The following is a 41,657-nucleotide window of genomic DNA, read 5'->3' on the forward strand; positions in this document are numbered from 1 at the left end:
GAGCGGCACACGAGGCTCGAACTCGTGACCTCGACCTTGGCAAGGTCGCGCTCTACCAACTGAGCTAGTGCCGCTTTGTTTATCTAGGGGCTATGCCCTCTCAACACGGACGCATTCTACAGAGATTATTAAACGCGTCAACACAAAAAATGCTACTTTTGAACTGTTTGATTATTTTTTATCTAAAATGGTGCGTTATTAGACGTTTACAATCAATTTTTGGTCAATTCTGCCCATGCTGCAACTAAATATTGCACCATAGAGCTAAGCGTTAAAAACGTCGCTATGTAAAGTAAGCCATAGCTTAAATACATCATCCAGGTATCGTACTGCCAAATTAGGCCAATAATGGCTAACATTTGCGCTGCGGTTTTTAATTTACCCATATCGGACACAGCCACATTGCCGCGTTTGCCTTGCTCAGCCATCCATTCTCGTAGCGCCGATATAACAATTTCACGGCTTATAATAATAAGCGCAGGAATAGTCATATACAAAGATTGATAATGCTCAGATAAAGCAACCAAGGCAGCGCACACCATTACTTTATCAGCAACAGGGTCTAAAAACGCACCAAAAGGCGTTGATTGTTCAAGCTTACGCGCTAAATAGCCATCGAGTATGTCTGTGATTGAAGCAAGCCAAAAAATAAAGGCAGCAACAAAGAATGCCCATGAATAAGGCATATAAAATATCACCAAAAAAATGGGGATAAGAAAGAGTCTAAACGTTGTGAGTGTGTTTGGAATATTCCACATAACTACTTGGATATGTCTTTTTTTCTATATTCGCACATAGGGCTAGCCCTTGTCATGCAAATGGTTAAATATCTTCTCAGCCATGTCAGGACTGATCCCAGGAACTTTCTTTAGCTGTTCTATATTAGCAGCTTTTACGCCTTGCATGCCCCCTAAATATTTTAATAATGTTTGTCGACGCTTGGAACCAACGCCATCTATTTCTTCTAATAACGACTGAGTACGTTGTTTTTGGCGCTTGTTACGGTGCCCTGCAATTGCAAAACGATGCGATTCATCGCGAATATGCTGAATCAAATGCAGTGCGGGTGCATCAGAATCCATAGGTATAGTTTTACGCCCGCCGTCAATAAGTAAAGTTTCAAGGCCTGGTTTACGGCTAGTGCCTTTTGCAACCCCAACTAATAGTGGCATTTTTGCATGCGGCCAGTTTTCAAAGTATTGTTCTGCCCTACCTAATTGGCCTTTACCACCATCAATAAAAATAACATCAGGAATTTTCTCCTCATCAACCAACTTGTTGTAACGTTTGTTTAGTGCAAACTCCATAGCGGCGTAATCATCACCACCGGTAATACCGGTCACGTTATAACGACGATACTCTTTATTGTTAGGGCCTTGAGAATCAAATACAACACAACTGGCCACGGTGTTTTCACCCATGGTGTGACTGATATCAAAACATTCCATGCGATTAATGTCATCAAGACGCAAGGTAGCCTTTAATTGCGCATAACGCTTGTTTATAGAGTCTTGAGTGCTTTGCTTAACCGTAATACTATTTAATGCGTTTTTATTGGCTAACTGTAAGTACTGTGCTCGCTCACCACGAGTAACCACTTTAAGCGATACTTTACGTTCACTAATTTGAGTTAGTGCTTCGCTGAGCGCATCACTTTCTTCTATTTCAAATGGTAAGATGATTTCTTTGGCAATGCGCCCTGTTGCTCCCGGTGCTAAGTAATATTGGCCTAAGAAAGAGGTTAAGATTTCCTGCTCCTGTGAGTCTTTAGGCACCTTTGGAAAATAAGTTTTACTACCCAGCACTTTATGATCACGGATCATTAATAGATGAATCCCATTTAAGCCATTTAAATGAGCAAAACCTACAACATCCATTTCAGCAAAATTACCTGAGATAGACTGCTGCTCCTGCATTTTACGCAATAGCATAATTTGGTCGCGAACTTTAGCTGCGAGTTCAAAATTAAGCCGCTCACTGGCTTTTTCCATTTTAGCGATAAGATCAGCTATTACTTCATGGGATTTACCGGTTAAAAATTTACGGACATAATCAACTTGCTGCGCGTATTCATCTTCAGAGACTTTATTAACACACGGTGCAGAGCAACGTTTTAATTGGTATTGCAAGCATGGCCGACTACGCGCACGGTAGTAAGCGTCTTCACATTGACGTACCGGAAATATTTTTTGCATTAAGCGCAAACTTTCTGAAACCGCCCCCGCGCTTGGAAACGGACCAAAATATTCACCTTTTACTTTTCTGCTACCACGATGAAAGGCTAAGCGAGGGTGCTTATGATTAGTGAGCAGTATATAAGGGTACGACTTATCATCACGTAACAGAATATTATAACGTGGCTGATATTTTTTAATCAGGTTGTTTTCGAGCAGTAAAGCTTCTGTTTCTGTATTAGTAAGTGTGACTTCAATATTACAAATATTACTCACTAAAACACGGGTTTTACTGTCGGTAATGTTGCTGCGAAAGTAACTGCTCACCCGCTTTTTTAAACTTTTAGCTTTACCGACATAGATAACTTGGTTGTCATTATCGAGCATGCGATAAACGCCAGGCTCACTCGATAATGTTTTTAAAAACTGGGCATGATCAAATTCAGACATATATATCGACTAGTAAGAGATATCTATATCAATCATTTTGTAACGTATGGCTAAATGAGTAAGCTCTACATCGCCTCCTACGTTAAGCTTTTCAAACATACGATAACGATAACTGTTTACTGTTTTAGAGCTTAAATTTAAGCGCTCAGCAATATCCTGTGCTTTTTCACCTTTGGTGATCATTAGCATTATTTGTAGTTCACGCTCAGACAAACTTTGAAATGGGTTTTCATCGGTACGCCCGGTTACCTGTGCAAGTGCAATCTGTTGCGCTATTTCTGGCGCAATATAACGTTGCCCTGCATGCACGCAACGTATAGCACGCACCATTTCATCAGATCCTGCCCCCTTGGTTAAAAAGCCATGAGCACCAATTTGCATGACCTTACTTGGAAATGGGTCTTCACAATTAACTGTAAGCACAATAATTTTTACATCGGGACAATAACGGCAAACCTTTTTAGTTGCCTCAAGCCCGCCCATACCAGGCATGTTCATATCCATTAATACTATATTTGGCGCATGTTGACGACAAAACTGCACAGCCTCTTCGCCTGTTTTAGCTTCACCTATTACTTTAAAACCACGTATATCATCAAGAATACGTCTGATCCCTGTGCGCACAAGTTCATGGTCATCAACTAAAAGTACGTTAATCAATGGAACACCCTCACTAGCCTAATAAGATGCAAGTTAACAAAATTAATTCTCAACATTAGCATAGATACGACGAAACCATAACTAATATTATGCTTTCGTAATCGGTCTTTATGACCGATATGATTAAAAGCGTATTTACCTACAGCAGGTAAATACGCCCCAATGATTTATGCTGACGCCTTTTCACTAAAACGGTCTACCCATAAAGCAATAATACCATCGCCAGTTACATTACACGCAGTGCCGAAGCTATCTTGCGCTAGGTAAAGTGCAATCATTAGTGCCACCGCACCTTCATTGAAACCAAGCATGCTAGTTAATAAACCTAACGCCGACATTACCGCACCACCTGGGGCGCCTGGCGCTGCAATCATCACTACACCTAACATCATAATGAATGGCAACATAGCCATTAGTGAAGGTACTTCCATGCTAGGCGATAAAAACATTACAGCCATAGCACAGGTAACTATTGTAATTGTTGAACCTGACAAATGAATAGTGGCGCATAATGGCACTGTAAAGTTAGCTACATCCTCTTTAACGTTATTTGCTTTACTTGATTGCAAAGATACTGGAATGGTTGCCGCGCTCGACATGGTTCCTAATGCAGTAAAGTACGCAGGTAACATATTTTTAATTAGCTCAATAGGATTACGCTTAAGTAATAGGCCTGAGGTAATGTATAAAACACTCAACCATAACCAATGCATCACTAACGCAGCAATAAGTACTACACCAAATGCTTGTAATGTATCAACAACGGTGCCTGCTACGGTCATTTCAGCAAATACACCTGCAATGTAAAATGGTAATGCCGGAATAATTACTTTTGAAAGTAAACCATCAATAATATCGCGCCCCTGATCCGACACAGTTTTTAATGTGTCTAAGCCAAGCTGGCTCATACCAATACCAAATACAAATGCTGTGACTAAAGCAGTCATTACACCCATTAATGGTGGAATTTCTAAGTCAATAAAGCTACCTACTTCGGTCACTGCTTCAGCTTCAAATGAAATACCGCCGCTTAAAAACGGAATAACCGCCGTCACTAATAAAAACGCTAAAGTACCAGCTATAATTGTTGAGCCATACGCAAAACCCACCGTTTTTCCCAGTAGATGCCCTGATCCTTTAGGAAGCCCGGCAATCCCAGAGGCAATAAAAAATAAAATAATCAGTGGAATTGTAAAACTAATAAGCTGGCCGATAAGTTCTTTTACTGTATATAAAAGCTCAACGCCAGTTAAGGGAATATAGAGCCCGACTAAGATACCGGCCACAATACCGGCAATTAATTTTAAAATTAACTTCATGGTGATTACTTTATTGAATTTAGATAATGTGTTTTTACCATGTTTTGAATAGTTTGTGTCAATAAACTGTTCAACCGCAGTTCATTTGCACAATTAACCGACAAAATATAAGTGTGTTGTGTTGATTTGTTTAAATAACGACTACATAAAGAAAAGATAAAGTACAAAGTTAAAAACGAACAAATGATTTCAAGTTCGCCTTTTTAATAACTAAAAAATTAACAGATTGAGTTTTTAGTTCAATCCGTTATAAGCGTAATTAATATATGTTATAGCCAAAGCTTACTTTAACTTTTTTTATCTCACAGTAAAGTAGGCTTATAAAGTTAACAGAATAGCTGTTAACGTGTTGATCAGATTGTACCTAAAGGAACATTATGTCTACTATTTTTGAAGATAACTCACTAAGCATCGGTAACACACCGTTGGTAAAACTTAACCGTGTTACAGGTGGGAATGTATACGCTAAAGTTGAATCACGAAATCCTAGCTTTAGTATTAAATGCCGTATTGGTGCATCAATGATTTGGGAAGCTGAAAAATCAGGTCAACTTACCAAAGACAAAGAACTTATAGAGCCAACATCAGGCAATACCGGTATTGCATTGGCATTTGTAGCTGCTTCTCGCGGTTACAAGTTAACGCTTACAATGCCAAACACCATGAGCTTAGAACGTCGTAAACTATTAAAGGCACTCGGTGCTAACCTAGTGCTCACCGATGGCGCTAAAGGCATGAATGGTGCTATTGCAAAGGCCAAAGAAATTCAAGCAGCAGACCCAGATAAGTTTATTTTGCTACAACAATTCGAAAACCCTGCAAACCCTAAAATTCACTTTGAAACAACAGGCCCAGAAATCTTTGATGCACTTGATGGCAAAATCGATTTCTTTGTTGCAGGTGTTGGTACAGGCGGAACTATCACAGGTGTAAGCCGTTATCTTAAAAAAGAAAAAGGCTTAAATGTAAAATCAATCGCTGTAGAGCCAAGCCACTCTCCGGTAATTAGCCAAACACTTGCTGGTGAAGAAGTAAAACCTGGGCCACATAAGATTCAAGGTATTGGTGCAGGCTTTATTCCTGGGAATTTAGACCTATCAATAATTGATGGTGTAGAGCAAGTCTCTAATGAAGAATGTATAGCAATGTGTCACGAACTAATGAAAAAAGAAGGGATTTTAGTTGGTATTTCATCAGGTGCAGCCGTGGTTGCAGCAAAGCGTATTGCTGAACGCCCTGAAAATGCAGATAAAAATATTGTGGTTATTTTGCCAAGTGCAACAGAGCGTTACTTATCAAGCCCGATGTTTGACGAAGAGTTTAGCGAACAAGAGCTTGTGCAATAATCAAGCGTTCTGATTAAAAAAGGATGTTTTTTAACATCCTTTTTTATTGCTTTTTTAATAAGTTACTATCTATTTAGTCTACTCCTCTTTACATCTTCTCCATTCCATCACACACTTCATATATAAGTAATCAACCTGACCAAATATGAAAACAATTTTAACCATTTTTGTACTCATATTTAGTATTTTGATCGTTGGCTGTAATGAAAATACTAGACCTAAAGAGCAGTACATTGACAATGATCGTCCAGGCGACACTGCTACTGTGTATTTTGATGCGCTTTATAACCAGCATAATTTGCAAAAAGCCTGCGATTTCGCAACGCCTAAATTAGCTCGCATAATGAAATCGTATGGGACGGCCAAACAGTTTGCGCGTAGTCTTATTAATTTACAATACGATGAAGTGGTAATTGAAATTGATATGTCAAATTCAAGCCTGCGAGAACAGTATGGCAATCAGGCTAAAATAAACATTGTGTTTACCGGTTACTTAAATGGTAAAAAAATCGATGATTTCCGTAGTATCGAAATGCTTAAAATAAAAGGTAAGTGGTACGTAGATAAAATCATCGCCGATCCTTACGGGCGCTGATCAGTCATTCAGAGCCTTAGTAACAGTAACCGTATATTCGGGCTTAAAAAATACACAACATAAAAAAAGCCTTAAATCATAAATTTAAGGCTTTTTTATTATCTACTTTATTATAATCCAGTGTTAAATGTCTTCAGGTTTAAAGTTATCAACCGCAATAGCCTGCATTCTTAGCTTATTGGCATGATGCATTGCTTCACCATCAACCTTCGTTACGAGCTCGTGTTCAAGTGCGTAATCAATCGCTTGTTCAATATCATAGGTGGCAGGCACCTTGCCTTTTCGTTGCCACTGTTTTAACTGTTTAAATTGATTTTGCATATCGTGCATTGCTAAAAAAGCATTTTCCATAACACCCGTTCCGGCATTTTCATCAACGTAACACAAATGGGTAAGCCTATTTCTAAATACGCCTGGTTGAGTCATGTGTTCACAAATACTTTGTGAAGTGGCATCACTTGGTTTGTGATAATGATTACCTAATGGAAAAACAATACGCTTAAGTGCAAAGTTAACCACCGGGTTAGAGAAATTTTTAAAGAAGCCGTCAAATGCTTGACCTATTTCATACAATGACGTCTCTATTGCATACTTAACAAAAGGTAAATCAGCTTGTTGGCGCCCTTCATCTTCAAAACGTTTTAACACGGTAGAAGCAATATACAAATGACTTAATACATCGCCTAAACGTGCCGATATCATTTCTTTGCGTTTAAGTTCACCACCTAACATCAACATTGCAACATCCGTTGTAAACGCCAATCCTCGGCTCATTCTACCTAATTGTTTATAATAGTCGGCCGTCTCTCCACACACAGGCGCTTTAGCAAAGTAGCTGCGAGTTAAACCATGCACCAAGGCCATACTTGCATTACTCAGTGCAAATACAATGTGCTTCATTAACAAGCCATCAAATTGCTCAAGTGCAGCATCATCGTCATCCATTGCTGCCGCTTCCATCTCTTTTAATACAAACGGATGACAACGGGTTGCACCTTGGCCAAATATCATAAGGTTACGGGTAAGAATATTAGCGCCCTCTACGGTAATAGAGACGGGAATACCCATATAACCGTGTGCTAAATAGTTATTAGGCCCAACCTGAATCCCTTTACCTGCATGAATGTCCATTGCATCATTCATTACCATTCGACCCATTTCGGTCATGTGGTACTTTGCAATAGCAGTCACTACTGACGGGCTAAGTTTTAAATCAATTGCACCTGCGGTCATTAATCGGCATGATTCCAATGCATAAGTTAGCCCGCCAATACGTGCTAACCCTTCTTGTACGCCTTCAAATTGCCCAATTGACACACCAAACTGTTGGCGAACAACAGAGTAAGCCGAGGTCATTTTAGCCGCTAAATGCCCTGTTGCAGTGCTTAATGCCGGTAACGAAATACCACGCCCTGCGCTTAAACACTCTACTAGCATGCGCCAACCGCGCCCTGCCCCTTGCTGGCCGCCAATAATCCAATCAAGCGGAATAAATACATCCTTACCGTACGTTGTGCCATTCATAAACGCCATGTTAAGTGGGTAATGACGCTCTCCTGCTTTAACACCTGGGTGATCAGTTGGAATAAGTGCACACGTTATTCCGAGCTCTTTTTCATCGCCTAACAATCCATCTGGATCGTACATTTTAAATGCAAGACCTAACACAGTCGCCACAGGCGCAAGGGTAATGTAACGTTTTGACCAATTTAAACGCAGTCCCAACACTTCCTTACCATCATGCTCGCCTTTGCACACCACGCCAGAATCTGGAATACTGCCAGCATCTGAGCCAGCCTCAGGGCCCGTTAATGCAAAACAAGGTACATCGTCACCTTTTGCGAGGCTAGGTAACCAACGATTTTGTTGCTCAGTTGTTCCGTAATGCAGTAATAACTCACCAGGACCTAAGCTATTGGGTACCATGACCGTCACGGCGGCCGTTAAGCTTTTAGTCGCAATTTTTGACACTATGGTGGAATTAGCAATAGCAGAGAATTCAAGACCCCCAAATTTTTCTGGGATGATCATTGCAAAAAACCCTTCGGTTTTTAAAAAGTCCCACACCTCTTTAGGTAAATCTTTGTCTTTTTGTACAATTTTATAGTCATCAAGCATGGCTAATAAAGTTTCAACTTGATTATCTAAAAATGCAGTTTCTTTTTCACTTAACTGCGGACGAGGATAGTTGTGTAATTTTTGCCAATCAGGATCACCACTAAATAGCTCGCCATCCCACCAAATATCGCCCGCTTCCATGGCTTCTCGCTCTGTTTGCGATAATGGCGGTAATACTTTTTTAAACATTTTAAAAGTGGGTCGAGTAATTAAATTAAGGCGGATATCTTTAATAGCAAACACCACGATCACCACAACCAGTAATATAATAAATACTGACATGAGCACATTCCTTTTATAGTTATAAAAACACTGATTTAATTATGACCGATCTTAATTTAAATACAATGGGGTGTCAGAGGGGGCCACGAAATGCTGAGCCGATTCCGTTAAAATTAAAATATAGCTATAAGTAGAGTTACATGTTTACTACACACAGCAAAAAGCCCACAAAATGCGGGCTTTTTACTACTTAACTGGTTTTAATTATTTAATTAAAACTGAAAACGCATGTTAGCAAAGTAAGCATCGTAATCTGAGTCATCTGCGTTGTTGCCGTAACCCACTTTTAAACCAATGTTTTTATTGATGAAGTGTTGAGCACCAAAGCTGTAGTTGTCTTCTTTATCGTAAGCTGCAAATACAGAAGTCGCTTTAGAGAAGTAGTAGTTTGTTTCTACGTTCCATTGGTCATCTGCTTCGTCAAGGCTTACAAATGTACCTTCTACTGTTAAGTAGTTACCTTGTTGTAAATCAACAAAGTATTTAGCAGCTACTGAACGAGAATCAAAATCATCATCTGATTCTACAGTGATACCTACGTAATCTGTATCGTTTAGCATGTGGTTGTATGCTAAAGAAAAGAATGTAACGTTATCACCATCTTTTTGATCTACAAATCTTACTTTTGCAAGTAAATCTGGGTTAAAGAAGTAACCAGCAGAAAGTGTGTATGACTCGTTGTTAGAGTTGTAATCAGCATTTTGGTAAGACGCACCAACAACAAAATCTTCAACGAAGTATTCACCGCCAATAGCAGTCACATCGCCAAAATCGTCATCAGCGTAGCCACCAAATACGTTGCTTTGCTTATTGATGTATTCGAATTGATCGTATGGACCTAGTGTGCTTTTTGGAGAGAAGTAGTAAGTAGAGTCCACGCTGATAGTATCGTTGTTATCAGTATCTGTGTAGTTTAAGTTACTGATTGATTGATAGCTATCTGCAGCGTGTGCAGCACTTGATAATAAAAGACCTGAAATAATAATTGCTAACTTTTTCATAATGAAACATCCCTATGTACATTGTTTTTGTACTTTAACTACATTGCTAAAGTGGGGGTATGCTAACGCCGCGAAACTGAACGAAAACTGAATCAAGCAATTGTATTTGTTAGGGAATTTGTAAGAAAGTGTTGGAGTAATTTATGTTAAAGTAATCGCAACAAGCTGTAAACAATTACTTTAATTTTACACCGATTTTGTTTGTTTCTATAATGAATACTGGCTAATTATCCGATAAACATCATTTATGTTATCACCAGCTTTAAAGTCCTTGCTAATTGGCGTTGGATCTGAACCTACCCATATTTTTAACTCAGCGTCTAAATCAAAGTGCCCAGCACTCTCTTTACTGAACTTAGTTATCTTAGAGTAAGCAATACTGATCATTTCCATTTTAGAACCTGTCACACCTTGTTTATCTAATAAAATTAGTCGCTTATTAGTAAAGATAAACATATCACGAACTACTTTATACGCCTTTTCAACTCGCTCACCTTCAATAAGCGTATTAGCCAATACTTTTTCTAAATCGGCATCATCCACTTCACTGGCGTTACCCATTAAACCACTAAATAATCCCATTACAGTTTCTCCTGTTTAAATATTTGATTTTCTAGCGTATGACCATTTACTAACTGCCTATACTGCCAATTATGTTGGTGGCAAAATTGCAACAGCGCTATGTCAAGTGAATCGCTAGTTGGTTGATACTCAATCACATACTCTTTATGTTGGCTCATATAAACACGGCTCACACCCTCAATTGCTTGGAGTTGTTGCTCCACATTTTGATACGCTTCACTGAGCATTAAAGTGTAAAAATGCTTATCGGTGTTCACTGCTTTAGTTTGGTGCTCGCTTAATACGCCTTTATCTAAATGTAGTACTTGAGAACATAATCGTTCAAGTTCCGTTAAATCATGCGAACTTAAAATAAACGTCGCTTGAGACGATAGCTCAGACACCAGCTCCCTGACTTCTCTGGCATGAATCGGATCAAGTCCTGCTGTGGCCTCATCTAACATCACAATTTGCGGTGAGCCAATTAATGCTTGCGCTATGGTTACACGCTTGCGCATACCGTGGGATAAATCCCCAGCGCGGTTTTTTGCAATTTCGCTAAGGCCCACTAAATCAAGCACACGAAGTGCCTCTACGTGGCTTTGCTTAGTACTCATGCCTTGTAGCTTGGCATAAAAACTAAGTTGTTTATCTATATTAAAACGCGGATCTAGCTGGGCATCTTGTGGTAACGCACTAACTTTATTAAATAAAGCAGCACTACCAGGTTTATGGCCAAGTATTTCAAGCTCACCTATGCTAGGTGCGATATAGCCACACAACAAACTAAATAAAGTGGTCTTCCCTGCGCCATTAGGGCCAACTAATGCAACTGGCGCGCCTTTTTGAATCTCGAAATTCACATTATTTAGGGCCAGTTTTGAGCCGTACGATTTACTTAAATTACGCCCTGTTATTAATGATTTCATAGTGAGCTCCTTGCAAAAATACGTTGAGCAACCACAAGTAGCACCGCTGTTTGCACAAGTGGAATAGCTAATGCGCTCAGTAACGGTAAGTTTTGTCCCGCTAATAGCTCTATTTGCACACCAGGGAATAAATAATCAAGCACACTTAATGCGGGTATTTGCCACTCTAGTAATCCAACAATAATGCCACCGGCTGTAAAATATAAAATGGCTAACACAATAGATAAGCGAGATGAGCTCGCAAAAGTATTAATTAAGCTCATTAAGGCTACAAACGGCGAAAAAGTAACTATGAGTATTAAAAATATTGAAACAGCACGACCAAGGCCACCAGCAAGTAAGCTCGGCTCGCGAAACCCGAGCACCGCCAATGTCGCTATAAGCGTGATGCCAACTAAACAGGTTAGTACTGCTAACTGCCCTAAAAAACGACCAAAGAGTATTTCAAAGCGAGTTGAGCGTAATGATAAAAATCTTAGCGTACCGCGCTCTCTATCACCCACAGTTTGATCACTACAAATAAATAAGCTAAAAACAGGAAAACTATACAAAGCAATAAGCCAATACATAGCAAATTCTGCTTCAGGCCAATCAAGTAACTTATTTAATCCAATAGAGCCGGAAATATCACGGGCTATTTGTTCAAAATCGGGGGAGCTGATAATGCCCACTGCCTGCCCTATGGGGTAACGTAAAATAACAAGCCACACTAACCCAAAAGCCGCCAGTGCAATAAGTCCTCGTTTAGTTAAAAACATACGTACCAGCTCAAAACCCGCGATTTGGGTTAAGCGCCCTATGTTAACAGGTGATGGTGTTGCCATTGACTATCCTTAATGACGTTGTTCGTGCTTTACAATAAGTGTTATTTAACAACACTAAGTGTAAACACGTTGAATTGCTAGCAAAAAAAAGCCTACTCAGAGATAGGCTTTGTAACAAATAATGTAATTTAACCAATTAGTAATTATAAATGTTGCTCATAAATAACTAATGCTTGCTGTAAGTCGGCAATTAAATCTTCAACATCTTCCAAACCAATGTGCAAACGAATAACAGGCCCATGCTCCCATCCTGTTTGCGAGCGCAGCCCTTTCATTGATAGGTTTGCCGTTACTAAGCTCTCAAAGCCACCCCAAGAAAAGCCCATTTTAAAATGCTGCAAGCTATCTAAAAAAGCATCAATGGCCTTTTGGTTACCGGTTTTCATTACAAACGAAAACAAACCATTACTACCGCCAAAATCGCGTTTGAAAAATTCATGCCCAGGACACGTTTCAAATGCTGGGTGGCGAATATGATCAACCAACGCATGTTGCTCAAGCCATTTTGCTACTTCTAGCGCGGCTTTTTCATGCTGATTTAATCGCACTGCCATGGTACGCAAGCCTCGTAGTGCTAAATACGCATCATCTGCACTGGTGCATTGCCCGAGTAAATAAGAATGTTCACGAAGTGTTGGCCAATATGTTTTATTCGCTACAGCTACGCCCATCATCACATCTGAATGACCTACAATATATTTGGTTGCCGCTTGAATACTAATATCAACACCGTGTTCAAGTGGACGATAGTGCAAACCATTACCATAAGTGTTATCAAGCACCGTCATTACATTATGATCATTTGCCACTTGCACCATAGCGGGAACATCTTGAATTTCCATGGTAATTGAACCCGGAGATTCTAAAAACAACATTTTGGTATTGTCTTGAATGTACTCTTTTATATCTGCGCCAATCATGGGCGGATAATAGGTCGCAGTAATGCCCAGCCCTGCTAAAATCTTGTCGCAAAAATCACGGGTTGGCTCGTAAACAGTGTCCACTATTAAAATATGATCACCGGACTTTAAAAACGATAACAATGTTTGGCTTATCGCCGCAGCGCCACATGGGTATAAGGCACAGCCCTCACCGCCTTCGAGTTCGGTAATTGCCTCTTGCAAAGCAAAATGCGTAGTGGTGCCACGACGGCCATAAAATAACGTTTTATCACCGCGTGTTTTAGCCGCTTCTTTAAGCTCGCTTACAGAATCAAACACAATCGTTGAAGCGCGCTGTATCACAGGATTGACTACGCCATGGGTGTACGCTTTTTTGCGCCCTGATGACACTAATTGGGTATTTTTATTTTTGCTCGACATGATTCATCCTTCTATCTGAGTACGCCAATATTCAATTAAATAACGCGAAATCGAATCAGCTCTAGGTAGCTTTAAATGCTCCCCTTGATGGTGCCAATCTTTAAATTGCGCAAGTTCTTCGCGAGAAAACCACTTTGCATCTTCAAGTTCATCTTGCTCTGTGCTTATTTCATCACTGCTTGCTGTGGCAATAAAACCCAGCATAATTGACGAAGGAAACGGCCAAGGTTGCGAAGCAATATACTCTGCTTTTTCCACAATAATACCCGCCTCTTCTTTTACTTCTCGGATCACGGTTTGTTCAAGGGTTTCACCAGGGTCAACAAAGCCTGCAAGCGATGAATACAATCCTTTTGGCCAAGTTGCTTGGCGACCCAATAAGCAGCGTTCAATCCCATCAGAAAATGTTTTAGTTACTACCATAATAACCGCAGGATCGGTACGCGGAAAAGTCTGGTGCAAACACGCAGGATTGTCGCATAATCGAGAGTGACCCGCTTCAACTAAGTGATTTTTGGTACCACAACGGCCACAAAAACTATGAGTGGCATGCCAGTAACATAACCCTCGGGCAAGCGCTGCATTTGAGCCATCTTCAAGCGCCACCTGTGTACCAAACTGGCGAATATCTGCAAACTGGGCATCACCAACAATCGTTGCTAATAACGACTCGTCGAGTGCGGTTACATCTAGCGCAAATACGGCATTATCCTGTTTATTTGAACCTAAAAAAATAGCCTGCGTTAAATCTAAATGTGCCACCTGTAGGTAAGCCAAATACACCACCTCAGGGCTACTGTTAGCAAATAAGGTGTGATTGCCTTTAACTAAAAGCCATAAGCTGTCTGCTGTTTTTTTTGCGTCTACCCAAGTAGGGTCTTTGCGCGCATTTGAGCCTCTGTCTAATGGCATATTACTGTAGTTAAGCATGTAATTCCTTGATACTAATTGATTCTTAAAATTACCATAATCATCCACTAAACCCAATTTATTACCGCCATAAAAAAAGCCTAAATTAGGCTTAATTAATCTATGTACCCGTTGTATTAAAAATGCTCATGTTGAAGGTGGGCATTCTGCTCAAAATACACCGAACCAACGCAGCGCTTAGACTTTTTAAAGTAGTAACTGATTGTCAATTAAATGAAATTGCTCAGCACTTTGCTTAAGTACCTCTGCGGTTAATTTATCAGCACCGTATACATCACACGGAACATTGTATTGATTTTTTAAGTGCCCCAGTAATAACGCAAAGTCACCGTCACCCGAGAGTAAAATAACCTTATCAAGCTGCTTTCCCTGCTCTAGCATATCTATGGTTATACCTACATCCCAATCGCCTTTGGCACTGCCGTCACGGCGTTGAATAAAGGGTTTTAGTTTTACTTCAAAGCCAATAGCGCGCAAAATATTTTGAAACTGATTTTGCTTTTCATCACCTCGGTATATTGCATAAGCAAACGCACATTCAATATCGTATTGTTGCTCTATCATTCGCCAAAAGGCATTGTAATCAAAGTTTTTACCGTGGCTTTCGCGACAGGTGTAATAAATATTTTGTACATCGACAAAAATACCTACACGAGGTTTACTGCTTTGTTGTGAGGTCATTATTATGTCCTAATGAGTGATACTTGCAATTGCGTGTTAAGTAACCTAAATTAGTTACCAAACCCAAAGTAACCAATTATAGTTACATTTAACAATGTAACCTAAGTTAGTTACATATAAATAATTTATCTGGATTTTTATGATTGGTGTGATCAGCGGCGATATTATTAAATCGCAAAAAATACCTAAACAACAATACGATGCCATGCTTTATCAGCTAGAGCAAAGTTTACGTGCAAATTGTAATAAAACAACATCTTGGGATATTTACCGTGGGGATGCATTTCAGCTGCAAGTAGAAAAAAGTGAACAGCTAGTTACCACCGCTATTCTTATCTACCTACAGCTAAAATCTGCCGGCTATGAACTGCGCCAAAGCATGGCGTTGGGGCACATAGATAACCCTGGTAAGAGTATAAAAACGGCCACAGGCTCGGCGTTTACTCTCTCTGGTCATGAGCTAGATAAAATGACAAACCAGCGTTTTACATTTGCTATTGCAAAGCAACCAGTTGATGAGAGCTTTAAGCTAAACCTAGCGTTTGTTGATGTATTGCTGTGTAAAATCACTCAAAAACAAGCAAACGCTTTGTATGTATATTTAACCCATACTAATAACAACCATGCAGCATTAGCTAAAGAGCTCAATACCAGCCGCGAAAACGTTACTAAGCTGCTTAATCTTGCTAACTATCAGCTGATAGAACGATTTATTTTACATGCACAACAACAGCTTAAAAGCATACAGCAAGGACATGACTAATGGAATTTTCACTATTACTCGTTGCACTGATTATTGGCCACTTACTCGCTGATTTTTATTGGCAACCCATGAGCTGGGTAAACGACAGAAACACCCGTCATTTTAAAGCAAAAAAACTTTACTACCATGTATTGGTTCACGGAATTACCAGTGCAGTCGTTGTGGCACTTTGGGAATATAGTTTTGGCTGGCAACAATTAGGCAGCGTATTACTGGCGACCGGCATTATTATGATCAGTCACTACTTTATTGATATTGCTAAATCGTATTCAAATAAAGGCGTAGTGCCTTTTTTATTAGACCAAATTGCCCATATCACCGTCCTCATTGTGATAAGCATTTGGCTCACTGATAATCAGCAATTTACTAACAATTTTATGGCGTTATTGTTCAACGAAAAAGTGCTGTGGGTTATAACTGGTTACCTTATTATTTTAAGTCCCAGTGCGGTATTTATAAGAATGATGTTAGAGCGTTTAACTAATCACTTTTCAAGTGATGGTAGTCTCCCTTTAGCAGGACAAAGTATTGGTATGCTCGAACGAGTACTTATGCTGACATTTATTTTATTAGATCAGTTTGCTGGGCTTGGGTTTTTAATTGCCGCCAAATCCGTGTTTAGATTTGGCGACTTAAGTGCCAGCAAAGATAAACAACTCACGGAATATGTGATGCTAGGCACGTTACTGAGTGTTAGCGTTACGCTGTTTGTTGGCCTAGGCATTAATTACTTACTGATAAATTAAAAACAAAAAAAGCGCTAACCTTAAAGCTAGCGCTTTTTTTGCAGCTGCGTTTAACTAAACGCAGTGACAATTAGTCGTTATTTGCTGGACGACGACGGCGTTGACCACTGCCCCCAACCGATTGACGCTTTGCCCATGGGTTTTGTGCATTTTCATCGGTTTTAGCTGCTGGCTTTTTAGAGCCACCACGACGTGGGCCCGTACCATTGCCACCATTGTTAGGCTTTTTGCTATTAGGCTTGCTGCTATCTGATTTAGGCTTATTAAATGGTTGTTTTTTCTTTGGCTTTTTAGCAGGCAGTGGGCGAGCATCGAGTGCGCGCTCAGCAACAGGGTTAGCCGGTTCAAAGCCTTCTTCTTCAGCACGAGGAATTAACTCGCCAATAAAGCGTTCAATACCGTATAAATCTACTGCATCGTCGACCGTTACAAACGAAATGGCATGCCCTGATGCACCCGCACGACCAGTTCGGCCAATACGGTGGACATAATCTTCATATACATTAGGTAAGTCGTAGTTAACTACGTGTGGAAGCTCAACAATATCTAAACCACGAGCAACAATATCAGTTGCCACTAATACGCGCACTTCACCGCTTTTAAAGCCTTCCAATGCTTTAACACGTGCGCCCTGAGATTTATTACCATGGATTGCTGCGCCAACAATATCATCGCGTTCAAGTTGCTTAACTAAACGATTAGCTCCATGTTTAGTACGGCTAAATACCAGTACTTGTTGCCAATCATTGCTACGAATTAAATGGCTTAATAAGGCCGTTTTACGCGCTTTATCGACAGCGTACACGCATTGAGTCACGCTTTTAGCAGTGGTGTTTTTGGCAGCGACTGAAATTTCAACCGGATCGTTAATTAACCCTTTGGCTAATGCACGAATGTCGTCAGAAAAGGTTGCTGAGAACATTAAGTTTTGACGTTTTTCAGGCATTTTTGCAATTAAGCGTTTAATGTCGTGGATAAAGCCCATGTCTAACATACGGTCGGCTTCATCTAAAACCAGTACTTCAACGCTATCAAACTTAACTGCGTTTTGATTATGTAAATCAATTAAACGCCCAGGTGTGGCCACTAAAATATCAACCCCTTTGCGAAGGCGCTGCATTTGTGGGTTAATTTTTACACCACCGTAAACCACAAACGAACTCACATCAGAATGCTTAGCGTACTCTTCAACGTTTTCGCTTACTTGCAACGCAAGCTCTCGGGTTGGCGTTAAAATAAGCGCACGTACATGATTACTTTTTGCTTTAGTGCCCGACGATAAACGCTCAATTAGTGGCAAAGTAAAACCAGCGGTTTTACCTGTACCTGTTTGTGCTGCGGCCATTACATCGCGACGCGCAATAATTGCTGGGATAGCTTGAGCCTGAATAGGCGTTGGCGTTTCATAGCCCTTTTCTAAAACCGCATTAACTAAAGACTGTGATAAACCTAAACCATCAAAACTCATATAAACTCTCTATTTCAAATTAGGCCAAAGTGGCCAGTTGCGCGCATTATACCTTTAGTAGCTCAGAATGCATGCCATTATTTACTTTGTGCCAAATCAATACACACAAATACTAAAAAAGCGGCTAAACAGCCGCTTTTATTTACCTGAGCATTACAAATGCTAAAGGATTATTTTACACCTAACTCACGTAAACGCTCTTGTAAGTAGCTATCTGCTGTGTAGCGTTCCGATAACACCACATCTGGACGAGGGTGTAAAAACAATGGTAATGAAATACGTGATTTGGTTGTTGCTTTACCCGATGGATTAATTACACGGTGAATCGTTGATGGGAAGTAGCCACCCGATGCTTCTTGTAACATGTCACCAATATTAATAATTAGACTACCAAAATCACATGGCACGTCTAACCAATCGCCATCGGTTTTTTGTACTTGTAAACCCGGCTCGTTTGACGCTGGTAATACGGTTAATAAGTTAATATCACCGTGCGCAGCAGCACGAATAGCACCAGGCTCTTCATCACCTGTCATTGGCGGGTAATGTAAAATACGTAACAACGTTTGCTCAGATTGGGCAATCATATCTTTTAAATCGATAGAGAACTTAGCACGGACTTCTTCAGGCGCTTCAGCCTGAACCCAGCTTAATAATGTTGCCGCAAATTCATTAGCTAAACGGTAGTACTCACGCACATCAGCTTCTAATTGTGCAGGAACACGGCCTTTAGGGTAAACATGAAAGTACTCTTTAATGTCTTTTACTGTATGGCCTTTAGCTACTTCTGATACCGACGGTGGAAAATAACCATCTTGCGTTTCTTTTGAAAATAAAAACTCATGCTTTTGCTCTGAGTTAAAAAAGTCTTGCCAATTTTTATAAATAGACTCAACTAAAGATTGCGGAATAGGATGGTTTTTTAATACGCCAAAACCAGTATTTCTCAACGATTCAACAAATTGCGCAGCCGCATCGTCCGCTTTATAATCAACTGTAGGTAATTGCATGGTACATTCCAGTAAGTAGGTTGTTAGAAGCCATTTACCAATTCGCTTGAGTAAAGATCCATTAAATTAACTAAATATTACATGCTAACTACGCAAAAAAAATTATATCTAGTTGTTCTAGATAAGGTTTTTTAAACGCCGATAAACAACGACTTAATACATTGAATTAATCATAGGTTTATGCAAATTGGTATTACATTCAAATATAGCTTAACTACTTAATTCAAGTAATAAAGGCTGCATTTATATGCTGTGCGAGGATAGACAAACCCCTTTGAAATTATAAGGACATATGTCCGCACTCAATTGGCAAGCCCTTTCTAGCTTGATCGAGATCAAAATAATGCCAATATTGAATTTTCATCCCATCGTACCAATCTCTTATTTATCAGCACCACACACTTTATCAATTAGTTAAGGTATTCTCATGCGACAAAAAGTCTCTTTTAAAAGCGGTGAATTAGAACTTGCTGGACAACTTGAACAGCCCTCTGGTGAAGTGAAATTTTATGCCTTATTTGCCCACTGTTTTACCTGCTCTAAAGATGTAGCGGCTGCAACACGAATAAGCCGCGCACTCACTCAGCAAGGCATTGCCGTATTACGCTTTGATTTTACAGGGCTTGGTAATAGCGACGGTGACTTTGCTAACAGTAACTTTTCATCAAACATTCAAGACTTAGTGGCTGCTGCCAATCATTTAAGAACACACTTTAAAGCACCTCAGTTATTAATAGGTCACAGCTTAGGTGGTGCTGCGGTGCTTGCAGCAGCAGAGCACATACCCGAAGTGTCAGCTATTACGACCATAGGCGCGCCATCGGATGCCCAGCATGTTACTCATAACTTTGCTGCTCATTTAGATGAAATAAACCAATCGGGTGAAGCAAAAGTGTGTTTAGCTGGGCGTGAGTTTACGATTAAAAAGCAATTTATAGATGACATCGCCAAATACGATAACAGCCATATAGGTAAGCTTAAGCGTGCTTTGTTGGTTATGCACTCTCCTATTGATGCCACCGTGAATATTAGTGAAGCCGAAAAAATTTACGCCGCTGCCAAGCATCCAAAAAGCTTTATAAGTTTAGATAATGCCGATCACTTACTCAGCAATAAAGAAGACGCTAACTACGCAGCCGACGTCATTGCTACGTGGGCTAATCGCTATGTTGAATACGAGAAAACACCCTATAGTGCAAAATTAACTAACGGCAGTGTATTAGTTGAAGAAAAAGATCATCAATTCACTCAACACGTGAGTACTAAAAACCATACATGGCTTGCTGATGAGCCTACCGATGTCGGCGGCAAAAACTTAGGCCCAGACCCTTATGATCATTTACTCGCTGGGCTTGGAGCGTGTACTGCAATGACACTTCGCATGTATGCAAGTCGCAAAGAGTTACCGTTAGAGCATGTAAAAGTAGAGCTCAACCATACCCGCAATTACAACCAAGATTGTGATGATTGCGAAAAAACCGGGAATTTAGAGGCTATTACTCGCAAAATAACCTTACAAGGTGATTTAACTGACGCTCAGCGAAATCGATTACTCGAAATAGCCGATAAATGCCCCGTGCATAAAACGCTACATAATAGCCCTTTGGTGGTGAGTGAACTGGTAGAGTAACTTAAAACTAAAATAGCGCAGTAGGCCTGCGCTATTTTTAGGATTTTAATTTAAAAAGCTGACTGTATCGTTTAATTTTCTAAAAACGCCGCTACCTCTTTACTCATTCTATCCACCAGCCATTTAGGCCCGCCATCGTACATATCGTTATGACGTGATTCTGATATCAACGTTTGTGTAAAAGGATAAACAGTTAACTCTTGGTCGGTTAAAAGCACGTTCACATCGGTTAGGTAATCACTACCTCGAAGTGTGAGCACATGTATGTTTTTATTGCGTGGCAATAACATGCGGCGGTGATCGAGCGTAATTAGTTGGCTTACTTCACTTGGGTAAATAGCTGTAAACAAGGCTGAGATATCTCCACCATTTGAGTGGCCAAATAAAGTGAGTTTTGTAAAATCATACTCAGGGTATTTAACACTTAGCTCATTAACTAAAAATTTTAGTGTTACAACACCCCGGTGCTAATTTTCCATACGGGTGGTCAAATAAGGCTGCGCATCATTAAGCGTAGGGTCACTTTTAAGCTCATGTGCTACCGCAATGCTTAAATAGCTTACTTACAAAGGTGTATTCATTGTGGCTAATGCCATATCCCGCATTTACAAATACCACTGGGCATTTGACTTGCGCGCTGCACTTAAGGTGGTTAGTTGGTAGGGTAATATTTACAGGTATAGAGCGATTACGACTATCATCAATCACTACATCGTCTTGGGCATAACTTTATGATGCAAATAGCGAAGCACTTAAAGTAAGCGCACTTAATATTAAACGCTTTTTTATAATTTTTAACATGCATTTCATTGTATTATCTATATATTTTTAAGTAGTATTAATTTTTATTATAAAGGTTAGCGCGCGCCTTTGCTTATTTGTGCGATAATAGCGATTATTGTTTTACTATTATCGCAAAAGAATCCATTCATGAAATCATATAGCAGCATTGAACAACGCATCGACATTCTACAAAGCAGAATTGAAGCCTACCAAGAAGAAATTAAAGTGTTACAAGCCGAGCCGAAAAGTAACAACGAACGCATTATTTTTAAGTTTATTGAAACCGGCAGTACAGGTAAAACCAAAGACTTTGTGAGAGAGCTTGGGATTAAATCACCGCGTGATAGCTTATATTCATCAGGTGATGTAACTAAACTGATTAAAGATGGCGCTGATGATATTTCGCCTGAGCTACTGAGCATAGCCCGCGCACTTGCTAGTGCACGTAACAAAAATGGCCCTGCTTGCTAATAGTAAATACACGTATTAGCCGTAAGCTCTTGCGGCTAATCAACCAGCTCGATATCAAGTCCTGTTAATAGATTTAACGCTTCAAGCCGTTCAAACTTTGCATTACTCACATCATTGTTTGTTATATCAATATTAAATTGCGTTGCGCCAACAAAATTTGCTTTTCTCACATTAGTTTGATGAAACAGGCTGTCTCTAAAATCAGTATCCGAGAAGTTGCTTTGAGCTAAGTTAGCGTGTCTAAAATCGACATCTTTGGCAAAACAGTTCGTCATTGTTAAGGCTTTTAACTGTAATTCAAAAAACGAACTATGGCTCAGCTCACACTGTTTAAAACTCACCGGTGACGTTAGCGCTAATTGCGGCCAATTTACTTGCCCCCACACTATGCTATTGAGTTTACAATTTGCAAAGCTCACCTCTTCTAGCGAGCTGTAATTCCAGTTAAGCTCACTCAAATTACAGTTTATAAACTCACACTCTATAAACCGACAGGCACTAAATTGACTGTAACTAAAATCGCAATCAATAAACTGACATTGTTCAAACTCAATATCGCTAAAGCGCTTTGCATTTGCTGTAAAGTTTGAAAATGACTGATCAAAATAATGACTTTCTTTAAATAGCTCGCTCATAAAAATAAAGCACCTAAATTGGGTTTTGCCGAACAAAAAACCCCTTAGGTATTTAGCCTAAGGGGTTTTTATCTAACTAAAAACTAGCTTTATTCTGCGCTTGGTAATTCTTTCTCAACTACACTAATTGCAAGCTCTGTCAGCGAATCGCTGTTAGCTTTGCTTGGTGCATCGGTTAATAAACACGATGCTTGTGTGGTTTTAGGGAAAGCAATAACGTCACGAATGTTATCAGTACCACATAACAACATAACTAAACGGTCTAAACCGAACGCTAAACCTGCATGCGGCGGTGTGCCGTATTTAAGTGCGTCAAGTAAGAAACCAAATTTATCTTGCTGCTCTTGCGCTTCAATACCTAAAATTCTAAATGCCGCTTCTTGCATATCTGCATTGTGAATACGTACCGAGCCACCGCCCACTTCGTAGCCGTTTAATACCATATCGTAAGCATCTGAAATAGCCGCTGCTGGGTTTGCTTCAAGCTCACTGGCACTAATATCTTTTGGTGCAGTAAATGGATGGTGTACAGCGTGTAATGTGCCTTCGTCATCTTCTTCAAACATTGGGAAGTCAACAACCCAAAGTGGTGCCCAGCTATCTAAATTAGTGATTTCTAAATCAATACCAATTTTTAAACGAAGTGCGCCCATGGCTTCATTTACGGTGTTTCGTTTATCCGCACCAAATAAAATGATATCGCCTGTTTGTGCATTAGTACGTTCAAGTAACTGCGTGATCACATCTTCATTTAAGAATTTAGCGATTGGCGATTGTACGCCCTCAACGCCTGCATCGCGGTCATTAACTTTCATCCATGCTAAACCTTTAGCACCGTAAATACCGATAAACTTAGTGTAATCATCTAGTTGCTTACGAGAAAGTGATGCGCCACCTGGTACCGTTAGTACTGCAACACGGCCTTTTTCATCATTTGCTGGGCCTGAGAATACTTTAAACTCTACGTCTTTTACTAAATCGGCTACATCAATTAGCTTCATTGGGTTACGTAAGTCTGGCTTATCAGAACCATATAAGCTCATTGCTTCAGAGTAAGGCATAACTGGGAAATCACCTAAATCAACATTTAGTAATGACTGCCACATTTCACGAATCATTTTTTCAGTTATACCACGTACTTGATCAGAGCTCATGAACGAGGTTTCTAAATCTATTTGAGTAAATTCAGGTTGACGGTCAGCACGTAAGTCTTCATCACGGAAACATTTAACAATTTGGTAGTAACGGTCAAAACCCGACATCATCAACAATTGCTTAAACAACTGTGGCGACTGCGGTAATGCGTAAAAGCTACCTTTGTGCACACGACTTGGCACTAAGTAATCGCGCGCACCTTCTGGCGTTGCTTTAGTTAGTACTGGCGTTTCGATATCTAAAAAGCCATTTTCATCTAAAAAGCGACGTACAAAGCTGCTTGCTCTAGCACGTAATTTAATGCGGTCGCTCATTTCTAAACGACGTAAATCTAAATAACGGTATTTTAAACGACGCTCTTCTGAGTTTGTTTGATTAAAATCAAGCGGAAGCGGCTCAGAGCGGTTGATAATAGTTAGCTCAGTACCTAAAATTTCTACTTCGCCGGTTGCCATATCTTTATTTACTTGGCTGTCTGGGCGTGCACGAACAACCCCTTTTAACTGCACACAAAATTCTTGACGAAGTTTGTTAGCTGTTTCCATTAATCCTTCAACTTCCGGATCGAATACAACTTGTACTAAACCTTCTCTATCGCGTAAATCGACAAAGATAAGTCCACCAAGGTCACGTCGTTTGTTGATCCAGCCACATAGTTCAACTTCCTGATCTACGTGAGTTTTATTTAGCTGTCCGCAGTATATAGAGCGCATAGTTTTCCTGTCAGATAAAAGGCATATAGCGGTTAAACACTGTTGTTTTAAAAGTTTTTATAAACACCAAAATGAAAATAAAGCCGCTAGCAATTCAAAATAATCAAATTAAGCCCTGCATTATACCCAAGTAGGTTGAAGATGCTAGGGCGTGTTTACCTTTCGGGGTGGAATTTACAGCGCACTGTTTTGTTATTTGTTACACTACCGGCACTTTATATCAAGGCTTTTGTTTGTATGCTATATATTGGATGCCCGCAGTGGTCGAGCAGCGCATGGAAAGGAAATTTATTTTCACGCCAGTGTAAAAATGCCGATATGCTTAGCGAATATGCGCAGCATTTTAATTCGGTAGAAGGTAACACCAGTTTTTATGCCGATCCCTCGCCTGACACCGTATTACGATGGGCTGCCAGTGTACCCGATGAGTTTAAATTTACCTTTAAGTTTCATCAGCGCTTTAGTCACGAACTCCAACTTACTAACGTGCAAAATGAGCTAACTAATTGGCTTAATTTATTCGCCCCTCTATTTGAAAAAACAGGGCAAATAATGCTGCAATTACCTAAAGCGTTTGCGCCACAACATTTAACTAAGCTTGCCGCTTTTATTGAGTTACTTCCTAAAGAGCTAAACTATGGGGTTGAGGTACGCCACCCTGATTTTTTCAAAAAAGGTGAGGCCGAAATCGCACTTAATCAGCTTTTAATGGCAAATAATATAAACCGTATTGCTATGGATACTCGGGCGCTCTTTGCAGTAAAGCCAACCACCGAAGCGCTAATAGACGCCCAACAAAAAAAGCCCCACTTACCAGTTCACGCTATTGCTACGGGCTCGCAGCCTATGGCGCGCTTCGTTATTGCTAACTTAGAAAACGATTATAAGACCTTTTATCAGCCTTGGCTTAGCAAAGTAACCCAGTGGCTAAATGAGGGCAAAAGCCCCTATGTATTTTTTCATACGGCTGATAACCGCGAAGCGCCTTTACTGGCTCGCCAGTTTTGCCAAGATTTGGGGTATAATCACAACGTACTCAATCCATTTAGTGGCGAGAAAGAAGCCCACCAGCAAGCACTTTTTTAAAAATAAATTCAAAATACAGAGACAATAATGAGTGAATACGCACGTTACTTTACCGGCTACCCTGCCAATATCGTTGAGCAAGTATTAGGACTAATAAAAGCAGGAAAGGTAAGTGAGTATTTACTTAAAAAGTACCCGCAGGCGCATCGCATTACCAGTGATAAGTTACTGTATAGCTACGCCACTGAGCTTAAAAAACAGTATTTAAAAAATGCACCGCCGTTTGGCCGCGCAGCATTTAAAAAACAAGGCGATATGGTCACCAATGCACTCGGAACACACACGTATCGTATGCAAGGTAAAACCCGTAAGCACGATTTAGCTATCAACAGCGATTTACTACACGCACCGGAACCATTATTAAAAGCATTAGTGGTGCATGAACTCGCGCATTTTAAAGAAAAAGATCATAACAAAGGCTTTTATAAATTATGCTGCCATATGGAGCCGCAGTACCATCAGCTAGAACTAGATTTGCGTATGTTTTGCGTGTTAGTTGAGCAAAATAACAACCCTTATTCACCCTAATGTATTTATAAGCCTATCAATTATGAACCCACTGTAAATTTAGCTAATCCTATTAGTTGCCCTGATTCAGTAACAACCTGTACTTGCCATTTCCCAGCTGGATCTGCTGGAAAGTTCATTTTGTGGGTCCATGCTCTATAGCCTTGCTCTCGTCCACCTGTAATATTTAATGCAATTCGATCTACGACTTGGTTATTAAGGGTCCAAACATGAAAAATCTTTTCGTTTAACCCTCTTGGCGCTTTTACCGCTGTCCAACTATATAAACCTTCACGTCTTAATGTATCTACATCTAACACCTTAACGTTACCGATGGGCTTGCGTTGCTGAATATCGACTTCATGGGATAACGTGATATCAGTTAAGCGCAACGCTGCTGGCGGTACCCAGCTACGTAGCTGCCATAAACCAACACTAAGTGCACTCAATAATACAACTAACAAAGGAAAACGCCACCAACGCGCGTTAGGCATTAAGTTACCTAAGCTAGGAATGGTAAAAATAATGGCAGTGATCAAGGCTATCTCTATGCTTTGGCTTGTCGTAAGGTTAAGTAAAATTGGTAAAGTGACTGAAATGGCCACAAACAATGCAAAGTTATGAAATACCGTAAAGAGAACACTGTGTTTAGCTAATTTTTTATAATACAGTGGATCAACAACTGATATAAACGCACAGAGAATAATTAACGAAGTAAATATAGCTTGCGGATGATTCCAAGAAGTCGCCGCGAGAAAAAATGGCAGCGCAAAAAAAAGGCTTTCCTGTTGCACCATTTGCAGAGCAAAGCGCATAACATTAGGAGAAATAGCCACGCCAAAACGTTGCTCAACTTTATCACGTAGCCAGTTATCAACAATCAACCATAGCCAACTAACTATCAACAATATGGCAATAATTTGCGAGAATGACTCTTTACGTTCAACCAATACATAACTTGCGACCCCACTACAAAACGCAAATACTGCCAATAAACCTGGCCGCTGTTGCATCATAATTATAAATTTTGTTATTAAATTCTTAAAATAGCTCATTCAGTAGAGAGTCCGCATAAATCTGTAATAATTGTAGCTTTAAAGCCACCAGCACTGCACCTTAATATATGCATGAAAACTTTACACTTTTTGTTGTGAAAATTAACTAATACCGCTTGTTAGCGATAACTACGTGAGATCTCTTCACTCACCCAATGTAGCAATTGTTTTATCGCTTTTGACAGCACCTGATTTTGCCGCACAATGTAGCCTAGACTGGTGGTTGGAAACTTGGGTAAGGCGGTGACTGTAGTGGTTAAATTTGCTTTACTGCGCAGTGAAAACTCCGGCACAATCGCAACACCAAAGCCCGCTTCAGCCCAATCAATTTGTGCATCCACACTGCCCACTTCCATTACCCGATAATTCGGTAAGTTTAAAGACGGTAATGCGCTATCAAGTAACTCTCTTGTACGCGTATCATGGCCGAGTAAAATTAATGTTGGCGGCTCAGTCAGCGTTATAGTGTTGTTATTTTTAGCTTGCTGCCATAGCTGTAAATGATTACCTAGCGCACACCACTTTATCTGCTGCAATTGCGTAAAATGCAGTGGTTCACTTTCTTTTTGCGCAATAACAAAACCAAGATCAGCCTCCGCACTTTTCACCAACGCCGATGCTTGTGATGAGGTAGTATTGAGCAAAGTAAAGTCAATTCCTGGAAACTGACGTTTAAATAGCTGGAACGGCTCAATCAACAACAACCGAGAAATAATATCACTTGCAGCAATCGTTAGGGTGCCTTGGCGTAGATCATTTATCGCATTTAAATCAGACTGGCAAACCTGTAATTCCCACAAAGTTTTTTGCCCAGACTGCAATAGCCGTAAACCTGCTTGCGTCAAACTAAACGGATTACGCTCGATCAGTTTCGCCCGTGTCATTTTTTCTAGTTGCTTAATGTGCAAGCTAACATTGGGCTGTGTCATATGCAGCGCATTGGCGGTTTTACCAAAATGCTTTAGTTGTGCTAATGTGACAAAGGTTTTTAACCAATGAATATCTAACATTTTGATGACCTTAACTATCTAAAATCGATATGAAATTCTTATCAGGATAATAATTATAATTAATTTCTCTTATTTAGATAGTGCGCATACCATATTCATTCAATCAATTTGGAGAGAAATTTATGCCGTCAATTGTTGTTGTAGGTGCAAACTGGGGTGATGAAGGCAAGGGCCGCATCGTCGATTTTTTAGCAGAGGATGCATCTGCAAGTATTCGCTTTCAAGGTGGTAACAACGCCGGTCATACCGTTGTGAATGAGTTTGGTACGTTTAAATTACACCAATTACCAAGTGGTATTTTTAATCCTGATTGTATTGCCGTATTAGGCCCTGGCATGGTGATAAGCCCTGGCGCATTAAGCGAAGAAATCGCTGAAGTTAAAACCGCTGGCGTTGAGGTAAAACTGTGCATTTCTGATCGTGCAACCCTGTGTTTACCGCTACACGCTCTTGAAGATACACTTGAAGAAGTACGTTTAGGTGATGCCGCTTACGGCTCAACTCGCCAAGGTATTGCCCCTGCATACGGCGACCGCGTAATGAAAAAAGGCATTTTAGTTGGCTGGTTAAATCAGCCAGAGGTTTTATTAGAGCGTATTCAATTTATGCTTGATTGGAAAATGCCACAGCTAAAAGCCCTTTACCCAAGCTGTGATTTTTCACAAACAGCTGAACAAATGACTGAGTGGTTATTAGCTGTCAGCGCTCCTTGGCGTGAATTTATTTGTAATGTAACAGAGCCTTTAAAAGCGCTACAAAAGCAAGATGCAAACTTATTATTTGAAGCGCAACTAGGCGCTGGCCGTGATTTAGTTTATGGCGAATACCCTTATACTACATCATCAAACGTCACTGCCGCCTATGCAGGAATTGGCAGCGGTTTACCGGCACTGAGACCTGAACGTGTTATTGCAGTAGCTAAATCGTTTAGTTCATCTGTTGGCACAGGTACACTCGTTACCGCAATGGCGGAGCAAGAGAATTTTCGCGAAAGCGCCAATGAGTATGGTGCAGTAACTGGTCGCCCACGTGATATGGGTTATTTTGATGCTGTTGCCACGCGTAATGGAGTTGAACTACAAGCTGCTACTGAAATTGCATTAACTAAAATTGATTGCCTATCGGGCATGACGGATTTAAAAATCTGTGTTGGTTATGCAGGCGATCACAGCGAAAATCCTATTTGGCCACAAACAGCCGCTTTAACGCCAATCTATGAAAGCATGCCAGCGTGGGATGAAGATATTACCGGTTGTCGTACTTTTGACAGTCTGCCTGCGGCCGCTCAGCACTATGTTGAACGCATCGAAGCACTGATGGGCGTGCCTGTGAGTATGGTATCTGTAGGCCCTGAGCGTGAGCAAATGATTATCCGCTAAACACTCAATGACTATAACCCAAGTGCTTATATAAACGGCTTGGGTTAGACGCTAGGCAATTGCAGCTCCTCATCCACTATCTAAAAATTTTTTGAGTTCGTTATTCAAAAATATAAATCATTTCATCATAAAGTAATTGATTATCACCACAAGTGTATTTAAAGCACATTTAAACTCGATTTAACGCGTTCTAGTACAACGGTGGTTCTAAATGATTTGATATTATCGTTTTCATGAAAAAAATTATCACAAATATCTTCTATATACCGACTATGCAAAGCTCTAATAAAACTTCATTAGGCGTTACTTTAAATATAATTTCATCAGCACTTTTTGCACTAATGTTTGCTTACACTTCACTGTTAAATGAACTTCAAGGTCACGAAACAGATGGTTGGCGGGTTTTATTTACGGTGCCATTTTTAACTGTTTTTATTCTACTAAAAGGTTACTGGCCACTTGTACTCGGCATATAAACGAGGGTGCGATATGAAAAGTATTTTTGGCTAACACGGCTCCTTTCATCTTTTTTAGTTGGTGCACAATTATGGCTATTCATGTGGGCACCCGTAAATGGATATGGTCTAGCGGTTTCATTAGGCTACTTTATCATACCAATTACTATGGTAATTATCGGACGACTTGCTTTTCAAGAGCGTTTAACCCCGCATCAAAAAGTAGCATGTTTATTTGCTCTGATAGCTATTATAAATCTATTAATTGTTTCTCAATCATTTTTGTGGCCGGTTTGGGTTGTATGCATAGGTTACCCTATTTATTTTTGGCTACGCAAAAAAACAAACACTAATAACATTGGTTGCACATGGATTGATATGCTTTTGAGTCTTCTTATAGCTTGTTATTTTATCTTTGCCAATGGACAAGTTGTCACGGAGTTAACCGTAAATTTAACATTACTTTATTTAGTAATTGGGCTTGGGGGCATAAGTGCTCTAGCGCTTTCGTTTCAATCCCTATCTGCCCCTATTTAAATTTAAGCCTTTTTGGTTTACTCGTTTATGTTGAGCCTGTACTGCTATTAAAAGTGGTAATTCTTTTAGGCGAGACTATCAACCAAAAAGATTGGCTTACTTACATAGCTATTTTACTTGCGGTCGTCACATTAATTATTGAAGGTATAAGAAAGTTACATTTAACTCATTATCGCTAGCATTGCTTGCTTCTTATATTACAACGAGATTTACCAAAAATTACTTAAAGCAACCAACTCCCCACAAACCAAAAAGCGCAAGGTAAACTCGCGCTTTTATTGTGTTATTTAAAGCTTAAAGCTTCGTAGCTTTATAAACCAAGCTCGGCCATAAAGTCGTCATCTGCATCACTGGCTTTTGCATTGTCCGCAGCTTTTTGTTTTTCTGCTTTATGCTTTGCTTCGTTTTCGATGATGTCATCTGGGTCTACTGCTTCGATAATATCAAAGTCATGTAGCTTGATGAACTCTGTTTTATCCATCGCTAACTCTAAATAGAAGATATTTTGCTTGCTCGTGGTGAAGGTTACACGACGTGCTTGTGGTCTATCCATAGTGGTATCAACCGATATTTGCACTTGTTTATTAATAGCCATCATTTTTGGCTGATTTTGGGTAATAGAGGTATGCAGCTGTTCACGCACTTTTGACGTGAAGTCGCCCACTATTTGGTTCATTAGCTCGCCCATTACATTTGAAACGTCATCTGATAAATGACTGTGGGCAATTTCTTCTTCTGGCATGCCCATGTTGCGCATGTAATCGCCGTAAATTTCCATTGCGGCTTGCGCTGTAAAATTGGTCACTACCAACCCTGTAAAGCCACCATCAAATAATACAAAACAGCCAATATCTGGGCGCATACAAGTGCGCGTTATTTTTTGCACCATAGCCGAGTAGCTAATTTCGTTACCACTGGCTGATGATAGTACCTCCGTCACTGAATGACATAGGGTTGCTAATATATCGTCTGTGCTAATTACCTTACTTTTGCTCATTTAACGTTCTCTTTTATACTTATTATTCATAATTCTAGCCAAGCTACTGAATTTATCACTGACTATCCAGTATAAAATGTTAAAATAGTGCCATTATTTTTAAAGAGACTGCCTTAGTGAGTATAAAAGACAGTATTTACGCCTCTGAGCAACAAGTAAAAGATTTTAGCTTTGACCAAAATGTGGTTGAGGTTTTTCCGGATATGATCCAGCGCTCTGTGCCTGGATACGCCACCATTGTCAGCACTATGGGTAAATTGGCGGGAGAATATGCGCAAAGTAATTCAAACCTTTACGACTTAGGTTGCTCGCTTGGTGCGGTTACTCTAAGTATGCGCCGTAATATTCGTACCGACAACTGCCATATTATTGCTGTAGATAACTCACAAGCTATGGTTGAGCGCTGCAAGGTTCATTTACAAGGCTTTAAATCAGACGTGCCGGTTACAGTAACTTTGGGCGATATTAACGAGCTTGAGATTCAAAATGCGTCGGTTGTGGCCATGAACTTTACCTTGCAATTTATTCCGCCTTTACAGCGCCAAGCCGTGCTTGAAAAAATTTACGCTAACTTAAAACCCGGTGGCGTACTACTCCTTAGCGAAAAAATTAAAGCCGAAAACGAGCAGTGCGATAACCTATTAATTGATTTGCACCACGACTTTAAACGTCACAATGGCTACTCAGAGCTTGAAATAAGCCAAAAACGTACAGCCATTGAAAACGTAATGCGCCCCGATACGCTGAGCACGCACTTTAATCGTTTAAGCGAGATTGGTTTTAGCCAAACGCAGGTGTGGTATCAATGTTTTAATTTTTGCTCAATGGTAGCAATTAAATAAAAAGAGTAATGTATGTCTCAATGGTTTAACCAATTTTACGCAGCAATTGCACAAAGCCCGCTTAGCCACTGGCTAGAAACCCTGCCCGGTCAATTAAAACATTGGCAAAACGAGGCAAGCCATGGTGATTTACCAAAATGGCAAAAAGTACTTAAAAATTTGCCTGAAGTAAAAACAACCCACGTTGATATTGCTACTAAAGTAGAAATTGGCGCACCGGGTGAGATGAGCGAAGGCGAGCAAAAACAAGCTACGCATTTATTAAAACGCATGATGCCATGGCGAAAAGGTCCCTTTACTGTACATGGTATTGAAATAAACACCGAATGGCGCAGTGACTGGAAATGGGATCGACTTCTGCCGCATATTGAGCCATTAAAAGGCCGTACTGTATTAGATATTGGTTGTGGCTCTGGGTATCACCTATGGCGTATGCGCGGTGAAGGTGCTCAGTTTGTAGTGGGTATTGACCCATCTGACTTATTTTTATGTCAGTTTCAGGCAATTAAACACTTTAACCCAGATGAAAACGTGCATTTGTTACCATTAGGTGTAGAAGCCCTGCCAGAGCTCAAAGCGTTTGATACGGTATTTTCAATGGGGGTGCTTTATCATCGTCGTTCCCCTATCGACTTTTTAGCGCAATTAAAAGCACAGCTTCGCCCAGGCGGAGAACTCGTGCTTGAAACATTAGTGATTGAAGGCGATGAAAACACCGTATTAGTACCGACCGACCGCTACGCGAAAATGCGTAATGTATGGTTTATTCCAAGCACTGCGGCATTAAAATTGTGGATGGAACGTGTTGGCTTTAAAGATGTGCAGATTAAAGATTGTGCTATTACAACGCTCGACGAGCAGCGTAAAACTGACTGGATGGAAAACGAATCTTTAGTTGACTTTTTAGACCCCGCTGACACCAGTAAAACCATTGAAGGCTACCCTGCACCACTTAGAGCGATACTTACAGCTAAAGCCTAATTCGTAGTATTAATTTTTTATTTCCATATTAAAAAGCGCCATTGGGCGCTTTTTTTGTTTACTAATACAGCAACTAGCGGACAAGTGTCCTTGTCTTTAAAATCAAATTCAGATTTCAACTAGCCGCGCCCTTGCAATTGTTGTAAAATACGCGCGTTTCTAAGTAAGCATCAAAACAACTATTTTGAGGAAAACCTGTGAGCGAACAAAAACAGTCTCTAAGCTATAAAGACGCGGGCGTAGATATCGACGCTGGTAATGCTCTTGTTGAGCGTATTAAAGGCGTAGTTAAAAAAACTCGTCGTCCTGAAGTGATGGGCGGAATTGGTGGTTTTGGCGCACTTTGCGAAATTCCTGAAGGTTATAAGCAACCCGTACTTGTAGCTGGCACCGATGGTGTAGGCACTAAGTTACGTTTAGCAATTGACCTTAAAAAGCACGATACTGTAGGTATCGACTTAGTTGCTATGTGTGTAAATGATTTAATAGTACAAGGCGCTGAACCCCTGTTTTTTCTAGATTACTATGCAACGGGTAAACTAGATGTAGACACAGCAGCCGACGTAGTAACCGGTATTGGTAAAGGTTGTGAAATTTCAGGTTGTGCCCTAATTGGTGGCGAAACAGCTGAAATGCCAGGTATGTATGATGGTGAAGACTACGACATGGCAGGCTTTTGTACAGGTGTGGTAGAAAAATCAAAAATTATTGATGGCACTAAAGTAGCTGCAGGCGATCAACTTATTGCCCTTGCATCTAGCGGTCCTCACTCAAATGGTTTCTCTTTAATTCGTAAAGTTTTAGAAGTCTCTAACGCTGATACTAATCAAGTGATTGATGGCAAAACCTTAGGTGAGCACCTTTTAGAACCAACACGTATTTACGTTAAACCATTACTTGAGTTGTTCAAGCAAGTAGACGTGCATGCCCTTTCGCATATTACTGGTGGCGGTTTTTGGGAAAATATCCCACGCGTATTACCTGAATCTGCTAAAGCGGTTGTTAAAGGTGATAGCTGGCAATGGCCAAGTGTGTTTAGCTGGTTGCAAGAAAACGGCAACATTACAACACACGAAATGTACCGCACATTTAACTGTGGTGTAGGCATGGTGTTAGTTGTACCTGCGGATGAGCTTGAAAATAGCTTAAATATCTTAAAAGATCTTGGCGAGAACGCATGGCACCTTGGTGAAATTCAAGATGCAGTTGCTGGCGAAGAGCAAGTTGAAATTGTAGGTGGTGCTGCGTAATGGCACCCACTCGTCTAGTAGTTTTGATCTCAGGCAGTGGCTCAAATTTACAAGCCATTATAGACGCCTGTGAAAGCGGCGAGATAAACGCCCATATAGCGGCTGTTATTAGTAACAAAGCAGACGCTTATGGGTTAGAGCGTGCAAAAAATGCAGGTATTGCCACACACGTGCTGAGTCATAAAGAGTTTGACTCACGCGAAGCGTACGATGCCCAGTTAATGCATATAATTGACTCTTTTGAACCAAATCTAGTTGTATTAGCTGGGTTTATGCGTATTCTAACTCCTAACTTAGTGCAAAAATATGTTGGAAAAATGTTGAACATTCATCCATCTTTGTTGCCTAAGTACCAGGGGCTGAATACCCACCAAAGAGCAATTGATGCAAAAGACGACGTTCACGGCGTTAGTGTTCACTTTGTAACTGAAGAATTAGACGGCGGACCCGTTATTCTTCAAGCCAAAGTGCCTGTATTTGCAGACGATACAGCAGACACGCTCGCTAAGCGTGTGCATGCGCAAGAGCACATAATTTATCCTTTGGTGATCAAGTGGTTCAGTGAACAACGACTTACGATGGAAGCAGATTATGCAGTTCTTGACGAAAAACAACTTCCTGCACACGGCGCGCACTACCCAAAATAAAAAATTAAGTGCCTTGCTATTATGTGCGGGCACTTTATTACTTCCTACCAGCCTGATTGCAGGTGAGTTAACCCAGTATCAAGCCAGCTACGATATTTTGCGCAAAGGCGCAAATCATGGTAAAGCCGAGCGGACGCTTAAAAAACTCGATAATAATGACTACCAAGTCACTTACCATAGCGATATTGAATGGATGATTTTCTCTGACTCACGTCAAGAGTCATCAACTTTTAGCTTTGCTAACGATAAAGTAGAGCCTATTCAGTACGCTATGATCCGCACGGGGACTGGGCCTGACAAAAAGTATGAAATTAACTTTGATCGTCAAACACAAACTGTCACCAGTAACACCAGCGACTACCCGCTAAAATGCCAATGGCATGACAACTTCCAAGATGGTATTTCTTATCAAGTGCAAGTTCGAGAAGGACTTAAAAAAGGAAAAACCAGTTTTTCGTTTCCACTGGTTGATAAAAAAGGTAATTGCCGTGACTACGACTTTGAAGTGGTAGAAACCGAAATGATTTCCTTGCCTATAGGTAATGTAGAAGCAGTGAAAGTTAAACGCTTATATGATAACGATAAACGCCAAGCCTTAGCCTGGTTTGCCCCAGAAATGGATTATATGCTTGTGCGCATGTGGAAAGGTGAAAAAGGTGTGGAACAGTTTGAAGTGCAGATGAAATCGTTTACCGTGATCAATCCACCGGCTTTACCTGCACAAGTTAAAAACGAAATAACCCCCAAATAAATTACTTACAAGATGCAATACGAAACGCCCAAGTGTGATAACCATAACTTGGGCTTTTCATTTCAATACTTAAATTTGAAACTTTAAGTTGGGTTTAGTTTTACTCTACCAACCTACATTAATTCACCCATTTTAAATAACGCAAACTCTCCTGGCTGCATTTTTTGCCAGCGTTCATCGTTGGTTAGCGGCCTTGTTGCTATCACCGTTACCACATCGTTTGGCGTAGTTTCTTGTTGAAAGTCGACCACCATATCAGCATCAATAAGTGTTGCTTTACCAAATGGCGCACGGCGCGTTATATAATGTAAATTATTAGTACAATACGCTAAAACAAATACACCATCGGTCAATAACATATTAAACACGCCTTTTTCACGTAGCGTATGCGAAAGCTTAGCCGCATATCTAAAAACCGACGCCATATTACTTGGTCGCTGCGGGTACTTTTCACGAATTTTGTCAAGCAACCAGCAAAATGCCAACTCGCTATCGGTATTACCCACAGGTCGATAATATTCAGGTTTTAAATCATGATAATTTGAAAGCTGCCCGTTATGAGCATAGGTTATTTCACGCCCCCACAACTCACGAGTAAACGGATGAGTATTTTCAAGACATACCCGACCTCGATTTCCTTGGCGAATGTGGCTAATAACTGATACGCTTTTAATCGGATAAGCTTTAACTAATTTAGCTATTTCTGACTGGTAACTTGGCTCGGGATCTTTAAAGGTTCTACAACCTTTGCCTTCATAAAAAGTAATGCCCCAGCCGTCTTTATGTGGCCCCGTATTTCCCCCACGCTCCAACAACCCTGAAAAACTAAAACAAATATCCGTTGGCACATTGGCTGACATGCCAAGTAATTCACACATAAAATAAATAAACCTTTAAAAAGCTAAACATAGAATATCGTTCTATTTTTAATAAGCGTACACTGATCATCATAAGTATATTTACTTAATTAAACTTATATTACTACTAGATTAATTGATTTTTTTAACGCTTATATTTTTTATGATAAGCCAAAATAAACCATTACCGTTAAATTGTTCGTATAACATACAACACATTGTAATAATCGTACCGATAACTACACTTTAATCTAAGTAATGTACTTGAAACTTAGCGTTACTAGCGCTACTCTAAACGAGGTGGTCTGACCTCTATTAAGGAATTAGCAATGACACTCATATTTACACTCGGTTTAATCGCACTGCTCAGCATTGCGCTTTACCACAGAGCGAGTTGGAACACAGCACTTGGTGTTTCTGCCGCAACATTATTAATTGGTACCTTTGCTGGTGCTTTTGGTTTAATTAGCTGGGTGATTTTTTTAATCATCGCAGTGCCTCTTTCTGTTACTGGCATTCGTCAGCAATATATTATCAAGCCTATTTTCAAGGTCTTCAAAAAAGTTACACCGAGCATGTCTGACACCGAAAAGTCAGCTATTGATGCCGGTACAACTTGGTGGGAAGCTGATTTATTTTGTGGTAACCCAGATTGGAAAAAGCTTCACCAGTATCCAGTTCCAAAACTTACTATTGAAGAGCAGGCATTTATCGACGGCCCTGTTGAAGTTGTATGTAGTATGCTGGACGATTGGGAAGCTACGCATGAGCTAACTGATTTACCTCAGGACGTATGGCAATATTTAAAAGATAATAAATTCTTTGCCATGATCATTAAAAAGGAATACGGCGGCTTAGAATTCTCTGCATTTGCACAATCGTGTGTACTGCAAAAACTAACCAGTAAATCAACATTGCTTTCGTCAATTGTTGGTGTACCTAACTCGTTAGGCCCGGGTGAGTTATTACAGCACTACGGTACTGAAGATCAAAAAAATCATTACTTACCGCGTTTAGCAAGCGGTCAAGAAATTCCATGTTTTGCTCTTACTTCGCCAGAGGCAGGTTCTGATGCAAGCTCAATTCCTGACTACGGTGTAGTATGTAAAGGGCAATGGAATGGCGAAGAAGTGGTGGGTGTAAGCCTTACATGGAACAAGCGTTACATTACCCTTGCTCCTGTGGCCACTGTACTTGGTCTTGCCTTTAAACTACAAGATCCAGATGGTTTACTAAGCGACAACAAAGAGCCGGGCATTACCTGTGCACTTATTCCAACTAACACGCCTGGTGTTGAAATTGGACGCCGTCACTTCCCGCTTAACGTACCATTTCAAAATGGCCCGACCCGCGGTAAAGACATATTTGTACCCCTAGATTACATTATTGGTGGCCCAGAAATGGCTGGCCAAGGCTGGCGTATGCTGGTTGAATGTTTATCGGTGGGCCGTGCAATTACATTGCCGTCAAACTCTGCCGGTGGCATTAAAACAATTGCAACAGCAACAGGTGCATACAGCCGTATTCGTCGTCAGTTCCGCTTACCAATTGGTAAAATGGAAGGTGTTGAAGAGTCACTGGCTAAACTTGCAGGTTACGCTTACAGCTCTGATGCAGCAGTTAGCATGTCTACGGGGGCCGTAGATTTAGGTGAAAAACCATCGGTTGTTTCAGCTATTATTAAATATCACCTTACTGAGCAAATGCGCGAGTCGACCATTCATGCAATGGACGTGCTAGGCGGTAAAGGGATCATGCTTGGGCCAAATAACTATTTAGGTCGTGGCTATCAAGGTGCACCTATTGCCATTACCGTTGAAGGTGCAAACATCTTGACCCGTAATATGATTATTTATGGTCAAGGTGCTATTCGTTGTCATCCATTTGTACTTACCGAGCTAAGTGCGTGTGAAATTGAAGACCGCGAAGAAGCGCTTAACGTATTTGATAAAGCGCTAATGGGCCACATTGGCTTTACCATGTCTAACCTTGTACGTACTAAGTGGCTTGCACTTACTGGCGCTCGCTTTACTAGCGTACCGTACAAAGACGAAACGGCAGAGTTTTACCGTATAGCGTCACGCTTTAGTGCATCACTTGCACTTATGTCTGATATAAGTATGGCAGTATTTGGTGGTTCACTTAAACGTAAAGAACGTATTTCAGCACGCTTAGGTGACTTATTAAGCTACCTTTACTTAGTGTCTGCAACGCTTAAACGTTATAACGACGAAGGCCGTAAAAAAGAAGATTTTGCACTGGTTCAGTGGAGCTGTCAGGATCACCTTTACCACTGTCAACGTGCGCTTGCTGATTTAATCAACAATATGCCATCTGCACCACTTCGTGGCGTATTAAAAGTATTGTTATTCCCGTTTGGTCGCCCGGTCCGTAAACCTACCGACAAACTTGAGCATAAGCTAGCGCAATTACTGCAAGTGCCTAGCGAAACGCGTAATCGTTTAGCAAGCTATGTATACCTTACAAACGAGCCGCTTAACCTTGTAGGTCGTCAAGAGCAAACGCTTAAAGACGTACTAGAGGTAGAGCCTTTATTTGAACGCGTATGTAAAGAGAAAGGCGTTAAATTGCCATTCTTCCAACTTGATAAAGTGGCGCAAATGGGCTTAGAAGCCGGCATTTTAAGCCAAGCTGAAGCTGATAAGTTAGCAGCTGTTGAGCAAGCTCGCTTAGACGTTATTAACGTTGACGACTTTGACCCTGCCGATTTACTTGCCGGCAAAGCAGCGCGTAATAGCAAAGCTAAATCTAAAAAGGCAGATGCCGCTTAACTAATGTAGTAAAGCTAGCAGCAACCCTGTTGAAATTAGCCAAACCAGCGCATAATGCGCTGGTTTTTTTTGTGCAAGGTAAACCTGTAATACACACCACATATTTCCAATGACAAATAATACAATATGAGTGTAACCAAAAATAACGCTATAACTTATTGTGGATAATAAAAACAGCAATATGCTAGGTAAAAACTGGCTAATATAAAAGGCGCGTTCTTGCTCGCATGTTTTAAAAAATAATCGATACTGCTCATACACCCTACCGCTATCAAATTGCAATGAACTACTAAAGAGTACAATAAAAGCCATGGCTAATATCACAAGTATAGGTACTAAATCAGCACGTTCGTTTATTAGCGCAGCTGATGCCATGAATACACATAAAAGTAACGACACGCGCCAAACAAGTGTCCAACAATGGTTTAATAAATAACAAAACCAAAAGCCCAATAATGAACTTACTGCAATACGCCCGTTAACATTAACCACGGGGACAAAAAGGCTCAGCGCAAACAATAAAGCAAAGCCCATATGATAAGTGAGCGGCTGCATATGAATAGGAACCAGCACTAATATCGTGCTAAATAAAAAACCATATATCAGTGCGCTGGGTTTGTATAAACACAAAACGCCCAAGCTAAACTGCAGCAACATAAATACAATAAAATGCGGTACTTTAACCCATTGTGATAGCGTTAAATCTACCGCAATTAATACACTGGCTATAAGCCATGCATTACTGAGCGTTAATAATTTAATATCGACTAAATATAACCAAACTGATCGTGCAATAGTTTGCTGAAATAACCGCTGCTTACTATTTTTAATTGCTGACTTCATTGCGCTGAGCATCACACTTTGTAGTAACAAATAAAATAAAGCCATTTGTGCACCGTATTGGGGTGCTGCGCTGCTGTCTATAATTTTTCCAAGGCCTAAAAAAAGTAGCAATATCAAACCCAACACTGACGAGCCTAACACCACTAAAAATAACAACCCAAAGCTTTTTAGTTGTAACAATAATTGCGTGAGTTCAGTTTTGTAAGCCTGATAACGATAATCCATAAAAGAGCGATATTGCCCGATTGATTGTTTTAAATTTGCAATCATAACGGTATACACTCAAAGCCACGCTCAATAAATGGCGCTGGTTCATGGCAGGTGATGACTATTTGCCCATTGGGCTTATCTATTAGATATTCATCAAGCAGTACTAATAAATACTGAATACTGGCTTGATCAAGTGCTGCGCTGGGTTCGTCTAGAAGTAAATAAGGTGCATCACGCATAAGCGCTAAAATTAACTGGCATTTCTTTTGATTACCTGACGATAGCGCATCAAAACGAGTATTTAAAAATTCATTGAAATTAAACCCATCTATTATTGTCGTTGGCCAATCACAACCCAGCGTATTCACGGACAAGTTAATAATTTGCTTTGCCGTAAGAAAGTCAGGTAAAGCAATACAGTCTGAGGCTATAGCAACTTGTTTATGCGGTTCGGTTAATGCTTTTTTAGAAAATAAAATCTGCCCACTTTGGCGCGTTTCGAGCTCTGCCAACATCATCAACAACGTTGTTTTACCTTGACCATTAGGTGCATCAATACACACTTTTTGGCTGCTAAACACCTTATTGTAATCATTGTAAACAACGTTGGCAGCAAACTGCTTGTTTAAGCCCTTCACTTCAATCATAAAATATCCCTATAAGTAAGCGTGATATTATAAATAAACTTTTATGAGAAACAAAACCCATCACCACAGCTTCAAAACAACACTAATGGGAAAGTAACGTCGCTTTCTAATAGCGACAAATCTTTTAGCAAAGTGAAACAGTATCAAAAGCTCTGAAAAAGCTTGTGGCATCAACAGCGTTCCTCTCTAACACTTCACTATAAAGATAAGCTTTTTACATCTGCGGCGCTATGACTTAGCCTCAA

38 protein-coding genes, 1 tRNA gene and 1 pseudogene are annotated in these 41,657 nt (G+C 40.3%); 16 read left to right on the forward strand and 24 right to left on the reverse strand.

Features of this window, described 5'->3' with window-relative positions:
• Nucleotide 1: 1 nt before the first annotated feature.
• From MTN96_RS33675 to MTN96_RS33695, 5 genes are all read right to left on the reverse strand, one after another.
• A tRNA-Gly gene (locus MTN96_RS33675) sits at nt 2-74 on the reverse strand.
• Nucleotides 75-212: 138 nt separating this feature from the next.
• Nucleotides 213-758 (reverse strand): CDP-diacylglycerol--glycerol-3-phosphate 3-phosphatidyltransferase, encoded by a 546-nt coding sequence (gene pgsA / locus MTN96_RS33680; protein WP_013464594.1) that lies wholly within the window; start codon nt 756-758, stop codon nt 213-215.
• A gap of 42 nt (nt 759-800) precedes the next feature.
• Nucleotides 801-2,624: an excinuclease ABC subunit UvrC gene (gene uvrC, locus MTN96_RS33685; RefSeq protein ID WP_248534366.1), complete on the reverse strand. Its 1,824-nt coding sequence runs from the start codon at nt 2,622-2,624 to the stop codon at nt 801-803.
• A 9-nt stretch (nt 2,625-2,633) separates the two neighbouring features.
• Entirely contained in the window at nt 2,634-3,284 is a 651-nt protein-coding gene (gene uvrY / locus MTN96_RS33690) for a UvrY/SirA/GacA family response regulator transcription factor (RefSeq protein ID WP_013464592.1), read from the reverse strand.
• Between the two features lie 167 nt (nt 3,285-3,451).
• Nucleotides 3,452-4,603 carry a dicarboxylate/amino acid:cation symporter gene (locus tag MTN96_RS33695; RefSeq protein WP_010391481.1) on the reverse strand — a complete coding sequence of 384 codons (1,152 nt, stop codon included), beginning with the start codon at nt 4,601-4,603 and terminating at the stop codon, nt 3,452-3,454.
• A gap of 377 nt (nt 4,604-4,980) precedes the next feature.
• Between MTN96_RS33695 and cysK the strand changes: the two genes are divergently transcribed.
• Both cysK and MTN96_RS33705 read left to right on the forward strand, forming a co-directional pair.
• Complete coding sequence (gene cysK, locus MTN96_RS33700; protein ID WP_013464591.1) at nt 4,981-5,949, forward strand: cysteine synthase A; 969 nt, start codon at nt 4,981-4,983, stop codon at nt 5,947-5,949.
• Nucleotides 5,950-6,094: 145 nt separating this feature from the next.
• Nucleotides 6,095-6,544 (forward strand): hypothetical protein, encoded by a 450-nt coding sequence (locus tag MTN96_RS33705; RefSeq protein WP_076921639.1) that lies wholly within the window; start codon nt 6,095-6,097, stop codon nt 6,542-6,544.
• Between the two features lie 123 nt (nt 6,545-6,667).
• Here MTN96_RS33705 and MTN96_RS33710 read toward each other — a convergent pair whose 3' ends face one another.
• The 8 genes from MTN96_RS33710 to MTN96_RS33745 form a co-directional block, all read right to left on the reverse strand.
• Nucleotides 6,668-8,944, reverse strand: coding sequence for an acyl-CoA dehydrogenase (locus tag MTN96_RS33710; protein ID WP_248534368.1), 2,277 nt, complete (start codon nt 8,942-8,944; stop codon nt 6,668-6,670).
• Nucleotides 8,945-9,156: 212 nt separating this feature from the next.
• Entirely contained in the window at nt 9,157-9,945 is a 789-nt protein-coding gene (locus MTN96_RS33715; protein WP_248534370.1) for a putative porin, read from the reverse strand.
• Between the two features lie 207 nt (nt 9,946-10,152).
• Nucleotides 10,153-10,527, reverse strand: coding sequence for a PH domain-containing protein (locus tag MTN96_RS33720; RefSeq protein ID WP_036983105.1), 375 nt, complete (start codon nt 10,525-10,527; stop codon nt 10,153-10,155).
• Nucleotides 10,527-11,435 carry an ABC transporter ATP-binding protein gene (locus MTN96_RS33725; RefSeq protein ID WP_248534372.1) on the reverse strand — a complete coding sequence of 303 codons (909 nt, stop codon included), beginning with the start codon at nt 11,433-11,435 and terminating at the stop codon, nt 10,527-10,529. The genes MTN96_RS33720 and MTN96_RS33725 overlap by 1 nt, the downstream gene beginning before the upstream one ends.
• A complete protein-coding gene (locus MTN96_RS33730; RefSeq protein WP_248534374.1) occupies nt 11,432-12,259 on the reverse strand; it encodes an ABC transporter permease in 828 nt (275 codons plus the stop codon). The genes MTN96_RS33725 and MTN96_RS33730 overlap by 4 nt, the downstream gene beginning before the upstream one ends.
• A gap of 143 nt (nt 12,260-12,402) precedes the next feature.
• On the reverse strand, nt 12,403-13,581 hold the full coding sequence (locus MTN96_RS33735) for a cystathionine beta-lyase (RefSeq protein ID WP_248534376.1): 1,179 nt from the start codon (nt 13,579-13,581) through the stop codon (nt 12,403-12,405).
• A gap of 3 nt (nt 13,582-13,584) precedes the next feature.
• On the reverse strand, nt 13,585-14,511 hold the full coding sequence (nudC, locus tag MTN96_RS33740) for an NAD(+) diphosphatase (RefSeq protein WP_036983115.1): 927 nt from the start codon (nt 14,509-14,511) through the stop codon (nt 13,585-13,587).
• Between the two features lie 186 nt (nt 14,512-14,697).
• The gene (locus tag MTN96_RS33745; RefSeq protein ID WP_036983117.1) at nt 14,698-15,192 is read right to left on the reverse strand and encodes an NYN domain-containing protein; all 495 of its coding nucleotides are present in this window, start codon (nt 15,190-15,192) and stop codon (nt 14,698-14,700) included.
• Between the two features lie 139 nt (nt 15,193-15,331).
• Here MTN96_RS33745 and MTN96_RS33750 point away from each other — a divergent pair, with 139 nt between their 5' ends.
• Nucleotides 15,332-15,955, forward strand: coding sequence for a hypothetical protein (locus MTN96_RS33750; protein ID WP_036983119.1), 624 nt, complete (start codon nt 15,332-15,334; stop codon nt 15,953-15,955).
• A complete protein-coding gene (locus MTN96_RS33755) occupies nt 15,955-16,701 on the forward strand; it encodes a DUF3307 domain-containing protein (protein WP_076921623.1) in 747 nt (248 codons plus the stop codon). The genes MTN96_RS33750 and MTN96_RS33755 overlap by 1 nt, the downstream gene beginning before the upstream one ends.
• A 70-nt stretch (nt 16,702-16,771) precedes the next feature.
• Here MTN96_RS33755 and MTN96_RS33760 read toward each other — a convergent pair whose 3' ends face one another.
• Both MTN96_RS33760 and MTN96_RS33765 read right to left on the reverse strand, forming a co-directional pair.
• A complete protein-coding gene (locus MTN96_RS33760; RefSeq protein ID WP_036983123.1) occupies nt 16,772-18,169 on the reverse strand; it encodes a DEAD/DEAH box helicase in 1,398 nt (465 codons plus the stop codon).
• A 170-nt stretch (nt 18,170-18,339) separates the two neighbouring features.
• A complete protein-coding gene (locus MTN96_RS33765; RefSeq protein ID WP_069439918.1) occupies nt 18,340-19,179 on the reverse strand; it encodes an isopenicillin N synthase family oxygenase in 840 nt (279 codons plus the stop codon).
• 427 nt (nt 19,180-19,606) lie between these two features.
• On the opposite strand from MTN96_RS33765, the gene MTN96_RS33770 reads away from it, so the two are divergent.
• A complete protein-coding gene (locus MTN96_RS33770) occupies nt 19,607-20,809 on the forward strand; it encodes a bifunctional alpha/beta hydrolase/OsmC family protein (protein ID WP_069439917.1) in 1,203 nt (400 codons plus the stop codon).
• A 71-nt stretch (nt 20,810-20,880) separates the two neighbouring features.
• On the opposite strand, the pseudogene MTN96_RS33775 reads toward MTN96_RS33770, so the two are convergent.
• Nucleotides 20,881-21,610 (reverse strand): annotated as a pseudogene (locus MTN96_RS33775) (alpha/beta hydrolase).
• A 129-nt stretch (nt 21,611-21,739) separates the two neighbouring features.
• On the opposite strand from MTN96_RS33775, the gene MTN96_RS33780 reads away from it, so the two are divergent.
• Nucleotides 21,740-22,063, forward strand: coding sequence for a hypothetical protein (locus tag MTN96_RS33780; RefSeq protein ID WP_008111621.1), 324 nt, complete (start codon nt 21,740-21,742; stop codon nt 22,061-22,063).
• A gap of 35 nt (nt 22,064-22,098) precedes the next feature.
• Here the strand turns inward: MTN96_RS33780 and MTN96_RS33785 are convergent, their stop codons facing one another.
• Together MTN96_RS33785 and aspS are read right to left on the reverse strand one after the other, a co-directional pair.
• The gene (locus MTN96_RS33785) at nt 22,099-22,698 is read right to left on the reverse strand and encodes a pentapeptide repeat-containing protein (protein ID WP_069439916.1); all 600 of its coding nucleotides are present in this window, start codon (nt 22,696-22,698) and stop codon (nt 22,099-22,101) included.
• Between the two features lie 89 nt (nt 22,699-22,787).
• On the reverse strand, nt 22,788-24,566 hold the full coding sequence (gene aspS, locus MTN96_RS33790; RefSeq protein WP_248534378.1) for an aspartate--tRNA ligase: 1,779 nt from the start codon (nt 24,564-24,566) through the stop codon (nt 22,788-22,790).
• Between the two features lie 237 nt (nt 24,567-24,803).
• Here aspS and MTN96_RS33795 point away from each other — a divergent pair, with 237 nt between their 5' ends.
• Entirely contained in the window at nt 24,804-25,652 is an 849-nt protein-coding gene (locus MTN96_RS33795) for a DUF72 domain-containing protein (RefSeq protein ID WP_036983496.1), read from the forward strand.
• A 27-nt stretch (nt 25,653-25,679) separates the two neighbouring features.
• On the forward strand, nt 25,680-26,180 hold the full coding sequence (locus MTN96_RS33800) for a M48 family metallopeptidase (protein ID WP_069439914.1): 501 nt from the start codon (nt 25,680-25,682) through the stop codon (nt 26,178-26,180).
• Between the two features lie 20 nt (nt 26,181-26,200).
• Here MTN96_RS33800 and MTN96_RS33805 read toward each other — a convergent pair whose 3' ends face one another.
• A complete protein-coding gene (locus tag MTN96_RS33805; protein ID WP_036983135.1) occupies nt 26,201-27,214 on the reverse strand; it encodes a DUF5924 family protein in 1,014 nt (337 codons plus the stop codon).
• A gap of 119 nt (nt 27,215-27,333) precedes the next feature.
• Entirely contained in the window at nt 27,334-28,224 is an 891-nt protein-coding gene (locus tag MTN96_RS33810) for a LysR family transcriptional regulator (RefSeq protein WP_036983137.1), read from the reverse strand.
• A 122-nt stretch (nt 28,225-28,346) separates the two neighbouring features.
• Between MTN96_RS33810 and MTN96_RS33815 the strand changes: the two genes are divergently transcribed.
• Both MTN96_RS33815 and MTN96_RS33820 read left to right on the forward strand, forming a co-directional pair.
• The gene (locus MTN96_RS33815) at nt 28,347-29,603 is read left to right on the forward strand and encodes an adenylosuccinate synthase (RefSeq protein ID WP_036983139.1); all 1,257 of its coding nucleotides are present in this window, start codon (nt 28,347-28,349) and stop codon (nt 29,601-29,603) included.
• Between the two features lie 557 nt (nt 29,604-30,160).
• Nucleotides 30,161-30,595 (forward strand): hypothetical protein, encoded by a 435-nt coding sequence (locus MTN96_RS33820; protein ID WP_248534380.1) that lies wholly within the window; start codon nt 30,161-30,163, stop codon nt 30,593-30,595.
• 310 nt (nt 30,596-30,905) lie between these two features.
• Here MTN96_RS33820 and MTN96_RS33825 read toward each other — a convergent pair whose 3' ends face one another.
• Nucleotides 30,906-31,592: a DUF3334 family protein gene (locus tag MTN96_RS33825; RefSeq protein ID WP_069439913.1), complete on the reverse strand. Its 687-nt coding sequence runs from the start codon at nt 31,590-31,592 to the stop codon at nt 30,906-30,908.
• Nucleotides 31,593-31,708: 116 nt separating this feature from the next.
• On the opposite strand from MTN96_RS33825, the gene cmoA reads away from it, so the two are divergent.
• From cmoA to MTN96_RS33850, 5 genes are all read left to right on the forward strand, one after another.
• Nucleotides 31,709-32,434: a carboxy-S-adenosyl-L-methionine synthase CmoA gene (gene cmoA, locus MTN96_RS33830; protein WP_036983143.1), complete on the forward strand. Its 726-nt coding sequence runs from the start codon at nt 31,709-31,711 to the stop codon at nt 32,432-32,434.
• A 12-nt stretch (nt 32,435-32,446) separates the two neighbouring features.
• A complete protein-coding gene (cmoB, locus tag MTN96_RS33835) occupies nt 32,447-33,415 on the forward strand; it encodes a tRNA 5-methoxyuridine(34)/uridine 5-oxyacetic acid(34) synthase CmoB (RefSeq protein WP_036983145.1) in 969 nt (322 codons plus the stop codon).
• Nucleotides 33,416-33,612: 197 nt separating this feature from the next.
• The gene (gene purM, locus MTN96_RS33840; protein WP_016899473.1) at nt 33,613-34,665 is read left to right on the forward strand and encodes a phosphoribosylformylglycinamidine cyclo-ligase; all 1,053 of its coding nucleotides are present in this window, start codon (nt 33,613-33,615) and stop codon (nt 34,663-34,665) included.
• Nucleotides 34,665-35,312, forward strand: coding sequence for a phosphoribosylglycinamide formyltransferase (gene purN, locus MTN96_RS33845; protein WP_248534382.1), 648 nt, complete (start codon nt 34,665-34,667; stop codon nt 35,310-35,312). Before purM ends, purN begins: the two co-directional genes overlap by 1 nt.
• Nucleotides 35,266-36,063: a DUF3108 domain-containing protein gene (locus MTN96_RS33850; protein WP_248534388.1), complete on the forward strand. Its 798-nt coding sequence runs from the start codon at nt 35,266-35,268 to the stop codon at nt 36,061-36,063. The genes purN and MTN96_RS33850 overlap by 47 nt, the downstream gene beginning before the upstream one ends.
• A 113-nt stretch (nt 36,064-36,176) precedes the next feature.
• On the opposite strand, the gene MTN96_RS33855 is transcribed toward MTN96_RS33850, so the two are convergent.
• A complete protein-coding gene (locus MTN96_RS33855) occupies nt 36,177-36,941 on the reverse strand; it encodes a class II glutamine amidotransferase (protein WP_013464565.1) in 765 nt (254 codons plus the stop codon).
• A 308-nt stretch (nt 36,942-37,249) separates the two neighbouring features.
• Between MTN96_RS33855 and fadE the strand changes: the two genes are divergently transcribed.
• Complete coding sequence (gene fadE / locus MTN96_RS33860) at nt 37,250-39,712, forward strand: acyl-CoA dehydrogenase FadE (protein WP_248534384.1); 2,463 nt, start codon at nt 37,250-37,252, stop codon at nt 39,710-39,712.
• On the opposite strand, the gene MTN96_RS33865 is transcribed toward fadE, so the two are convergent.
• Together MTN96_RS33865 and MTN96_RS33870 are read right to left on the reverse strand one after the other, a co-directional pair.
• On the reverse strand, nt 39,713-40,825 hold the full coding sequence (locus tag MTN96_RS33865) for a DUF6136 family protein (RefSeq protein WP_248534386.1): 1,113 nt from the start codon (nt 40,823-40,825) through the stop codon (nt 39,713-39,715).
• Nucleotides 40,822-41,412, reverse strand: coding sequence for an ATP-binding cassette domain-containing protein (locus MTN96_RS33870; protein ID WP_036983152.1), 591 nt, complete (start codon nt 41,410-41,412; stop codon nt 40,822-40,824). Before MTN96_RS33870 ends, MTN96_RS33865 begins: the two co-directional genes overlap by 4 nt.
• Nucleotides 41,413-41,657: the final 245 nt, after the last annotated feature.

The sequence above is a fragment of the Pseudoalteromonas sp. 2CM28B genome, assembly GCF_023161935.1.

Bases quoted from the DNA above. Each gene is read 5' to 3' on its own strand.
- pgsA (WP_013464594.1), bottom strand. From the start codon at position 758: ATGTGGAATATTCCAAACACACTCACAACGTTTAGACTCTTTCTTATC.
- uvrC (WP_248534366.1), bottom strand. From the start codon at position 2,624: ATGTCTGAATTTGATCATGCCCAGTTTTTAAAAACATTATCGAGTGAG.
- MTN96_RS33695 (WP_010391481.1), bottom strand. From the start codon at position 4,603: ATGAAGTTAATTTTAAAATTAATTGCCGGTATTGTGGCCGGTATCTTA.
- cysK (WP_013464591.1), top strand. From the start codon at position 4,981: ATGTCTACTATTTTTGAAGATAACTCACTAAGCATCGGTAACACACCG.
- MTN96_RS33705 (WP_076921639.1), top strand. From the start codon at position 6,095: ATGAAAACAATTTTAACCATTTTTGTACTCATATTTAGTATTTTGATC.
- MTN96_RS33710 (WP_248534368.1), bottom strand. From the start codon at position 8,944: ATGTCAGTATTTATTATATTACTGGTTGTGGTGATCGTGGTGTTTGCT.
- MTN96_RS33715 (WP_248534370.1), bottom strand. From the start codon at position 9,945: ATGAAAAAGTTAGCAATTATTATTTCAGGTCTTTTATTATCAAGTGCT.
- MTN96_RS33720 (WP_036983105.1), bottom strand. From the start codon at position 10,527: ATGGGATTATTTAGTGGTTTAATGGGTAACGCCAGTGAAGTGGATGAT.
- MTN96_RS33725 (WP_248534372.1), bottom strand. From the start codon at position 11,435: ATGAAATCATTAATAACAGGGCGTAATTTAAGTAAATCGTACGGCTCA.
- MTN96_RS33730 (WP_248534374.1), bottom strand. From the start codon at position 12,259: ATGGCAACACCATCACCTGTTAACATAGGGCGCTTAACCCAAATCGCG.
- MTN96_RS33735 (WP_248534376.1), bottom strand. From the start codon at position 13,581: ATGTCGAGCAAAAATAAAAATACCCAATTAGTGTCATCAGGGCGCAAA.
- nudC (WP_036983115.1), bottom strand. From the start codon at position 14,511: ATGCTTAACTACAGTAATATGCCATTAGACAGAGGCTCAAATGCGCGC.
- MTN96_RS33745 (WP_036983117.1), bottom strand. From the start codon at position 15,192: ATGACCTCACAACAAAGCAGTAAACCTCGTGTAGGTATTTTTGTCGAT.
- MTN96_RS33750 (WP_036983119.1), top strand. From the start codon at position 15,332: ATGATTGGTGTGATCAGCGGCGATATTATTAAATCGCAAAAAATACCT.
- MTN96_RS33755 (WP_076921623.1), top strand. From the start codon at position 15,955: ATGGAATTTTCACTATTACTCGTTGCACTGATTATTGGCCACTTACTC.
- MTN96_RS33760 (WP_036983123.1), bottom strand. From the start codon at position 18,169: ATGAGTTTTGATGGTTTAGGTTTATCACAGTCTTTAGTTAATGCGGTT.
- MTN96_RS33765 (WP_069439918.1), bottom strand. From the start codon at position 19,179: ATGCAATTACCTACAGTTGATTATAAAGCGGACGATGCGGCTGCGCAA.
- MTN96_RS33770 (WP_069439917.1), top strand. From the start codon at position 19,607: ATGCGACAAAAAGTCTCTTTTAAAAGCGGTGAATTAGAACTTGCTGGA.
- MTN96_RS33780 (WP_008111621.1), top strand. From the start codon at position 21,740: ATGAAATCATATAGCAGCATTGAACAACGCATCGACATTCTACAAAGC.
- MTN96_RS33785 (WP_069439916.1), bottom strand. From the start codon at position 22,698: ATGAGCGAGCTATTTAAAGAAAGTCATTATTTTGATCAGTCATTTTCA.
- aspS (WP_248534378.1), bottom strand. From the start codon at position 24,566: ATGCGCTCTATATACTGCGGACAGCTAAATAAAACTCACGTAGATCAG.
- MTN96_RS33795 (WP_036983496.1), top strand. From the start codon at position 24,804: ATGCTATATATTGGATGCCCGCAGTGGTCGAGCAGCGCATGGAAAGGA.
- MTN96_RS33800 (WP_069439914.1), top strand. From the start codon at position 25,680: ATGAGTGAATACGCACGTTACTTTACCGGCTACCCTGCCAATATCGTT.
- MTN96_RS33805 (WP_036983135.1), bottom strand. From the start codon at position 27,214: ATGAGCTATTTTAAGAATTTAATAACAAAATTTATAATTATGATGCAA.
- MTN96_RS33810 (WP_036983137.1), bottom strand. From the start codon at position 28,224: ATGTTAGATATTCATTGGTTAAAAACCTTTGTCACATTAGCACAACTA.
- MTN96_RS33815 (WP_036983139.1), top strand. From the start codon at position 28,347: ATGCCGTCAATTGTTGTTGTAGGTGCAAACTGGGGTGATGAAGGCAAG.
- MTN96_RS33820 (WP_248534380.1), top strand. From the start codon at position 30,161: ATGTGGGCACCCGTAAATGGATATGGTCTAGCGGTTTCATTAGGCTAC.
- MTN96_RS33825 (WP_069439913.1), bottom strand. From the start codon at position 31,592: ATGAGCAAAAGTAAGGTAATTAGCACAGACGATATATTAGCAACCCTA.
- cmoB (WP_036983145.1), top strand. From the start codon at position 32,447: ATGTCTCAATGGTTTAACCAATTTTACGCAGCAATTGCACAAAGCCCG.
- purN (WP_248534382.1), top strand. From the start codon at position 34,665: ATGGCACCCACTCGTCTAGTAGTTTTGATCTCAGGCAGTGGCTCAAAT.
- MTN96_RS33855 (WP_013464565.1), bottom strand. From the start codon at position 36,941: ATGTGTGAATTACTTGGCATGTCAGCCAATGTGCCAACGGATATTTGT.
- fadE (WP_248534384.1), top strand. From the start codon at position 37,250: ATGACACTCATATTTACACTCGGTTTAATCGCACTGCTCAGCATTGCG.
- MTN96_RS33865 (WP_248534386.1), bottom strand. From the start codon at position 40,825: ATGATTGCAAATTTAAAACAATCAATCGGGCAATATCGCTCTTTTATG.
- MTN96_RS33870 (WP_036983152.1), bottom strand. From the start codon at position 41,412: ATGATTGAAGTGAAGGGCTTAAACAAGCAGTTTGCTGCCAACGTTGTT.